This window comes from Streptomyces sp. NPDC052023 (assembly GCF_044548465.1).
Lineage (GTDB): Bacteria > Actinomycetota > Actinomycetes > Streptomycetales > Streptomycetaceae > Streptomyces.
In genome coordinates this window covers 647129-703005 of sequence record NZ_JBIUBW010000002.1, presented here as the reverse complement: position 1 = coordinate 703005, position 55877 = coordinate 647129, and the positions used below count along the sequence as shown (strand labels likewise).

General features: G+C 72.3%; 51 protein-coding genes, 1 tRNA gene and 1 pseudogene (2 of these 53 running past the window's edge). 20 read left to right on the top strand and 33 right to left on the bottom strand.

Annotation, left to right across the window (positions count from 1 at the left end):
• The 3 genes in view from ACIHCM_RS07315 to ACIHCM_RS07305 are tightly spaced (each overlapping or abutting the next) and all read right to left on the bottom strand, a layout consistent with a single transcriptional unit that may run on beyond the window.
• Positions 1–529, bottom strand: partial view of an L-aspartate oxidase gene (locus tag ACIHCM_RS07315; RefSeq protein ID WP_399890420.1) — the beginning only. Its footprint begins 1202 nt before the window's first position; 529 of the gene's 1731 nt are visible here — the first part of the coding sequence; it begins with the start codon at positions 527–529; its stop codon lies beyond the left edge, outside the window.
• Positions 526–1539, bottom strand: a complete 1014-nt coding sequence (panC, locus tag ACIHCM_RS07310; RefSeq protein WP_399890417.1) for a pantoate--beta-alanine ligase — start codon at positions 1537–1539, stop codon at positions 526–528. Before panC ends, ACIHCM_RS07315 begins: the two co-directional genes overlap by 4 nt.
• A complete protein-coding gene (locus ACIHCM_RS07305) occupies positions 1536–2468 on the bottom strand; it encodes a Rossmann-like and DUF2520 domain-containing protein (protein ID WP_399890414.1) in 933 nt (310 codons plus the stop codon). Before ACIHCM_RS07305 ends, panC begins: the two co-directional genes overlap by 4 nt.
• A 153-nt stretch (positions 2469–2621) precedes the next feature.
• Here ACIHCM_RS07305 and ACIHCM_RS07300 point away from each other — a divergent pair, with 153 nt between their 5' ends.
• Entirely contained in the window at positions 2622–3800 is a 1179-nt protein-coding gene (locus tag ACIHCM_RS07300; protein ID WP_399890411.1) for a threonine aldolase family protein, read from the top strand.
• A 104-nt stretch (positions 3801–3904) separates the two neighbouring features.
• On the opposite strand, the gene ACIHCM_RS07295 is transcribed toward ACIHCM_RS07300, so the two are convergent.
• Positions 3905–4120 carry a hypothetical protein gene (locus tag ACIHCM_RS07295; RefSeq protein WP_399890408.1) on the bottom strand — a complete coding sequence of 72 codons (216 nt, stop codon included), beginning with the start codon at positions 4118–4120 and terminating at the stop codon, positions 3905–3907.
• Between the two features lie 168 nt (positions 4121–4288).
• On the opposite strand from ACIHCM_RS07295, the gene ACIHCM_RS07290 reads away from it, so the two are divergent.
• Complete coding sequence (locus ACIHCM_RS07290; protein WP_399890405.1) at positions 4289–5395, top strand: DUF5937 family protein; 1107 nt, start codon at positions 4289–4291, stop codon at positions 5393–5395.
• Positions 5396–5443: 48 nt separating this feature from the next.
• Here ACIHCM_RS07290 and ACIHCM_RS07285 read toward each other — a convergent pair whose 3' ends face one another.
• The 3 genes from ACIHCM_RS07285 to ACIHCM_RS07275 form a co-directional block, all read right to left on the bottom strand.
• The gene (locus tag ACIHCM_RS07285) at positions 5444–6076 is read right to left on the bottom strand and encodes an AAA family ATPase (RefSeq protein ID WP_399890402.1); all 633 of its coding nucleotides are present in this window, start codon (positions 6074–6076) and stop codon (positions 5444–5446) included.
• Positions 6077–6117: 41 nt separating this feature from the next.
• Positions 6118–6789: a response regulator gene (locus ACIHCM_RS07280; protein WP_399890399.1), complete on the bottom strand. Its 672-nt coding sequence runs from the start codon at positions 6787–6789 to the stop codon at positions 6118–6120.
• 86 nt (positions 6790–6875) lie between these two features.
• A complete protein-coding gene (locus tag ACIHCM_RS07275; protein ID WP_399890396.1) occupies positions 6876–8078 on the bottom strand; it encodes a sensor histidine kinase in 1203 nt (400 codons plus the stop codon).
• Positions 8079–8223: 145 nt separating this feature from the next.
• Here ACIHCM_RS07275 and ACIHCM_RS07270 point away from each other — a divergent pair, with 145 nt between their 5' ends.
• Positions 8224–9222, top strand: a complete 999-nt coding sequence (locus tag ACIHCM_RS07270) for an SAM-dependent methyltransferase (RefSeq protein WP_399890593.1) — start codon at positions 8224–8226, stop codon at positions 9220–9222.
• Between the two features lie 38 nt (positions 9223–9260).
• Here the strand turns inward: ACIHCM_RS07270 and ACIHCM_RS07265 are convergent, their stop codons facing one another.
• Positions 9261–10412 (bottom strand): NADH-quinone oxidoreductase subunit D, encoded by a 1152-nt coding sequence (locus tag ACIHCM_RS07265; protein ID WP_399890393.1) that lies wholly within the window; start codon positions 10410–10412, stop codon positions 9261–9263.
• A gap of 31 nt (positions 10413–10443) precedes the next feature.
• Between ACIHCM_RS07265 and ACIHCM_RS07260 the strand changes: the two genes are divergently transcribed.
• On the top strand, positions 10444–11019 hold the full coding sequence (locus ACIHCM_RS07260) for a PH domain-containing protein (RefSeq protein WP_399890390.1): 576 nt from the start codon (positions 10444–10446) through the stop codon (positions 11017–11019).
• The gene (locus ACIHCM_RS07255) at positions 11016–12350 is read left to right on the top strand and encodes a PH domain-containing protein (protein ID WP_399890387.1); all 1335 of its coding nucleotides are present in this window, start codon (positions 11016–11018) and stop codon (positions 12348–12350) included. Before ACIHCM_RS07260 ends, ACIHCM_RS07255 begins: the two co-directional genes overlap by 4 nt.
• Positions 12351–12488: 138 nt before the next feature.
• Here the strand turns inward: ACIHCM_RS07255 and ACIHCM_RS07250 are convergent, their stop codons facing one another.
• Positions 12489–13709 carry a hypothetical protein gene (locus ACIHCM_RS07250; RefSeq protein ID WP_399890384.1) on the bottom strand — a complete coding sequence of 407 codons (1221 nt, stop codon included), beginning with the start codon at positions 13707–13709 and terminating at the stop codon, positions 12489–12491.
• Positions 13710–13948: 239 nt separating this feature from the next.
• Between ACIHCM_RS07250 and ACIHCM_RS07245 the strand changes: the two are divergent.
• From ACIHCM_RS07245 to ACIHCM_RS07220, 6 genes and pseudogenes are all read left to right on the top strand, one after another.
• Positions 13949–15817, top strand: a pseudogene (locus ACIHCM_RS07245) (phosphatidylglycerol lysyltransferase domain-containing protein).
• 187 nt (positions 15818–16004) lie between these two features.
• A complete protein-coding gene (gene folP / locus ACIHCM_RS07240; RefSeq protein ID WP_399890381.1) occupies positions 16005–16865 on the top strand; it encodes a dihydropteroate synthase in 861 nt (286 codons plus the stop codon).
• Positions 16862–17365: a nuclear transport factor 2 family protein gene (locus tag ACIHCM_RS07235; RefSeq protein WP_399890378.1), complete on the top strand. Its 504-nt coding sequence runs from the start codon at positions 16862–16864 to the stop codon at positions 17363–17365. Before folP ends, ACIHCM_RS07235 begins: the two co-directional genes overlap by 4 nt.
• A 278-nt stretch (positions 17366–17643) precedes the next feature.
• Positions 17644–18003 carry a dihydroneopterin aldolase gene (gene folB / locus ACIHCM_RS07230; RefSeq protein WP_399890375.1) on the top strand — a complete coding sequence of 120 codons (360 nt, stop codon included), beginning with the start codon at positions 17644–17646 and terminating at the stop codon, positions 18001–18003.
• Complete coding sequence (gene folK, locus ACIHCM_RS07225; RefSeq protein WP_399890372.1) at positions 18000–18611, top strand: 2-amino-4-hydroxy-6-hydroxymethyldihydropteridine diphosphokinase; 612 nt, start codon at positions 18000–18002, stop codon at positions 18609–18611. The genes folB and folK overlap by 4 nt, the downstream gene beginning before the upstream one ends.
• A 54-nt stretch (positions 18612–18665) precedes the next feature.
• Positions 18666–19154 (top strand): DUF3180 domain-containing protein, encoded by a 489-nt coding sequence (locus ACIHCM_RS07220; protein ID WP_399890369.1) that lies wholly within the window; start codon positions 18666–18668, stop codon positions 19152–19154.
• Positions 19155–19175: 21 nt separating this feature from the next.
• Here the strand turns inward: ACIHCM_RS07220 and folE are convergent, their stop codons facing one another.
• From folE to dacB, 6 genes are all read right to left on the bottom strand, one after another.
• Positions 19176–19781 (bottom strand): GTP cyclohydrolase I FolE, encoded by a 606-nt coding sequence (folE, locus tag ACIHCM_RS07215; RefSeq protein WP_399890365.1) that lies wholly within the window; start codon positions 19779–19781, stop codon positions 19176–19178.
• Between the two features lie 157 nt (positions 19782–19938).
• Complete coding sequence (gene ftsH, locus ACIHCM_RS07210) at positions 19939–21978, bottom strand: ATP-dependent zinc metalloprotease FtsH (RefSeq protein ID WP_399890362.1); 2040 nt, start codon at positions 21976–21978, stop codon at positions 19939–19941.
• 184 nt (positions 21979–22162) lie between these two features.
• Complete coding sequence (gene hpt / locus ACIHCM_RS07205; RefSeq protein WP_276110394.1) at positions 22163–22723, bottom strand: hypoxanthine phosphoribosyltransferase; 561 nt, start codon at positions 22721–22723, stop codon at positions 22163–22165.
• A gap of 96 nt (positions 22724–22819) precedes the next feature.
• Positions 22820–23848: a tRNA lysidine(34) synthetase TilS gene (tilS, locus tag ACIHCM_RS07200; RefSeq protein ID WP_399890359.1), complete on the bottom strand. Its 1029-nt coding sequence runs from the start codon at positions 23846–23848 to the stop codon at positions 22820–22822.
• 194 nt (positions 23849–24042) lie between these two features.
• Complete coding sequence (locus ACIHCM_RS07195; RefSeq protein WP_393112736.1) at positions 24043–25170, bottom strand: zinc-dependent metalloprotease; 1128 nt, start codon at positions 25168–25170, stop codon at positions 24043–24045.
• Between the two features lie 82 nt (positions 25171–25252).
• Positions 25253–26830 (bottom strand): D-alanyl-D-alanine carboxypeptidase/D-alanyl-D-alanine-endopeptidase, encoded by a 1578-nt coding sequence (gene dacB, locus ACIHCM_RS07190; RefSeq protein ID WP_399890355.1) that lies wholly within the window; start codon positions 26828–26830, stop codon positions 25253–25255.
• A gap of 79 nt (positions 26831–26909) precedes the next feature.
• Here dacB and ACIHCM_RS07185 point away from each other — a divergent pair, with 79 nt between their 5' ends.
• Both ACIHCM_RS07185 and ACIHCM_RS07180 read left to right on the top strand, forming a co-directional pair.
• Positions 26910–27401, top strand: coding sequence for an inorganic diphosphatase (locus ACIHCM_RS07185; protein WP_196460818.1), 492 nt, complete (start codon positions 26910–26912; stop codon positions 27399–27401).
• Between the two features lie 109 nt (positions 27402–27510).
• Positions 27511–29181: a threonine/serine exporter ThrE family protein gene (locus tag ACIHCM_RS07180; protein WP_399890351.1), complete on the top strand. Its 1671-nt coding sequence runs from the start codon at positions 27511–27513 to the stop codon at positions 29179–29181.
• Between the two features lie 111 nt (positions 29182–29292).
• Here ACIHCM_RS07180 and ACIHCM_RS07175 read toward each other — a convergent pair whose 3' ends face one another.
• The 7 genes from ACIHCM_RS07175 to ACIHCM_RS07145 form a co-directional block, all read right to left on the bottom strand.
• Positions 29293–30285, bottom strand: coding sequence for a DedA family protein (locus ACIHCM_RS07175; protein ID WP_399890348.1), 993 nt, complete (start codon positions 30283–30285; stop codon positions 29293–29295).
• A gap of 218 nt (positions 30286–30503) precedes the next feature.
• Positions 30504–31265 (bottom strand): MerR family transcriptional regulator, encoded by a 762-nt coding sequence (locus ACIHCM_RS07170; protein ID WP_399890345.1) that lies wholly within the window; start codon positions 31263–31265, stop codon positions 30504–30506.
• A 74-nt stretch (positions 31266–31339) separates the two neighbouring features.
• Positions 31340–32101 (bottom strand): ABC transporter permease, encoded by a 762-nt coding sequence (locus ACIHCM_RS07165; RefSeq protein WP_399890342.1) that lies wholly within the window; start codon positions 32099–32101, stop codon positions 31340–31342.
• Positions 32098–33060 (bottom strand): ATP-binding cassette domain-containing protein, encoded by a 963-nt coding sequence (locus ACIHCM_RS07160; protein ID WP_399890339.1) that lies wholly within the window; start codon positions 33058–33060, stop codon positions 32098–32100. The genes ACIHCM_RS07165 and ACIHCM_RS07160 overlap by 4 nt, the downstream gene beginning before the upstream one ends.
• Before the next feature lie 109 nt (positions 33061–33169).
• A complete protein-coding gene (locus ACIHCM_RS07155) occupies positions 33170–33811 on the bottom strand; it encodes a PadR family transcriptional regulator (RefSeq protein WP_399890336.1) in 642 nt (213 codons plus the stop codon).
• Between the two features lie 123 nt (positions 33812–33934).
• Complete coding sequence (locus tag ACIHCM_RS07150) at positions 33935–35395, bottom strand: aldehyde dehydrogenase family protein (protein WP_399890333.1); 1461 nt, start codon at positions 35393–35395, stop codon at positions 33935–33937.
• 93 nt (positions 35396–35488) lie between these two features.
• A complete protein-coding gene (locus ACIHCM_RS07145; protein ID WP_399890589.1) occupies positions 35489–36313 on the bottom strand; it encodes a helix-turn-helix domain-containing protein in 825 nt (274 codons plus the stop codon).
• Between the two features lie 365 nt (positions 36314–36678).
• On the opposite strand from ACIHCM_RS07145, the gene ACIHCM_RS07140 reads away from it, so the two are divergent.
• Positions 36679–37170, top strand: coding sequence for an ATP-binding protein (locus ACIHCM_RS07140; RefSeq protein ID WP_399890330.1), 492 nt, complete (start codon positions 36679–36681; stop codon positions 37168–37170).
• 83 nt (positions 37171–37253) lie between these two features.
• On the opposite strand, the gene ACIHCM_RS07135 is transcribed toward ACIHCM_RS07140, so the two are convergent.
• From ACIHCM_RS07135 to ACIHCM_RS07120, 4 genes are all read right to left on the bottom strand, one after another.
• Entirely contained in the window at positions 37254–37553 is a 300-nt protein-coding gene (locus tag ACIHCM_RS07135; RefSeq protein ID WP_399890327.1) for a DUF397 domain-containing protein, read from the bottom strand.
• A 146-nt stretch (positions 37554–37699) separates the two neighbouring features.
• A complete protein-coding gene (locus ACIHCM_RS07130) occupies positions 37700–38176 on the bottom strand; it encodes an SRPBCC domain-containing protein (protein WP_399890325.1) in 477 nt (158 codons plus the stop codon).
• On the bottom strand, positions 38173–38544 hold the full coding sequence (locus ACIHCM_RS07125) for an ArsR/SmtB family transcription factor (RefSeq protein WP_399890323.1): 372 nt from the start codon (positions 38542–38544) through the stop codon (positions 38173–38175). Before ACIHCM_RS07125 ends, ACIHCM_RS07130 begins: the two co-directional genes overlap by 4 nt.
• 7 nt (positions 38545–38551) lie before the next feature.
• Complete coding sequence (locus tag ACIHCM_RS07120) at positions 38552–38938, bottom strand: VOC family protein (RefSeq protein WP_399890320.1); 387 nt, start codon at positions 38936–38938, stop codon at positions 38552–38554.
• 563 nt (positions 38939–39501) lie between these two features.
• Between ACIHCM_RS07120 and ACIHCM_RS07115 the strand changes: the two genes are divergently transcribed.
• Entirely contained in the window at positions 39502–40032 is a 531-nt protein-coding gene (locus ACIHCM_RS07115; RefSeq protein ID WP_399890317.1) for a hypothetical protein, read from the top strand.
• Between the two features lie 90 nt (positions 40033–40122).
• Positions 40123–40653 carry a DUF4232 domain-containing protein gene (locus tag ACIHCM_RS07110; RefSeq protein WP_399890314.1) on the top strand — a complete coding sequence of 177 codons (531 nt, stop codon included), beginning with the start codon at positions 40123–40125 and terminating at the stop codon, positions 40651–40653.
• A gap of 22 nt (positions 40654–40675) precedes the next feature.
• Here the strand turns inward: ACIHCM_RS07110 and ACIHCM_RS07105 are convergent, their stop codons facing one another.
• Complete coding sequence (locus ACIHCM_RS07105; protein WP_399890311.1) at positions 40676–41890, bottom strand: DUF2786 domain-containing protein; 1215 nt, start codon at positions 41888–41890, stop codon at positions 40676–40678.
• Between the two features lie 73 nt (positions 41891–41963).
• On the opposite strand from ACIHCM_RS07105, the gene ACIHCM_RS07100 reads away from it, so the two are divergent.
• Both ACIHCM_RS07100 and ACIHCM_RS07095 read left to right on the top strand, forming a co-directional pair.
• Positions 41964–42719 (top strand): Clp protease N-terminal domain-containing protein, encoded by a 756-nt coding sequence (locus tag ACIHCM_RS07100; protein ID WP_399890308.1) that lies wholly within the window; start codon positions 41964–41966, stop codon positions 42717–42719.
• Between the two features lie 62 nt (positions 42720–42781).
• Positions 42782–44473, top strand: coding sequence for a bifunctional 3'-5' exonuclease/DNA polymerase (locus ACIHCM_RS07095; protein WP_399890305.1), 1692 nt, complete (start codon positions 42782–42784; stop codon positions 44471–44473).
• On the opposite strand, the gene ACIHCM_RS07090 is transcribed toward ACIHCM_RS07095, so the two are convergent.
• Complete coding sequence (locus ACIHCM_RS07090; RefSeq protein ID WP_399890302.1) at positions 44474–47920, bottom strand: BTAD domain-containing putative transcriptional regulator; 3447 nt, start codon at positions 47918–47920, stop codon at positions 44474–44476.
• 728 nt (positions 47921–48648) lie between these two features.
• On the opposite strand from ACIHCM_RS07090, the gene ACIHCM_RS07085 reads away from it, so the two are divergent.
• A complete protein-coding gene (locus ACIHCM_RS07085; protein ID WP_399890299.1) occupies positions 48649–49608 on the top strand; it encodes a D-2-hydroxyacid dehydrogenase family protein in 960 nt (319 codons plus the stop codon).
• A gap of 16 nt (positions 49609–49624) precedes the next feature.
• Here ACIHCM_RS07085 and ACIHCM_RS07080 read toward each other — a convergent pair whose 3' ends face one another.
• Positions 49625–50296, bottom strand: coding sequence for a histone deacetylase (locus ACIHCM_RS07080; RefSeq protein WP_399890296.1), 672 nt, complete (start codon positions 50294–50296; stop codon positions 49625–49627).
• Positions 50297–50570: 274 nt separating this feature from the next.
• On the opposite strand from ACIHCM_RS07080, the gene ACIHCM_RS07075 reads away from it, so the two are divergent.
• Positions 50571–51194: a hypothetical protein gene (locus ACIHCM_RS07075; RefSeq protein WP_399890293.1), complete on the top strand. Its 624-nt coding sequence runs from the start codon at positions 50571–50573 to the stop codon at positions 51192–51194.
• A 65-nt stretch (positions 51195–51259) separates the two neighbouring features.
• Here the strand turns inward: ACIHCM_RS07075 and ACIHCM_RS07070 are convergent.
• From ACIHCM_RS07070 to tmk, 4 genes are all read right to left on the bottom strand, one after another.
• Positions 51260–51333 (bottom strand) — tRNA-Thr (locus tag ACIHCM_RS07070).
• 107 nt (positions 51334–51440) lie between these two features.
• Entirely contained in the window at positions 51441–53045 is a 1605-nt protein-coding gene (locus ACIHCM_RS07065; RefSeq protein ID WP_399890290.1) for an alpha/beta hydrolase, read from the bottom strand.
• Positions 53046–53466: 421 nt separating this feature from the next.
• Positions 53467–54672 (bottom strand): DNA polymerase III subunit delta', encoded by a 1206-nt coding sequence (locus ACIHCM_RS07060; RefSeq protein ID WP_399890287.1) that lies wholly within the window; start codon positions 54670–54672, stop codon positions 53467–53469.
• A gap of 151 nt (positions 54673–54823) precedes the next feature.
• Positions 54824–55877: the final stretch of a dTMP kinase gene (tmk, locus tag ACIHCM_RS07055; protein WP_399890284.1), read on the bottom strand. 2195 nt of this gene lie beyond the right edge of the window; only the last 1054 of its 3249 coding nucleotides appear in the window; the start codon falls outside the window, past its right edge; its stop codon occupies positions 54824–54826.

Below are 55877 nucleotides of genomic sequence, written 5' to 3'. Positions count from 1 at the left end.
CGGCATCCGTGAGGAGGTCGAGGACCAGGGCGTTCTCGATGGTGCGCAGACCACGCGCGCGTACCGCCTCCACGAGGGCGCGGGAGATCTCCGCGCCGGTCGCGTCGCCGCCCGCGTGCGCGATACGGCGGCGGTGGTGGCCGCCCTCGCGGGTGAGCGCCAGTTCGCCCTCGGTGGACTCGTCGAAGTGCGCGCCCGTCTCGATCAGGCGGCGCACGGCGTCGGGACCCTCGGTGACGAGGATCCGCACCGCCTCCACGTCGCACAGACCGGCACCGGCCACCAGGGTGTCGTCCAGGTGCTGCTCGGGGCTGTCGCCCTCGCCCAGCGCCGCGGCGATGCCGCCCTGCGCCCAGCGGGTGGAGCCGTCGTCGAGGCGCGCCTTGGTGACGACGACGGTGCGCATACCGGCGGCCTCGCAGCGCAGCGCGGCCGTCAGGCCGGCGACGCCGGAGCCGACGACCACCACGTCGGCGGAGATGGACCAGCCCGGAGCGGGGGCGTGCAGTCGTATGCCTGTGCCGGTCACGAGGCGGCTCCGAAGGTGAGGGGGATGTTGTCGATCAGCCGGGTCGTGCCGACCTTGGCGGCGACCGCGAGGACGGCCTCCCCCGTGAAGTCGTCCTCGATCTCGGTGAAGTCGTCGGGGTCCACCAGCGCCAGGTAGTCCAGCACCAGGGGCGGGTCGAGGCGGACGGCCTCGTCCAGGACCAGGCGGGCGGCGGCGCGTACGGCGGACGGGCTGCCGGGGGCGGCCTTGGCGACGGCGTGCGCGTCGGCGGCGGCACGGGACTCGCCGATGGCGCTGAGGGCCTCGGCCCGCGCGCGCGTGGCGGGCACCTCACGCGCCCGCGCACGCAGTGCCTCCTGCGCGGCGTGCCGGTCGCGGCCCGCGAACAGGGCACGGGACAGCGCGAGCGCCGTGCGCCGCTCCTGGGGCGAGAGGTAGCGGTTGCGGCTGGACAGGGCCAGGCCGTCGTCCTCACGCACGGTGGGTACGCCGACGATCTCGACGCCGAAGTTCAGGTCCCGCGCCATACGGCGGATCACGGCCAGCTGCTGGGCGTCCTTCTGCCCGAAGAACGCCACGTCGGGGCGGGTGAGGTGGAGCAGCTTGCCGACGACCGTGAGCACACCGTCGAAGTGACCGGGCCGGGACGCGCCCTCCAGGCGGTCCCCCATGGGACCGGCGCTGATGCGCACCTGGGGTTCGCCCCCGGGGTAGACCTCGTCCGCGGCGGGGGCGAACACGACGTCCGCCCCGGCCTGCTCGGCGATCTTGAGGTCGGCCTCCAGGGTGCGCGGGTAGCGGTCGAGGTCCTCGCCCTTGCCGAACTGCAACGGGTTGACGAAGACCGTGACCACGACGAATCCGTCCGGCCCGACGTGCCCGCGCGCGGTGCGGATCAGGGTGGCGTGGCCGTCGTGCAGGGCGCCCATCGTCATGACCACGGCGGTGCGGCCCGGTACGGCGTGGTGTTCGCGCACGTACGTCAGGTCGTCCAGGGTGGGGACGAGTTCGAAGCTCCTGCGGCTCATCGGTCTTCCCCGTTCTCGGGCAGGGTCGTGTCTGCGGCGAGTACCCCGAGCAGGTCCTCCGCGAGTTCCGGCTTCAGCAGGCCGTGCGCGAGCGCGCGGTCGGCGGTCGCGCGCGCCATCGCCAGATAGCCGGCGACGGCCTGCGGGGCGTGCCGGCGCAGTTCCGTGACGTGCGCGGCGACCGTGCCGGCGTCCCCGCGCGCGACGGGGCCGGTCAGGGCCGCGTCGCCGGAGCGCAGGGCGTTGTCGAGGGCGGCGCCGAGCAGCGGTCCGAGCATCCGGTCCGGGGCCTCGACGCCGGCCGCGCGCAGCAGCTCCATGGACTGGGCGACCAGCGTCACCAGGTGGTTCGCGCCCAGGGCGAGGGCCGCGTGGTAGAGCGGGCGGTTCTCCTCGGCGATCCACTCGGGCTCGCCGCCCATCTCGATCACGAGCGCTTCGGCGGCCAGCCGCAGTTCGTCCGGGGCGGTGACGCCGAAGGAGCACCCTGCGAGGCGCTGGACGTCCACCGGCGTCCCGGTGAACGTCATCGCGGGGTGCAGGGCCAGCGGCAGCCCGCCGGCCCGCAGAGCGGGCTCCAGGACGTTCGCGCCGTACCGCCCGGAGGTGTGCGCCAGCAGCTGTCCCGGCCGTACCGCCCCGGTCGCGGCGAGGCCGTCCACGAGGCCGGGCAGGGTGTCGTCCGGCACGGTCAGCAGCACCAGGTCGGCGCGCCGGAGCACCTCGGCGGGCGGGACCACCGGCACGTCGGGCAGCAGCAGCGCGGCCCGCCTTCTGGAGGCGTCGGAGACCGCGGAGACGGCCACCGGGCGATGCCCGGCGAGCTGGAGGGACGCGGCGAGTGCGGGGCCCACCCGGCCGGCGCCGACGACGCCGACGGTGAGCCGCGCGGGACGGTCCTTGGTGTCTGGCTGTTGGCTTGTACTCACGCGACGGTGGCCTTCCCGTTCCAGTCCGCTCCGGGTACCGGACGATTTCTCGTCATGTTAACGCGATTGGTTCGAAGGGCGTTCGGTCGTCCACAGGCTGTGGGTGGTGAAATCCGGTACTCACCCGGGCCCCGGCCCCGGGATGATCGCGGTATGGCTGAGACGGCGGAGCAGGACGGGCGGGACCCGAAAAGTACGGTCGAGGAGCAGCGCAAACAGCGCTTCGGGCGGCGCAGGAAGGCGCATCAGGGCGCGCGGCGCGTCCTCACGCGCTCCGGTGCGCTCGGGACGCTCCGGGAGCGCTTGGCGCTGCTGGAGACCGCTGGGGAGTTGTACGACCTGGACGAGGCGGCGGACCTGTACGGCAACGGCGTCGTGGAGGCCCTGGAGACGAAGGTCGCCGGGCTGCTCGGCACGGAGGCCGCCGCGTTCTTCCCGACCGGCACGATGGCCCAGCAGGTGGCCCTGCGCTGCTGGGCAGGCCGCACCGGGAACCCGACCGTCGCGCTGCACCCGCTCGCCCACCCCGAAGTGCACGAGCGCGACGCGTTCGCGCAGGTCAGTGGCCTGCGCACGGTGCATGTGAACAAGGAGCCGCGGCTGCCGACCGCTGCCGAGATCCGGGAGTTCGAGGAGCCGTTCGGTGCGCTGATGCTGGAACTGCCGCTGCGGGACGCCGGTTTCGTGCTGCCTTCCTGGGAGGCGCTGGGCGAGGTGGTGGAGGCGGCGCGGGAGCGCGACGCGGTGGTGCACTTCGACGGCGCGCGCCTGTGGGAGACCACCGTCCATTTCGGCCGCCCGCTGCACGAGATCGCCGCACTCGCGGACAGCGTGTACGTGTCGTTCTACAAGTCCCTCGACGGCTTCGGCGGTGCGGCGCTCGCGGGCCCGGAGACGCTCGTGGAGGAGGCGAAGACCTGGCGGCACCGGTACGGCGGTCAGGTGTTCCAGCAGTTCCCGACCGTGCTGTCGGCTCTCGCCGGGCTGGAGCGGGAGCTTCCCCGGCTCCCCGACTACGTGCGGCACGCGCGTGTGGTGGCCGCCGCCCTGCGCGAGGGATTCGCGGCGACCGGCGTGCCCTGGGTGCGCGTCCATCCCGAGGAGCCGCACACCAACGAGTTCCAGGTCTGGCTGCCCTACGGCCCCGACGTCCTCGCCGAGGCGGCGGTCCGGCAGGCGGAGGAGACGGGGACCCTGCTCTTCGGCCGCCCGTGGGACGGCCCCGGCCCGGGCCTCGCCGTCACGGAGATCGACGTACGGGCCGCGGGCCTGGAATGGACGGCGGACGACGTGCGGGCGGCGGTCGCGGAGTTCGTCTCCCGGCTGCCGTAGGGGTCAGCAGGCGGCGGGTGCCCGGCGACCGGCGTGTGGCCGCTCGCACACCGGCCGCCTGTGAGCCGTGCCCGGCGGTCAGCGCGGAAGCGGTGACCGCGCGGTCAGCTCGTAGCCCGCCGTCCCGGAAGGAGCCACCGGCCCAGTGCGTGCCGGACGCGTCCCCGCGCCGGGCGGCCGGCGAGGACCGCGCGGAACTCCCGCCGGTCGCGCCACTCGCGCACGACCTGCCGGTCGTGGGCACCGGGAGCGGGCGGGGCGGGCGTGCCGAGTTGCTGGGCGCGGTAGGCGTCGAGGAGGTGCTGCTGGGTGATGCTCATGGCGGTTCGGCCCTTCGGAACGTGGTCACGGGACGGTCGGGAATCCGAGGGCTCCGCGGCTGCCCCGGTGCAGCCAGGCTGCGCCGCACCGGCCTTCGGCGTCGCGTGGATTGACGGCCGGCGTCAATCGGCGGCGGCGTCGCCCGTGCCGGGGTGCACCATGGCGTCATGAGCCTGAGCATCGACATCGCGGGGCTGCGGCCGGAGAGGGTCGCCGTCGTGCCCTCACCCCTCGCCGAGCTCGGCATGGCGCTTCACGCGCTGTCCGAGCCGGGGCACCATCCCGGCCTCCAGGGCTGGGTGACCGGCGTGACCGCCGGGCTCGACTCGCATCTGGCCGACCGGATGTGCGAGGCCGACTTCCTGTGGCGGACGACGTTCTCGGACCTCTTCCTGCCGTACGCGGGCGTCCCGGGCCGCGGCACCCTGCCCGGAGCGACGCTCGCCGAGGACCTCGACCTGCTGGACAAGCTCTCGGACGAGCAGTTCGCGGACGCGGCGCTGGAGTTCACCTGCGCGTCCGCCTACGACGTGCCGGGCGCCGGCGTCCTCGCCCATCCGGGACTGCGCCGCCGCGCCCTGGACCTGGCCGAGTCGCGCGGCCCACGGCAGGTGCGGTTCACCAAGCGGCTGCTCGACGACCCGCCACGCGTGCGTGCCTGGCTGCGCCAGTTCCTCAAGGAGTGCGACGAGGCGTTCTTCGGTGACGTCTGGGCCCGGGTGCGCCACCCGCTCGCCGCGGACGCGCGGCACAAGACGGAGCTGCTGCGGCGCAAGGGCCTCGGCGAGGCGCTGGCATCCGTGTCCTCGGCCGTGACGCTGGCCGAGGACGGCGCCCGGATCGTCGTCGACAAGCTGGTCGAGGGGCGCACGACGACCGCCGGCGGTGGTCTGCTGCTGGTGCCGACGAGCCTCGGCTGGCCCCACCTGATGGTGCTGCACCGGTACGGCTGGCAGCCGGTCCTGCACTACCCGGTGGGCTCCCCGGAGCTGGCTTCGCCGCCGTCCGTCGAGCAGCTCACGCTGCGGATGACGGCCCTGTCCCACCCCCTGCGGATGCGTATCTGCCGCCATCTCGCCCGCAGCGCGTTCACCACCGGCGAGCTGGCCACGGCCCACGGCGTGACGGCGCCGGAGATATCGCGCCACCTGGGCGTGCTGAAGAAGGCGGGCCTGATCACCACGCGCCGCCGGGGACGGTACGTCCTGCACCAGCTGGACGTGACGGTGGTGGCACGGCTGGGCAGCGACTTCCTGGAGGGGATCCTCAGATAGCCGTACGCGACCCGGAGGCACGCCACCCCCGGTGCCGTGCGCGCCCCCTCAGTCGAACCGGATGTGCCTGGCACCCACCCGCGCCCGCCTCAGCCGGGCGCGCAGCGGACCTTCGTCGTCGGGGCGCAGGGTCAGCCCCGCGAGGACGGCGATCCGGTCCGCCGTCTTCGGCACCGTCGTGTGGTCGGTCCACAGATGCTCGGCGAACTCCGGCTCACGCAGCCGCTCCAGGCAGTGGTCGAGCTGCCCGGCGGCCCAACTCCCGCCTCGCGGTCCGGGGTTCCTGCCCGCGACGTACTGAAGGAGGTGCCCGGCTCCGCGTTCCCGCAGCCGGTTCAGCACGGTCTCTCGTTCGGCGAGGAGCGTGAAGTGCCGTACGTCGTGACCCAGTTCGCGCAGCCGCCCGACGGTCTCCGCGAAGTGGCCGGAGTCGGTGACCGTCATCGGGGCGATGACCACACCCTCGTGCCGGGTGAGGGCGAGGTCGAGGACCTCGACGACGCCCTGCCGCCAGGAGACCAGTTCCTGGAAGTCGCCCCGCAGGGCGGGCGGGAGCATGCGGCGCAGGCCGAAGCCCGCGTGCTCCGGGTCGCAGATGACGCTGCCGGGCAGCCGGCGCTGTATCTCGTGTGCGGTCTGTGTCTTGCCGCCCCCGAAGGGGCCGTTGATCCACAGGAGCATGGGCAGACCCTACCGACGGCCCCGGCCCGGCCGCGCCCGGGTCAGCCGTGGCCGCCGGCCCGCACCAGCCCCGTCTCGTACGCCAGGACGACCACCTGTACCCGGTCCCGCAGCCCGAGCTTGGTCAGGATGCGGCCCACGTGCGTCTTCACGGTCGCCTCGGACAGCACCAGCCGGGCCGCGATCTCCCCGTTGGACAGCCCCTGCGCGACCAGCACCATCACCTCGCGCTCCCGGTCGGTGAGCCGCTCCAGTTCCTTGTGCCGGGGCTCCTTGCCGGCGCTGGGCAGCATCGGCGCGAACCGGTCGAGCAGGCGGCGGGTCGTCGACGGCGCCACCACGGCGTCGCCGCTGTGCACGGAACGGATGGCAGCGAGCAGCTCGCCGGGCGGCACGTCCTTGAGCATGAAGCCGGAGGCGCCGGCCTTAAGCCCGGAGAAGGCGTACTCGTCCAGGTCGAAGGTGGTGAGGATCAGCACCTTCGGCGGGTTCGGGTCCGAGCAGATCCGGCGGGTGGTCTCCACGCCGTCCAGCTTGGGCATCCGGACGTCCATCAGCACCACGTCGACCTCGGTCGAGCGCAGCTCCTGGAGGGCCTCGACGCCGTCGCCCGCCTCCGCCACGACCTCCATGTCCGGTTGCGCGGCGAGCACCATCCGGAACCCGGTGCGCAGCAGCACCTGGTCGTCGACGAGCATCACGCGAATCGTCATGGGTCCTCTTCCGTATCCGTCTCGAAGGTCGTTGTGCGAAGTCGTCGGGGGGCGTGACAGGTGTCAACGGGGCGCGTGCGGATGCGTCAGTGCGCTGGTTTGAGGGGCAGCAGCGCACTGATGCGGAATCCTCCGCCGGGGCGGGGGCCCGCGTCCAGGGTGCCGCCGACCATGCCGACCCGCTCGCGCATGCCGATCAGACCGTGGCCCTGGCCGTCGAGGCCGCCCTCCTCGTACAGCTCGTGCGGAGCGCCCTTGCCGTCGTCCTCGATGAGCAGGCCGAGCCCGTCGTCGAAGTACACCAGGCGCACGCTGGCGCCCGCGTTGGGCCCGCCGTGCTTGCGGGTGTTGGTGAGCGCCTCCTGCACGATGCGGTACGCGGTCAGCTCGACGCCGCTGGGCAGCGGCCGGGGCGTGCCCTCGATCTTGAAGTCGACGGGCAGCCCGGAGGACCTGCACTGCTCGACCAGGTCCTCGATCTGCTGGACGTCGGGCTGCGGGACGTACTCCCCGCCCTCCTGGTGCTCACCGGTGCGCAGGACGCCGAGCAGGCGGCGCATCTCGGCGAGGGCCTGGCGGCCGGTGGAGGAGATGGTCTCCAGGGCCTTCTTGGCCTGGTCGGGCGCGGCGTCGAGGACGTACGCGGCGCCGTCGGCCTGCACCACCATGACGGACACGTTGTGTGCGACGACGTCGTGCAGTTCGCGCGCGATCCGGGCGCGTTCGGCGGCGACGGCGACCTTGGACTGCGCCTCGCGCTCCTTCTCCAGCCGGGCGGCGCGCTCCTCCAGCTGGGCGAAGTAGGCGCGCCGGGTCCGGATCGAGTCGCCGAGCACCCAGGCCAGGGCGAACGGCACCGTCAGGAAGATCGCCAGCGCGATGTTGCCCGCGACGCTCGTCTGGGGCTCCGGCCAGCGCAGCTGTGCCGCCGGCGCCGCGCACAGACCGCCGACCAGGGCGAACCGGGAGGCCCAGCGCTCCCCGATCGCGGCCACGGTGTAGACGATCACCAGCATCGCGAAGTCGGCGGGCAACTGCCCCACGTCCAGCACCAGCTGCGCCACACCTACGGCGGCGGCCAGCACGAGCATCTTCTCCGGCATGCGCCGGCGCAGCGTCAGCACCAGGCAGAGCGCCAGCGTGATCGGCAGGAAGAAGGCGGGGAGCTCGCTGCGGCTGCTCTCCTCCGTGGCCGCCCCGCCGACGACCGAGATCCCGAACAGGACGAGGGCCCAGAAGCCGTCGACCCATGTCGGGTGTCGGCGGAGGAAGTCGTAGAGGCGCTGCACGTAACCCAGCGTAGGGAAGCGTGGTGCGTGCGGGAGTCAACCGGAGGACCGATCCAGGTGCGATACGTGTACTCCGCAAGGTGGAGGTTCCGCTCTCCTGTGCGCCTAGCCTTGCCCTGTGACCAGGGGTGCGACGGGCGACTCGATGGACGGCGGACGGTCCGCGGGGCAGGGCTGGCGAGGGTGGCGCGCGGCCATGGAGGCGGCGCTGTACGGCCCCGGCGGCTTCTACCGCGGGCCGGAGGGACCGGCCGGGCACTTCCGCACGTCGGTGCACGCCTCGCCGCTGTTCGCCGAGGCGGTGGCGGGGCTGCTGCGCCGGGTCGACGAGGCGCTGGGCCGGCCGGCGTCCCTGGACTTCGTCGACATGGCCGCGGGGCGGGGCGAACTGGTCACCGGGGTGCTCGCCGCGCTGCCCGCCTCGGTGGCCGCCCGCACGCGCGCGTACGCCGTCGAGATCGCGGAGCGCCCGGCCGGTCTCGATCACCGCATCGAGTGGCCGGCCGAGTGCCCCGAGGGTGTCACCGGGCTGCTGTTCGCCAACGAGTGGCTCGACAACGTGCCCCTGGAGGTCGCCGAGGTGGACTCCGCGGGCGTCTGGCGGCTGGTGCTCGTCCGCGAGGACGGGACCGAACGGCTCGGGGAGCCGGTGTCCGGGGCGGCGGCCGGGTGGCTGGCGCGGTGGTGGCCGGGACCGGCCGAGGAGGGGCTACGGGCGGAGATCGGACTGCCGAGGGACGAGGCGTGGGCGTCGGCCGTGGGACGCGTCGGGCGAGGGCTGGCGGTCGCCGTGGACTACGCGCACACGGCGGACGCGCGCCCGCCCTTCGGGACGCTCACCGGCTTCCGGGAGGGGCGCGAGACGCCGCCCGTGCCGGACGGCTCCTGCGACATCACGGCGCATGTGGCCCTGGACGCGTGCACGCTCCCCGGGGGGCGCACGCTGCGCCAGCGTGACGCCCTGCGCGCCCTGGGTGTCGCGGGCGCGCGCCCCCCGCTCGCCCTCGCCACCACCGACCCCGCGGCCTATGTGCGGGCCCTCGCGAGCGCCGGTGAGGCCGCCGAACTGACGGCGCCTGGCGGGCTGGGCGACTTCGGCTGGCTGGTGCAGCCGGTCGGCGTCGCGGACCCGCTCACCGGCTGAGCCCTGCCCGCGCGCGGGCGACAAGCAGCCCGCGCGGGCTACTTGTCGATGTCCCCCACCACGAAGAACATCGACCCGAGGATCGCCACCATGTCCGCCACCAGCGTCCCCGGCAGCAGCTCGGTCAGCACCTGGATGTTGTTGTACGAGGCCGAGCGCAGCTTGAGCCGGTACGGCGTCTTGTCGCCCTTGCTGACGAGGTAGTAGCCGTTGATGCCGAGCGGGTTCTCGGTCCACGCGTACGTGTGTCCCTCGGGCGCCTTCAGCACCTTGGGCAGCCTCTGGTTGATCGGCCCCGGCGGCAGCTCGGCGATCCGGTCGAGGCAGGCGTCGGCCAGGTCGAGCGCGTTGTGCGTCTGTTCCAGCAGGCACTCGAACCGGGCCAGACAGTCGCCCTCGGAGCGGGTCACGACCTTGAGGGTGTCCTGAAGCTCCCCGTAGGCCAGGTACGGCTCGTCGCGGCGCAGGTCGAAGTCGACGCCCGAGGCGCGCGCGATAGGGCCGCTCACGCCGTACGCGTGCACGGCCTGCGGGGCGAGGTTCCCCACGTCCCGGGTGCGGCCCCGGAAGATCTCGTTGCCGAGCACCAGGTCGTCGAACCGGTCCATGCGCGAGCGCACTCCCGCGACCGCGGTACGCGCGCGTGCGGTCCAGCCGGCCGGCACGTCCTCCTTGAGGCCGCCGACGCGGTTGAACATGTAGTGCATCCGCCCGCCGGAGACCTCCTCCATGACGTTCTGCAGGACCTCGCGCTCCCGGAACGCGTAGAAGACCGGCGTGATCCCACCCAGCTCCAGCGGGTACGAGCCCAGGAACATCAGGTGGTTCAGCACCCGGTTGAGCTCCGCGAGCAGCGTGCGCGTCCACACCGCGCGCGCGGGCACCTCCATGCCGAGCATGCGCTCCACGGCGAGGACGACGCCCAGCTCGTTGGAGAAGGCCGACAGCCAGTCGTGACGGTTGGCGAGCATGATGATCTGGCGGTAGTCACGCGCCTCGAACAGCTTCTCCGCACCCCGGTGCATATAGCCCACCACCGGCTCCGCGCTCGTGATGCGCTCACCGTCGAGGAGCAGCCGCAGGCGCAGCACGCCGTGCGTGGACGGATGCTGGGGGCCGATGTTGAGCACCATGTCGGTGCTCTCCGCGGCGCCGCCGATTCCGACCGTGGTCTCCGTAGGGGGAGTCATGGACACAGTCTGTCGTACGTAGGCTGGCCGTATGGAGACGGGGAGCCCTCAGGGCGACGGAACGGCAGGTCCGGCGGGTGGCGGGACGACGGGCCCGGCGGACGGCGGGGCGGCGGGTACCGGGCAGGTGGTGACGGCGGAGGCCGAACCGGCCTGGACCGCGCTGCCGCCCGGCCTGCTGCGCATGCGCCGATTGTTGCTGGTGGTGTGGCTGGGTCTGCTGACGCTGGCCACGGCTCTGCTGCCGGGGCTGCTGGCCGGTCCCGCGTGGGCCGCGTTCGCGCTGCTGCCGCTGGCGCTGACGGTGTGGGGCTGGGATCTGATCGCCCGCAACTGGCGCTCCTGGCGGTACGCCGAGCGCGCCGACGACCTGCTGATCAGCCGGGGCGTGCTGTGGCACACCGTGACGGTGGTGCCGTACGGGCGGATGCAACTGGTCGAGGTGACCTCCGGGCCCGTCGAGCGGCACTTCGGGCTGGCCAGCGTCCAGCTCCACACGGCCGCCGCGGCGACCGACGCGACCATCCCCGGCCTCGACCCGGCCGAGGCGGAACGGCTGCGCGACCGGCTCACCGAGCTGGGCGAGGCACGATCGGCGGGGCTGTGACGACGCCGGGCACCGAAGACGCGGTACGCCGCGAGGTGACGGTGACCGAGCGCCGGCTGCACCCGGTCACGCCGTTCCGGCGGGCGTGGGCACCGGTCGCCGTGCTGATCGGCTGGGCGCTGCACGACCCGGACGGCGCCCACCGCCAGCTGAGCCGGCTGACGACGACCACGATCCTGATCGCCCTCGCCGTGGTCGTGCCGGCCGCCGCGCTCTACGGGTTCCTCAGCTGGTGGTTCACGCACTTCGCGGTGACCGGTACGGAACTGCGCATCCGCACCGGGCTGCTGTTCCGGCGCACCGCGCACATCCGCCTGGAGCGCATCCAGGCCGTCGACGTCACGAGGCCGCTCCTCGCGCGCGTGGCGGGCGTCGCGAAACTCAGACTCGACGTCATAGGCACCGACAAGAAGGACGAGCTCGCCTACCTGGGTGAGGCGGACGCACGCGCGTTGCGGGCCGAACTCCTCGCGCGTGCCGCCGGTTTCGCGCCCGACACGGCCCACGAGGTGGGCGAGGCACCGGAGCAGCGGCTGCTGAACGTGCCGGGGGGCGTGCTCGCCGTCTCGCTGCTGCTGACCGGCGCGACCTGGGCCACGCTGGCCGGCGCAGTCGTCGTACCGACCGTGCTGTGGCTCTTCACCCACAACCTGTGGACGGTGGTCGCGACCGCGGTGCCGCTGTTCGGCGCCGCGGGCGCGAGCAGCGTGGGGAGGTTCGTCGCCGAGTACGACTGGACGGTCGCCGAGTCGCCGGACGGAATCCGGATCGACCGCGGGCTCCTGGACCGCGCGCACGAGACGGTGCCGCCCGGCCGGGTGCAGACCGTGCGGATCGTGGAGCCGCTGCTGTGGCGGCGGCGCGGCTGGGTGCGGGTGGAGCTGGACGTGGCCGGTTCGTCCAACTCCCTGCTGCTGCCGGTCGCTCCGCGCGAGATCGCGGAGTCCCTCGTCACGCGCGTGCTGCCCGGCGTGACCGTGCCACCCGCCGCGTCCCTGTCCCGCCCGCCGCGGCAGGCGGGCCGATGCGTGCCGCTGTGGTGGCGGGGCTACGGCTTCACCGTCACGGACACGGTGTTCGTCGCCCGGCACGGACTGCTCCGGCGCAGCCTCGCACTCGTCCCGCACGCCAAGGTGCAGAGCGTCCGGCAGGAGCAAGGGCCCTGGATGCGGCTCTGGCGGCTCGCCGACGTCCATGTGGACACCGGCGCCGGCAAGACCGTCACAGCCCGGCTGAGGGACGCCGGGGAGGCCGCGGACCTGCTGCGCGCCCAGGCCGAACGGTCCCGTACGGGACGCAGGGACGCCCGGCCGGACCGCTGGATGGCGTGAGAACACCGGGCGCGGCGCGAGGTGGACGCCGGGCCCGCACGACACGGAGAACGCCGTGCCCGGCGCTGATGCGCCCGGCACGGCGTTCCGGGGAAGCCGTCCGAGAAGTGCCGTTCGAACGTGGTTTCCGGTGAGCGGTCAGGAAGCAGCGCTGCGCAGCCCCTGCACGTCGATCTGCTCGGTCTCGTCGTGTGCCGTCAGGTCGATCACCTGGCCGACACCGCGCGACTCCGCGGTGACGGGCTTGAACTCCGCCTCCGAGTCCGCCTTGTGCAGATCGAGCGCCTCCTGGCCGACCACGTCGGCGAGGTCCTCGTTCTGCACGGCCTCCAGGGCGGCGCTCGCCTCACCCTTCGCCTTCGTGCCGAAGAAGTCGAAGCCGCCCTCGACCCTGGGACGGCGCACCGTCGCCTGCGCCGGCACGACGGCCACCGCGGTGGGCACGGTGTAGTGCCCGGAGGGCTGGCGCATGGTGGCCCGGCCGGTGGTGGCGACCGCGTGCTCGTGCACGTCGGCCGCCTCGGTCTTCCCCCGCGCCTCGTCCTCCTCAGCGGCCTCCGCCCCGGCACCGCGCTCGGCGTCGGCCGGCACGGGCTGTTTCGCGGGCGCCTCCGTCCCGTCCGCCGGGTCCTGTCCGGGCCCGGCCTCCCGGTCGGCGTCGAAGCGGACCAGCGCGGCCTGCGCCCGCAGGAACAGCCGGGAGCCCTCCGGGGAGAACAGCTTCGGGGCCTCGGGCTCCTCCTCGGCGGCCACCTCCGGGGCGCTGTCCCCGGCGGTGCCGTCCGCGGTCCCCTCGGTTCCGGTGACGGCCCGGTCGATCCCGTCGGCCGTCCCGTCGGCCTCGGGGGCGACTTCGGCGGCCTCCTGCGCGACCGGCACGGGCGGCAGCGCACGCGCGGGTGCGGTGGCCTCGATCTCCAGCTGGCGGCGGCCCTCCAGGGCGCTCGCGCGCTCGGTCTCGGCGGTGGCGTAACGGCGCAGCAGTGCCGCGTGCTCGTTGCGCAACCCGGCGAGTTCGGCACGCTTGGCCCTCAGGCGCTGTTCGAGCTTGCCGCGCAGTTCGCGCGACTCCTCGAGATCGGTCTCCAGTTCGGCGACGCGTTCCTCGTGCCGCCACTCGTCGCTCGCCCGCGCGCGCGTGAGGTCGGCCACCTGCTTGCCGGCCTGGATGTCCCAACGGCGCATGACGACCGCACCGACGGCAGCCGTCACCGCGGCGGCGGCCGCCAGCCCACGGAGCAGCGCCGGCTGGGTGAACACCCAGGGGCCGAGGGCGCAGACGACCGAGACGCCTGCGATCGCCGACGGAGGCAGCAGCCTGTGCAGGGGCGGTGAATGGCGATGACGTCCACGTGGCATGGCCAGAAACTTACCGCGCGTAGGCGAATCGTGGTGCCCCCGGCGGTAAAAACACGGCCACCGGACGGCCTTGAAACGGCGCCGCACCCGGCCTGCGGGGCAACGCCGCCCCCATGGGCGGGGATCGGCCCGCCCCCGTACCCCGGAACGCAGCAACCCCGTGGCCTTGGAAACGGCTTTGCGAAACGGAGTGAACCTCCCCCTCCGTCCCACCGTCCTAGAGGGCGCAATGTCGCCGGATGCCCGAATCGGCACCGGATGCCAACTCTCGCGCAGAACTACAGGATGCGATGTCTGTCAGAGAAGTCAGGGAAGAGGGGGAAATGCCGCGGCGCCGGCGCCTGCGCGCGCCGCGCCCCGAGTCCGTTCCCCTTCTCGTCGGCAGGGCCTGTGCCCTCGTGGGCGTCGTGGACATCGCCGCGGGCGTCTTCCCACGCTTCCGGTACAGCCGCATGCACGCGCCGGCCGAGGTGCTGCCCGGCGCGCTCGGCCCCTTCGCCGCCGCGCTCTCGCTCAGCGCCGGCGTGCTGTTGCTGCTGCTCGCCCACGGCCTCAAGCATGGCAAGCGGCGGGCCTGGCGGGCCGCCGTGGTGCTGCTGCCGGCCGGGGCGGTCGCGCAGTTCACGTACCGGCACTCCCTGGCCGGCGTGATCGTCTCGCTCGCGCTGCTCGCGCCGTTGCTGCGCCACCGCGACCAGTTCGCGTCCCTGCCCGATCCACGCAGCCGGTGGCGGGCGCTGGCCAACTTCGTGCTCATGGGGGCCGGTTCGCTCGCCCTGGGCCTGGTCGTGGTCAGCGCCCACCCGCACAGCCTGGTCGGCGACCCGTCCCTCGCGGACCGCATCACCCATGTCCTGTACGGCATGTTCGGCTTCGAGGGCCCGGTCGCCTACGAGGGCACCACCTCCTGGACGGTCGGCGTCTCCCTGGGCGCCCTGGGCCTGCTCACCGCCGTCACCACGATCTACCTGGCGCTGCGCCCCGAGCACCCGGCGGCGCGGCTGACCGAGGACGACGAGGTCCGGCTGCGCGCCCTGCTGGAGCGGCACGGCGGCCGGGACTCGCTCGGCCACTTCGCGCTGCGCCGCGACAAGGCCGTGGTCTTCTCCCCCAGCGGCAAGGCCGCGGTCACGTACCGCGTGGTCTCCGGGGTGATGCTCGCCAGCGGGGATCCCATCGGTGACGTGGAGGCATGGCCCGGCGCCATCGAGCGGTTCATGGACGAGGCCCGCGCGCGTTCGTGGACGCCCGCCGTCATGGGCTGTTCCGAGACGGGCGGCGAGGTGTGGACCCGCGAGACCGGCCTCGACGCACTCGAACCGGGCGACGAGGCGGTGGTGGCGGTCGCGGATTTCTCCCTCGCCGGCCGTGCGAGGCGCAACGTGCGGCAGACGGTCGGGCGCATCGAACGTGCCGGTTACGAAACCCGGGTACGACACGTCCGTGACCTGGGCGAGGCCGAGCTGGAGCGGATCCGCCGCGCCGCCGGCGACTGGCGCGGTACCGACGGCGAGCGGGGCTTCTCCCTGGCACTGGGCCGCCTCGGCGTCCCACCGACGGCGACTGCCTCGTGGCCACCGCACACAAGGCGGACGGCGAACCGGGCCCGTACGGCGACCTGAAGGCGATCCTGCACTGCGTCCCGTGGGGCGCGGACGGGGGTCTCCCTGGACCTGATGCGCCGGGACCTCTCGGCCGACCCGGGCATGAACGAGCTGCTGATCGTGGCCGCGCTGCGCGCCGTGCCCAGGCTGGGCATCGCACGCGTGTCGCTGAACTCCGCGATGTTCCGTTCCGCGCTCGCGCGTGGCGAGAAGATCGGTGCCGGCCCCGTGCTGCGCGCCTGGCGCGGGCTGCTGGTCTTCCTCTCCCGCTGGTTCCAGATCGAGTCCCTGTACCGCTTCGACGCGAAGTTCCGGCCCCGCTGGGAGCCCCGCTTCGTCGTCCACCGCGCCTCCGGCGACCTGCCGCGCATCGGTCCGGCCGCCCTCCAGGCCGAGGGCTTCCTCGACCTCGGCCGCGCCGTGCCGCGCCCCCTGGGGCGCCCGGCGACCGCCGCGCGCCCCTGCGCGCACGCCGTCGCGGAACGCCACGCCCGCCCGGCCTGACCCGGACCGGCCCGAGCGGCGGGCCCGCCCCTCCACCGGGGCCCCCGGCTCGGGCCCCCGCCCTCGGGTCACCGCTCGGCCCCCTCCATCCCCCGAGGTCACTGCCCGGGCCGCGCCTGGCCGCCGCCGCCCGGTCAAGGCCGCCCAGGTGAGGAGCCCGGCCCCACCCTGGGCCTACGCTGAACGTATGAGCAACCACAGCGGGCGCGGGCGGATCGCGGGCCTTCCGGAATGGGACCGCTGCGCGGTCATGGGAGTCGTGAACGTCACCCCCGACTCCTTCTCCGACGGCGGCCGCTGGTTCGACACCACCGCCGCCGTCAAGCACGGCCTCGACCTCGTCACCGAGGGCGCCGACCTCGTGGACGTCGGCGGCGAGTCCACCCGCCCCGGCGCCGCCCGGGTCGACGAGGCCGAGGAGCTGCGCCGCGTGGTCCCCGTCGTCCGCGGCCTCGCCTCCGAGGGCGTCGTCGTCTCCGTCGACACCATGCGCGCGTCCGTCGCCGAGCAGGCCCTCGCCGGCGGCGCCGCCCTCGTCAACGACGTCAGCGGCGGCCTCGCCGACCCCGCGATGATCCCGGTGGTGGCCCGCACCGGCGCCCCCTTCGTCGTCATGCACTGGCGCGGCTTCCTGGAGGGCGGCAACGTCAAAGGCGTGTACGACGACGTCGTCACCGAGGTCGCCGACGAGCTGCACGCGCGCGTGGAGGCCGTCCTGGAGGGCGGCGTCGCCCCTGACCGGATCGTGATCGACCCCGGCCTCGGCTTCTCCAAGGACGCCGGGCACGATCTCACCCTGCTCGCTCACCTCGACCGCCTGCGGGCCCTGGGCCGCCCCCTGCTCGTCGCGGCCTCCCGCAAGCGTTTCCTCGGCCGCGTGCTGGCGGGACCGGAGGGGGCCCCGCCCCCGGCGCGGGAGCGGGACGCTGCCACGGCCGCCGTCTCCGCGCTGGCGGCGCACGCCGGCGCATGGGCCGTGCGCGTCCACGAGGTCCGTGCCACCGCGGACGCCGTACGCGTCGCACGCGCCGTGGAAGGAGCCCGGTGACCGCCCCCCACACCGATGTCGAAGAGGTCGAACTCGCCAACACCGCTTTCTACGAGACGCTGGAGCGGGGCGACTTCGAAGAGCTGTCCACGCTCTGGCTCACCCCCTCCGACCTGGGCGTCGACGAGACCTACCACGACCCGGCGGACAGCGGCGTGGTCTCCTGCGTGCACCCCGGCTGGCCGGTACTCACCGGCCGCGGCGAGGTCCTGCGGTCGTACGCCCTGATCATGGCGAACACCGACTACATCCAGTTCTTCCTCACCGACGTGCACGTCTCCGTCACCGGCGACACCGCCCTGGTGAGCTGCACGGAGAACATCCTCAGCGGTGGCCCCGCCCCCGAGGACGGCGACGGCCCGGGCCCCCTCGTCGGCCAGCTGGTGGTCGCCACGAACGTGTTCCGGCGCACGCCCGACGGCTGGAAGCTCTGGTCGCACCACGCCTCCCCCGTGCTGACCGAAAACGCCGAGGACGAGAACGACGAGTCAACCGCCTGAGTGGGTAGGCGCCCGGTAGAGGGGCTGAGAGGCCGAACAGGGCCCGAAGGAACCAAGGAGTGGTTGGAATCACGAACCCGGGGGTATGGGCGGCTACCAACCCGTGAGCCGCCGGATTCCCCAGGGGAAACACACGATGAAACCTCCCGGCCCCCGCCGTGGCCCCTGGCCCCGTGTCCGGGGGCTGTCGGTGTCCGCAGGTAGATTCGTCCGAGGCCGGTCTACCGCCCGCACACGGTACGGACCGGTCGCACCCGACGATTGCAGGAGTGATTCGCGTGGATCGTGTCGCGCTGCGCGGCTTGAAGGCCCGCGGGCACCACGGTGTGTTCCCCCGGGAGCGCGAGGAGGGCCAGACCTTCATCGTGGACCTCGTCCTCGGCCTGGACACCCGGCCGGCCGCGGCCGACGACGACCTGGCGAAGACCGTGCACTACGGCATCGTGGCGGAGGAGGTCGTGGCCGTCGTCGAGGGCGAGCCCGTCAACCTCATCGAGACCCTCGCCGAGCGCATCGCCCAGGCCTGTCTGAAGCACGAGGGAGTTCAGGAGGTCGAGGTCAACGTCCACAAACCGGACGCACCGATCACCGTCCCCTTCGACGACGTGACCGTCACCATCATCCGGAGCCGAGTATGACTGCCTCGTTCACCGAGGGTCACAGCGACCCGACCGTACAGCCGGTACCCGCCTCCGTCGTCGAGAGGGTCGACGCCGCCGACACCACCCTGCACAACCCCAAACGCGCCGTGATCTCGATCGGCTCGAACCTCGGCAACCGCCTGGAGACCCTCCAGGGCGCCATCGACGCCCTGGAGGACACCCCGGGCGTCCGGATCAAGGCCGTCTCCCCCGTCTACGAGACCGAGCCGTGGGGCGTCCAGCCCGGCAGCCAGCCCGCGTACTTCAACGCCGTCGTGGTCCTGAAGACCACCCTGCCCCCGTCCTCGCTCCTGGAGCGGGCGCACGCGGTCGAGGAGGCCTTCCACCGGATCCGCGACGAACACTGGGGCCCGCGCACGCTCGACGTCGACATCGTGTCGTACGCCGATGTCGTCTCCGACGACCCCGCGCTCACCCTCCCCCACCCGCGCGCCCACGAACGCGCCTTCGTCCTCGCCCCCTGGCACGACGTGGACCCCGACGCCCAGCTGCCCGGCCGCGGCGCCGTCGCCGAACTGCTCGGCACGGTCACCCACGACGGGGTGGCCGCCCGCGGGGACCTGGAACTCCGGCTGCCCGAGTAGTCGTTAAGGTCGAGACGACCACAGTCCGGGGATCCGGGGAACCGAAGGGACACCGTGAGAGAGCTGCGCATCAGGGTGCTGGCGGGAGTCTTCGTCGTGGCCGGCATCCTGTCCTGGGCGGGCGCCCGCCTGTGGAACTCGATCGGTACGCTCCCGAGCGTCCCCCTCGCCGCCCCCGTCGTCCTGGCCCTGATCGCCGCGGTGCTGCTCGCCACGGCACTCTCGCTGCGCGCCCGGCTGCGGGCCCAGCGCGAGCGCCGTCCCGGCGCCAAGGGAGTGGACCCGCTGATGGCGGCCCGCGCCGTCGTCTTCGGCCAGGCCAGCGCTCTGGTGGCCGCCCTGGTCGCCGGCATGTACGGCGGCGCGGGCGCCTTTCTCCTGGAGTCTCTGGACATCCCGGCCCGCCGCGACCAGGCCATCTACGCCGGCTGTTCGGTCGTGGCGGGTGTCGCCGTCGTAGCGGCCGCCATCTTCCTGGAGAAGGTCTGCAAACTCCCGGAGGACGACGAACACAACGGCACGGGCACGGCACCGGCCGCGTGAGACCGCGCGGCGCCGGCCGCGTCAGTGAGCCATGATCAGGCTCATCGCCTCGTTCCGCGTCGCCGCATCCCGCAGCTGACCCCGGACCGCGGACGTGATGGTCTTGGCGCCCGGCTTGCGGATACCCCGCATCGACATGCACATGTGCTCGCACTCCACGACCACGATCACGCCCCGCGGCTCCAGTATCTCCATCAGGGAGTCAGCGATCTGCGTGGTGAGTCGTTCCTGCACCTGCGGACGGCGGGCGTAGACGTCCACCAGCCGCGCCAGCTTGGACAGCCCGGTGATCTTGCCGGAGGTGGCCGGGATGTACCCGACGTGAGCCACGCCCCGGAACGGGACCAGGTGATGCTCACAGGTCGAGTACACCTCGATGTCCTTCACGAGCACCATCTCGTCGTGCCCGATGTCGAACGTCGTCGTCAGCACGTCCTCGGGCTGCTGCCACAACCCCGCGAATATCTCCTTGTACGCGCGCGCCACCCGCGCCGGAGTCTCCCTCAGGCCCTCGCGGTCCGGGTCCTCGCCGACCGCGATCAGGAGTTCGCGTACGGCGTTCTCGGCGCGCTTCTCGTCGAACTCGCCGATCGTGCCCTCGCCGTCCAGCGTCACCGGGTCGGTCATGTGGTGCCTCGTTCCTGTGCCTGACGCGTACGAAGAACGCGTCCCCTCTGTGCGCATACGTCTGTGCGCATACGTCGATGCCGCGCCACCCAGGCTAGAACCTGGGTGGCGCGGCATCCATTCCGGGCCTGCGGGGCCGCGGGAAGCGGCCCTGGGCTCAGGCTTCGGGACGGTCCTCCGGGGCGGCCGGCTCGGCAGCCGGGGCGGGCTCCGCAGCCGTGCTCTTCGCGGTGATCGCCGCCGTCGCGCCGTTGGCGCCGTTCGTCAGTGCGAGCTCCTTCGGGGAGAGCACGGGCGGACGGGTCGACGGCGTGCGGCGGGAGGAGCCGGTCCACGCGGGACGCGGCGGCCGCTTGACGATCGGGGCGAAGATCTCGGCGATCTCCTCCTTGCCCAGGGTCTCCTTCTCCAGGAGAGCCAGGACCAGGTTGTCGAGGATGTCGCGGTTCTCGACCAGGATCTCCCACGCCTCGTTGTGCGCGGTCTCGATGAGCTTCTTGACCTCTTCGTCGACGAGCGCGGCGACCTCCTCGGAGTAGTCGCGCTGGTGAGCCATCTCACGGCCGAGGAACGGCTCGCTGTTGTCGCCGCCGAACTTGATCGCGCCCAGACGCTCCGTCATGCCGTACTGCGTGACCATCGCGCGGGCCAGGTTGGTGGCCTTCTCGATGTCGTTGGCGGCACCGGTGGTCGGGTCGTGGAAGACCAGCTCCTCGGCCGCGCGGCCGCCCAGCATGTAGGCAAGCTGGTCCAGCATCTCGTTGCGCGTGGTCGAGTACTTGTCCTCGTCCGGCAGCACCATCGTGTAGCCGAGGGCGCGACCACGGGACAGGATCGTGATCTTGTGGACCGGGTCGGAGTTCGGCGAGGCCGCCGCGACCAGGGCGTGTCCGCCCTCGTGGTACGCGGTGATCTTCTTTTCCTTGTCCGACATGATCCGGGTCCGCTTCTGCGGGCCCGCCACGACGCGGTCGATGGCCTCGTCGAGCATCTTGTTGTCGACCAGCTTCTGATCGCTGCGGGCGGTCAGCAGGGCGGCCTCGTTCAGCACGTTCGCCAGGTCGGCGCCGGTCATGCCGGGCGTGCGCCGGGCGACCGCGGACAGGTCGACGTCGGGCGCGACCGGCTTGCCCTTCTGGTGGACCTTGAGGATCTCCAGACGGCCCTGCATGTCCGGGCGGTCGACGGCGATCTGCCGGTCGAAGCGGCCGGGGCGCAGCAGCGCCGGGTCGAGGATGTCCGGCCGGTTCGTCGCGGCGATCAGGATCACGCCGCCCTTGACGTCGAAGCCGTCCATCTCGACGAGCAGCTGGTTCAGGGTCTGCTCGCGCTCGTCGTGACCGCCGCCGAGGCCGGCGCCGCGGTGGCGGCCGACCGCGTCGATCTCGTCGACGAAGACGATCGCCGGGGCGTTCGCCTTGGCCTGCTCGAACAGGTCGCGGACTCGGGAGGCACCGACACCGACGAACATCTCGACGAAGTCGGAGCCGGAGATCGAGTAGAAGGGCACGCCCGCCTCGCCGGCGACGGCACGCGCGAGCAGCGTCTTGCCGGTGCCGGGCGGGCCGTACAGCAGCACGCCCTTGGGGATCTTGGCGCCGACGGCCTGGAACTTGGCCGGCTCCTGGAGGAACTCCTTGATCTCCTGGAGTTCCTCGACCGCCTCGTCGGCACCCGCGACGTCCGTGAACGTCGTCTTGGGGGTGTCCTTGGTGATGAGCTTGGCCTTCGACTTGCCGAAGTTCATCACCCGGGAGCCGCCGCCCTGCATCTGATTCATCAGGAACAGGAAGACGACGACGATGAGGACGAAGGGCAGCAGGGACAGCAGGATGCTGACGAACGCGTTCTGCTTGGTCGGCGAGACCGTGTATCCGTCCGGGATCTGCTTGTTCTGGTACTTGTCCTGCAGGGTGCTGGCGAGGTTGGCGCCCTGGTCGCCGATGTAGCTGGCCTGGATCTTGGAGCTGTCCTCGATCTTCTGGCCGTCCTTGAGCGTGACCTTGATGGTCTGCTCGTCGCCGGTGGTCAGCTTGGCAGCTTCGACCTTGTTGTCATTGATCGCCTGGACGACCTGACCGGTGTCCACCGTCTTGTAGCCCCCGGACGAGCCGACGACCTGCATCAACACGACCACGGCAAGGACGGCCAGCACGATCCACATGACCGGCCCACGGAAGTATCGCTTCACGTCCATCCATACGGAGCGGTGCCGCCCCGTCCCTCCTGCCATAGTGAGTTTGATAAGACAGTTCTTCTGACGGTACCCCAGCAATGGTGCCCGAAGCCGCACGGGACGGCTGGCGAACCCGTCTGCATGCTCCAACGGCGCGAAACCCGCCGGGGTTCCCGATCGTCCTACAAGGCTTGGGCCAACTGGCTCAGCCGCCGTAGACGTGGGGCGCGAGCGTACCGACGAAGGGGAGGTTGCGGTACTTCTCGGCGTAGTCGAGGCCGTAGCCCACGACGAACTCGTTGGGGATGTCGAAGCCGACCCACTCCACGTCGATGGCGACCTTCGCGGCCTCCGGCTTGCGCAGCAGCGTGCACACCTTCAGGGAGGCGGGCTCGCGGGAGCCGAGGTTGGAGATCAGCCAGGAGAGGGTCAGGCCGGAGTCGATGATGTCCTCGACGATGAGGACGTGCCGGCCCTTGATGTCGGTGTCGAGGTCCTTGAGGATCCGCACCACACCCGAGGACTGGGTGCCCGCGCCGTAGGACGACACCGCCATCCAGTCCATGGTGAGCGGGGTGGACAGCGCCCGGGCGAGGTCGGCCATGACCATCACCGCGCCCTTGAGCACTCCGACGATCAGCAGGTCCTTGCCCGCGTACTCCGCGTCGATCTTCGCGGCCAGCTCGGCCAGCTTCGCGTCGATCTCTTCCTTGGTGATGAGCACCTGCTGGAGGTCGGCACCCATGTCTTTCGCGTCCACCCGCATCACTTTCGGTCGTCCCACCGGCCGTCCCCGGGCGTCCCGGCCGCGTGTGCGGCTTTCGCGGGACCGTGTGCACGGTCCGGTGGGAGCGTCCCGGATTCAGCCTTGCCGAATCACCAGTCTGCCACCCTGGCGCTGGGCGACGACTTTGCCCGGCAGGTTGATGGCTCGCTGACCGCGCCACCCGGTGATCAGACGGTCGACTTCCTCGATGTGACGGGCGAACAAAGAACCGGCCGGCGCACCGGCCTCGATGGCGGCCCGGCGCAGGATCCGGCGGCGTACCGCGGGCGGCAGGGCGTACAGCTTGGCGCACTCGAGGCCACCGGCGGCGTCGCGGACGGAGACCTCGGCCTGGCTGGCCCATGTGTCCAGGGCGTCGGCGTCGTCGCGGGAGAGCTGGGCCGTCCGCGCGAGCGCCTCGACGACGCCTTTGCCGAGCGCCTTCTCCAGCGCGGGCAGTCCCTCGTGCCGCAGCCGCGATCTGGTGTACGCCGGATCCGCGTTGTGCGGGTCGTCCCAGACCGGCAGGGACTGGACCATGCAGGCCTTGCGGGCGGTCTGCCGGTCGAGTTGGAGGAAGGGCCGCCGGTAACGGCCGTCGGCCCCCGAGACCGCGGCCATCCCGGACAGGGAGCGGATGCCGGAGCCACGGGCGAGGCCGAGCAGGACGGTTTCGGCCTGGTCGTCGCGGGTGTGGCCGAGCAGCACCGCGGCGGCACGGTGGCGGGCGGCGGCGGCGTCGAGGGCGGCGTACCGGGCGTCCCGGGCGGCGGCTTCGGGGCCGCCGTCGCGGCCGACGTGGACGGCGGTGGCCTCCACCGGGTCCAGCCCCAGTTGGCGCAGCCGCAGCACGACCTCCTCGGCGCGCAGGTCGGAGCCGGGTTGCAGGCCGTGGTCGACGGTGACGCCGCCCGCGCGCATGCCGAGTTTGGGGGCCTCGAAGGCGAGCGCGGAGGCCAGCGCCATGGAGTCGGCGCCGCCGGAGCACGCCACGAGCACGAGCGGCGAGGGGGGACGCTCGTGGGGATCGGCGGCGTGGGCGGTGGAGTTGTACTCGGTGAGGATGTCGTGGAGGACGCGGCGGACCGCCAGGCGTATCGCCGCGACCGCAGGATGGGGACCCATTGTCCGGTTCCCTTCATGAAGTTTTCGGGGGGTGAACCCGAGCTCGGTCACTCAGAGTGTGTAGATGGTGACAGAACCGGGCCGTTCCCCGAGCATTGCACGCCTACCCATGGCTCACGGTCCCTCGGACGGGTGATTGAAGGGGCGTTCGCCTGCCGTCGGCCGGATCCGGTTCACCACGTCTCACCCCAGGTTCATGTCGCACTCCTGCGGTGCACCCGCGTGATCCAGTCCGCCGGTTTGGCGATCTCCGACTTGGTGGGGAGGGTGTTGGGGGAGGTCCAGATCCGGTTGAAGCCGTCCATGCCGGCCTCGTCGACCACGGCTCGTACGAAGCGCTCGCCGTCCCGGTACTGCCTGAGCTTGGCGTCCAGGCCGAGCAGCTTGCGCAGGGCGAGGTCCAGGCGGGAGGCGCCCTTGGCGCGCCGCTGCTGGAACTTCTCGCGGATCTCCCCGACGGTCCGCACGACGTCCGGGCCGACCCCGTCCATCACGAAATCGGCGTGGCCCTCCAAGAGGGACATGACGGCGGTGAGCCGGCCGAGGATCTCCCGCTGGGCGGGGGTCTGCACCAGCTCGACCAGCGACCGGCCGCCGTCGTCCTCCTCGCCCTCCGGGCGGCCCCCGGCGAGCGTCTGGGCCGCTTCGCGGATGCGTTCGAGGACGGTCATGGGGTCCACGTCGGTCTCCGCCAGGAACGACTGGATTTCACCCTGCAGGTGGTCACGCAGCCACGGCACCGCGGAGAACTGGGTGCGGTGGGTCTCCTCGTGCAGGCACACCCACAGGCGGAAGTCGTGCGGGTCCACGTCGAGTTCGCGCTCCACGTGCACGATGTTCGGCGCGACGAGCAGCAGCCGGCCGCCGCCGTTCTCGCCTGCCGGGAGGTCGCGGGTGGCCGGCGCGAAGGTCTCGTACTGGCCGAGGACGCGGGAGGACAGGAAGGACAGCAGCATCCCCAGCTCCACGCCGGTGACCTTGCCGCCGACGGCACCGAGAACGGCGCCGCCCGGGCTGTTGCCGCGCCGCTCCTGCATCTTGCCGAGGAGCGGCTTGAGCAGTTCCCGGAACCCGGCGACGTTGGCCCGGACCCAGCCGGGCCGGTCGACCACCAGGACCGGGGTGTCGTGGGTCTCCTCGGTGCCCATCCGGGTGAAGCCCCGGACGTGCCCCTCCGAGGCCTTGGCGTGCCGGCGAAGCTCCGCGACGACGGCCCGGGCCTCGTCGCGGCTGACTTCTGGGCCCGGCCGCACGAGCCGGGTCGCGGTCGCCACCGCGAGGTTCCAGTCGACCATCCCGGAAGAAGCACCGATGCTCGTCATGCGTCAACGGTACGTGAGCGGCACCACTTCGGGCAGGGCGTGACGGCCCGTGAGGCCGGTGCCCCGGCCCGGGGGCGCCGGCTCAGCGGGTCGTCGTCAGCGCCGTCGCGGCCCGGTCCAGGGCGGTCCGGGCGGCCGTAACGTCGTATCCCCCGGACGTGAGGAACGCGAAGCCGAGGACATGACCGTCCCGGGTGACGGCCGTCCCGGCCAGGGTGTTCACGCCACGGAGGGTGCCGGTCTTGGCGCGGACGATGCCGGCCGCGCCGCCGGCGTACCGGTCGGTCAGCGTGCCCGTGAAACCGGCCACCGGCAGTCCGGTGAGGGTGGGGCGCATTTCAGGGCGGGCCGGGTCGGCGGCCTTCAGCAGCAGGCGGGACAGCAGGTTCGCGGTGAGCCGGCCCTCGCGGTCGAGGCCGCTGCCGTCCTTGAAGCGGGCGCCCTGCAACGGCAGGCCCAGCTTCTTCAGCTGGGCCTGGATCGCGCGTCCGGCGCCGCCGAAGTCGGCGCGCTGACCGGTGGCGACGGCGGTGTGCCGGGCGAGGGCCTCGGCGATGTCGTTGTCGCTCTCCGTCATCATCCGCTCGACCAGGGCGGACAGCGGTGGTGACTGGACCTCGGCGAGGGGCTGGGCCCGCTTGGTCGCCTTGGACGGGCCGGGCGCCGTCGTCGTGATGCCGTGCTTCTTCAGGAACTCGGCGAACCGCCCGGTGGCGTGCGCCGCGGGGTCCGGCACCCGCTGCACCGGCCCGCTGGTCGAGTTGTCGACCCGGGCCTCGTCGGCCATCAGGGGGCTGACCGGGGCGAGGTTGGCGTTGACCCCGATGGGGTGAAGTTCGGGCCCGGCGTACAGGGTCTTGTCGTACGACAGCGTCACCTGTCGCACCTTGCGCTCCTTCAGGGCGGCCGCGGTCCTGGCGGCCAGGGTGCGCAGACTCGCCTGGCCGGCGCTGTCCTTGCGGGCCGTCAGGGTGGGGTCGCCGCCGCCGACCAGGACGAGTTCCTTGGTGTCGGGCTCGTAGACGGTGCGGGTGGTCAGGCGGTGCTCGGAGCCGAGCGCGGAGAGGGCGGCGACCGCGGTGGCGATCTTCGTCGTGGAGGCGGGCGTGAGCGCCTCGTCGGCGCCGCTGCCGTGGAGCCGCTTGCCGGTGGTCAGGTCGACGACCACGGCGGTGCGGCGGTCACCGAGCGCGGGATCGGCCAGCAGGGGGTCCAGGACGCCCGCGAGCGCCCGGCCGTTCGGCGCCGACCTGACGACGTTCGTGGCGCCGCCGAGGCCCGTCAGGACCGAGGCCGCGCTGGGCGCGGGCTTCGGCGCGCCCGCCATCCCGGAGCCGCGGCCGTGATCTGCGCCACCCGCACCGTCCTGGGCGGCGGCCCGGTCCCGCTCCGCCGTACGCTGGCCTGAGGAGTCCCAGGGCCCTGCGACGGTCACCACACCGGCGGCCAGCACCAGGCCCGCGGTGGCGGCGACCGCGGTGTACGGCCACGGATTCGCCCCCACCGACCTCCCGACCTGCGGTTTCGTGGCCGACGCCCCCCGGGTGACCCGGGGCGCGACAGCCGCGCGGGCCCGGGCGAGACGGGGACGTACGGCGTTCGCGACCCGCGCCACACGCGCTCTCGCGGCCTGCCAAGGCCTCAGCTCGGGCACGACCACCAGCCCCTTTCGCGATCACACTCCTGCGTGAGGGACACTTAACCACCAGAACTGTGTGTTGATCATGGAGGAGCCACCGGTGGAGTTCGACGTCACGATCGAGATCCCGAAGGGTTCGCGCAACAAGTACGAGGTGGACCACGAGACCGGTCGGATCCGCCTGGACCGCCGCCTGTTCACGTCGACCAGCTACCCGGCCGACTACGGCTTCGTCGAGAACACCCTCGGCGAGGACGGCGACCCGCTGGACGCCCTGGTCATCCTGGACGAGCCGACGTTCCCCGGCTGCCTCATCCAGTGCCGTGCGATCGGCATGTTCCGGATGACCGACGAGGCCGGCGGTGACGACAAGCTGCTGTGCGTGCCCGCCCACGACCCGCGTGTGGAGCACCTGCGCGACATCCACCACGTGTCCGAGTTCGACCGCCTGGAGATCCAGCACTTCTTCGAGGTGTACAAGGACCTGGAGCCCGGCAAGTCCGTCGAGGGCGCCAACTGGGTCGGCCGGACCGAGGCCGAGGCCGAGATCGAGCGTTCCTACAAGCGCTTCGAGGAGCAGGGCGGTCACTGAGTCCGCGCATCCCGGGTAGACGGGCCGCACGCGTGCGTGTGCGGCCCGTCCGCTTGTCTGTGCGCATACTGAGGCCTGTTGGGTGTGTCGTACAGGGAGCGCTGCCAAGGTGACGGAGGCGGAGGACCGCAAGCCACAGTCGGACGAGGCCAGGGGCACGTTCGACCCGGAGGTCACATCCGAGTTCGCGATCCCCGAGGGTCTGGGACTCCACAGGGCGCCTGCCGAGCCGGAGACGACGTCCGAGTTCGCCCTGCCGGACGGGCTCGACGTCCCGTCGCCGCCCGCCGCCGAGCCCGAGGGGTCGGCGTTCAGCCCGCCGAGGACGTACAGCTCGGGCAGCGCGCCGGCCGCGTTCACGCCGGCGAGCGGGATCCCCGTGGTGCGGCTCACCAAGGACGTGCCGTGGCAGGACCGGATGCGCACCATGCTGAGGCTTCCGGTGGCCGAGCGGCCCGCCCCGGAGCCCGTGCAGAAGCACGAGGAGGAGGGCGGCCCGGCCGTCCCGCGCGTCCTCGACCTGACCCTGCGTATCGGTGAGCTGCTGCTGGCCGGTGGTGAGGGCGCCGAGGACGTGGAGGCGGCGATGTTCGCGGTCTGCCGCTCCTACGGCCTGGACCGCTGCGAGCCGACCGTCACCTTCACCCTGCTGTCGATCTCGTACCAGCCGTCCCTCGTCGACGACCCCGTGTCGGCGGCCCGGACGGTACGCCGGCGGGGTACCGACTACACCCGCCTGGCAGCGGTCTACCAGCTCGTCGACGACCTGAGCGACCCGGAGACGCATCTCTCCCTGGAGGAGGCGTACCGGCGTCTGGCGGAGATCCGGCGCAACCGGCACCCGTACCCCACCTGGGTGCTGACGTCCGCGAGCGGGCTGCTCGCCGGTGCGGCCTCGGTGCTCGTCGGCGGTGACCTGATCGTGTTCGTCGCGGCCGCGCTGGGCGCGATGCTCGGCGACCGGCTGGCCTGGCTGTGCGCGGGGCGCGGGCTGCCGGAGTTCTACCAGTTCACGGTGGCCGCGATGCCCCCGGCCGCGATGGGGGTCGCGCTCAACCTGCTGCACGTCGACGTGAAGGCGTCCGCCGTGATCACCGGTGGGCTGTTCGCGCTGCTGCCCGGGCGGGCGCTGGTGGCCGGCGTGCAGGACGGCCTGACCGGCTTCTACATCACCGCGGCGGCGCGTCTGCTGGAGGTCATGTACTTCTTCGTCGGCATCGTCGCCGGCGTGCTCGTGGTGCTGTACTTCGGCGTTCAGCTCGGTGCCCAGCTCGACCCCGAGGCGGCGCTCCACATCGCCGAGCGGCCGGTGGTGCAGATCGCGGCGTCGATGCTGCTGTCGCTGACCTTCGCCGTGCTGTTGCAGCAGGAGCGCTCCACGGTGATCGCGGTGACGCTGAACGGCGGCGTCGCGTGGGTCGTGTACGGCGCGATGCACTACGCCGGGGGAATCTCGCCGGTCGCCTCCACTGCGGCGGCTGCGGGGCTGGTGGGGCTCTTCGGGCAGTTGCTGTCGCGGTACCGGTACGCGTCCGCGCTGCCCTACACGACGGCCGCCATCGGGCCGCTGCTGCCGGGTTCCGCCACGTACTTCGGGCTGCTGTCGATCGCGGGGGACGACGTGGATTCCGGGCTCGGGTCGCTGACCAAGGCCGCGGCGCTGGCGATGGCCATCGCGATCGGGGTCAACCTGGGATCGGAGATCTCGCGGCTGTTCCTGCGGCTGCCGGGTGCTGCCACCGGTGGGCGGCGGGCGGCCAAGCGGACGCGGGGATTCTGACGGCGGCCCCGGCGGCCACGGCGCCCGGGGCGCCCACCAGGCGGTGCGTCCGCTCGGTGCGTGCGGCTGGCGGGCGCCGGCCGCGCAGTTCCCCGCGCCCCCTGAGGGCCGTCAGCCCTGCCGGTGGGGGTCGTACGGGTACTGCTGCCCGCCTTGGCCGCCGTACTGCTGCTGTGGGTACTGCTCTTGCTGCGGGTACGGCTGCGGGTACTGCTCTTGCTGCGGGTACTGCTGCTGCGGGTACTGCGGGGCGTACGGCTGCTGAGGCTGCTGCTGGTATCCCTGCTGGCCGTATCCCTGCCGGCCGTACCCCTGCTGGCCGTACCCCTGGCCGCCGTACTGCTCGCCGTACTGCTCGCCGTAGCCCTGGTCGTCGCGGTGGTCCGGCTCGATGCGGCGGAGCTGGGTCGTGGCGTCGTCCATCACGGGCTGCTGGGTCGGCTGGTGGTGCTGAGCGGTCCGGGGCTGCTCGGGCGGGTTCTTCTTGTTGTTCGCGCGGGCTCGCCAGAACTCGATGATGATCGGCAGCACCGAGACGAGGACGATCAGGATCAGGATCGCCTCGATGTTCTGCTTGACGAAGCCGATGTTGCCCAGCCAGGCGCCCAGCATGGTCACGCCCGCGCCCCACAGGATGCCGCCGAGGACGTTCCAGATCAGGAACGAGCGGTAGCGCATGCCGCTGACGCCCGCGATGATCGGCGTGAACGTGCGCACGATGGGCACGAAGCGGGCCAGGACCAGGGACTTCGGGCCGTACTTCTCGAAGAAGTCGTGGGCCTTCGTCACGTTCTCCTGCTTGAAGAAGCGGGAGTCGGGGCGGGTGAAGAGCGCCGGGCCGACCTTCTTGCCGAACATGTAACCGGCCTGGTCGCCGAGGATCGCGGCGATGCAGATCAGCACGATGGCCGCCCACAACGGGAAGTCCAGCTGCTTGGACGTGATCAGCAGACCGGCCGTGAACAGCAGCGAGTCGCCCGGCAGGAAGAAGCCGATGAGCAGGCCCGATTCGGCGAAGACGATGAGGAGCAGGCCCCAGATGCCGAAGCTGTCCAGCAGATAGTTCGGATCCAGCCAGCTCGGTCCGAGGGCAAGCGTCGTCACGGTTCCGGGCTCCTGAGGGGTCGGGAAGTACGGCGTCCAATACGGCCGGACAAAGCTATCAACGGAAAGTGTCCGGCCCAGGTTCCACCGGGGTCCCCAGGATGCACTGTGGGCGGACTGCGGCAAAGCCGTGGGGTCATGGGCGTCCGCTCGGCGCCGGTCCCGCTCCCCGGCGGCGGTGGTCCTGGCCCGGGAGCAGGGCTCCCGGGCCAGGACTCCTAGGACTCCCGACGGGCCGCGTTGGCCTTGATCGCGTCCCGCAGATAGACCGCGAGGCCGGGACGGATCTTGTCGTACGTCGCCGTGAACCGGGGGTCGGAGACGTACATCTCGCCCAGGCAGCCGTGCATCTCGTGGGAGCAGTCGTAGTACGACCGCGTGATGAACAGGCGGTGCTCCTCAGCGGTGTCCATGGCCGCCTCGGAGTCGGCCGGGGTGCCGGCCGCCATCAGCTCGGCCATGCGCAGGTGGATGGCGCCGAACTCCTCGTTGACGCGCTTCCAGTCCTCCTTGGTGTAGGAGGCGGTGCGCTCGCGCGACTGCCGGTAGGCGTCCGTGTTGCCCCAGCGCTCGCGCACCTCGTCCTCGTACTGGTCCGGGTCGTGATCCCCGAACACCTCGAACTTCTCCTCGGGAGTGAGGTTGATGCCCATGTTGCGTGCCTCCATGGCGTGCTCCACGGCCGCCGCCATCTTCTGCAGCTTCTCGATCCGGGCGGTCAGCAGTTCGTGCTGGCGGCGCAGGTGCGCGCGCGGGTCCGCGGCCGGGTCGTCGAGCAGGGCGGCGACCTCGTCGAGCGGGAAGCCGAGCTCCCGGTAGAACAGGATCTGCTGCAGCCGGTCGAGGTCGGCGTCGCTGTAACGCCGGTGGCCCGCGTGGCTGCGCTCGCTCGGGGCGAGCAGGCCGATCTCGTCGTAGTGGTGCAGGGTGCGCACCGTGACCCCGGCGTACCCGGCGACCTGTCCCACGGAGTAGCTCACTTCCGCTCCTTTCTCGGTACGCCCTCCACGCTGAGCCCTCACGCCACGTTAGGTGCAAGCCGGAATCGGCGGTCTCATCGGCTGAGGCGGGCGAAGCGCCGTACCGCCAGCGGGAAGAAGAGCGCGAGCAGCGCCAGGGGCCAGACGATGGCCGCCCAGAGGTGACCGGACTCACCGCCGGGATTGCCGAACAGGTCGCGCACGGCGGTCGCCGTCTGGGACATCGGGTTCCACTGGACGACCGTGCCGAGCCAGCCGGGCATGGCCTCCGGTGTGGCGATCGCGTTGGACAGGAAGCCGATCGGCCACACGAGGATCTGCACGGCCTGCACCAGCTCCGGCTTCCCGGCGACCATCGCCAGGTGAATGCCGATCCACAGCATCGCGAACCGGAACAGCAGCAGCAGCCCGACGCCACCGAGGAAGGCCACCGGCCCGCCGTGCGCACGCCAGCCCAGGGCGAGGCCCACGCCGATGAGGACGGCGAGGGCGAGTGCCGACTGGAGCATGTCGGCGACCGAACGGCCCACCAGGACCGCGCCGTTGGTCATGGGCATCGACCGGAAGCGGTCGATCACCCCCTTGTTGAGGTCCTCGGTGACGGCGATCATCGTGCCCTCCAGGCCGAAGGCCATGGTGAGCGCGAGCATCCCGGGCAGCAGATAGTCGATGTACGCGCCGGTGACGGCACGCCCGCCGCCGATCAGGTAGCCGAACATCACCAGCAGCATCACGGGGAAGGCGACATTGACGGCGACCTGGACCGGTTGCCGGGCCCAGTGGGCGAGTTCACGGCGGGTCATGGTCCAGGAGTCGGTGAGGGCGTGGGTGGTCATACGGCCTCCTTCGTACGGTCGGCGGTCAGGTGCAGGAACGCCTCGTCCAGGGTGGGGCGGCGCAGGGCCACGTCCTCGGCCTCGATCCCGGCCTCCGCCAGCGCCCGTACGACCCCGGCGAGCGCCGCCATCCGGTCGGTGACCGGTGCGCTGAGCAGCCGCCGGTCGGCATCGACGGTGATCTCGTCCTTGGGTACGGGCAGGAGTGCGACGGCGGTGCCCAGCTGTCCCGCGTCGCGCAGGACGACGTCGATCCTGTCGCCGCCGGTCAGTGCCTTGAGCTCGTCCGTCGTGCCCTCGGCGACGACCCGGCCGAGGTCGACGACGGAGATACGGTCGGCCAGCTGATCGGCCTCCTCCAGGTACTGCGTGGTGAGCAGCACCGTCGTACCGCCGCCGGTCAGGGAGCGGACCGACGCCCACACCTCGGCGCGGCCGCGCGGGTCGAGGCCGGTGGTCGGCTCGTCCAGGAACAGCACCTCCGGTTCGGTGATCAGGGACGCGGCGAGGTCCAGGCGGCGCCGCATGCCGCCGCTGTACTGCTTGACCGCCTTGCGGCCGGTGTCCGCGAGGCCGAAGCGCTCCAGGAGCTCACCGGCCCGCACGCGCGCGTGCCGGGCGCCCAGGTGGTAGAGGCGGCCGAACATCTCCAGGTTCTGGAACCCGCTCAGCTCCTCGTCCACGGCGGCGTGCTGGCCGAGCAGGCCGATGCGCACCCGCACCTCGTACGCCTCCCGCACCACGTCGCGGCCGGCCACCTCGACCCGGCCCGCGTCCGGGCGCAGCAGCGTGGACAGGATGCGGACCAGGGTGGTCTTGCCGGCGCCGTTCGGCCCGAGCACTCCGTGCACCGCGCCGCGCCCGACCGTGAGGTCGAGCCCGTCCAGTGCGTGTTTGACGTCTTTTCCGCTGCCGTACTTCTTGCGTGCTCCTACGACGGTGATCGCCGTGTCGGCCACTGAGCCACTCCCTCGCCGGTCGAGACCACTAGTCAATCTTGACTACCGGGAGGACCATAATTCCCACCCCACGGGTTGGTCAAACTTGATTAGTGTGGAGCGGATGCGGTCACCGGAGATCGTCCGGATGCCGCTCCCGTGTCGCGTACGGGTTCTCCTCGCCCTCGGCGAGCACAGCCACGAACGGCTCACCCTCGCCGGCGAAGGTGTAGGCGCCGCCCTCGAGACGGCCGATCACGCCCCTGGCCCACTCGGCCTCGGCGTCGGCCGTGTGGATCCAGAGGTTCATGATCTCGCCGATGTGGCCCAGTTGCCCGGGCCCCTCCTCGGGGACGTAGTGGTCGGTGACGGCGTCGCGCCACTCCTCGATGCGCCGGATGCGCTCCTTCAGCAGCGCGACCGCCTCCGCCCTCGGCAGGTCGACCATGAAGCCGATGGCCGCCGACTTGACGTCGACCTTCTGGTCGTAGGAGGTCAGCGCGTCGCGCAGGAGCGTGAAGTACTCCTCCTCGCCCGCCGGCGTGATCTCGTACTCGGTGCGCGGCGGGCCCCCCGCGGTGGAGGGGGCGATCTCGTGCGCGTGCAGCAGGCCCTGCTTGGCCATCTGCTTCAGGGCGTGGTAGATCGAGCCCGGTTTCGCGTTGGACCACTCGTGGGCGCCCCAGTACTCCAGGTCGTTGCGCACCTGGTACCCGTGGGCCCGCCCGTGCTGGCGGACGGCACCCAGCACCAGGAGACGGATCGCTGACATGCCGTCCAGGTTAGGCCGCGCGCCGGGCCGCCCGGGGGCCGGTCCCGGACGGCCGGCCCACGACGCGGTCACGCGAGGTGCGGCCGACGCGACTTCCCCCAGGCCTCCACCTCGGCGGGACCCTCAGAACGGGAACGTACTCCGCCCGTGCTGCACCGAGATCCACTTGAGCGTCGTGAACGCGTCCAGCGTGGTCTCGCCGTTCAGGCGGCCGAGCCCGGAGTCCTTCTCGCCGCCGAACGGCACCAGCGGCTCGTCGTGCACCGTGCCGTCGTTGACGTGGAACATCCCGCTGTCGATGCGCTGGGCGAAGCGGACGCCGCGCTCGACGTCGGCGGTGTGCACGGCACCGCTCAGGCCGAACGGGGTGTCGTTGACGAGGCGCACGGCCTCCTCCTCGCCCTCGAAGGGGACGAGGAGCGCGACCGGGCCGAAGATCTCCTGGCGGAGCAGCCCCGAGTCCGCCGGGACGTCCGTGAGGACGGACGGCTCGACCAGGTTGCCGCGCGTGGAGCCGCGCAGCAGTGCCGTGGCGCCCTCGGCGACCGCCTGGTCGACGACGGACGTGATCGCCTCGGACTGCGAGGAGTTGATCAGCGGGCCGATGACCGTCTCCGGGTCGCCCGGGTCGCCGGCCTTCAGGCCGCGCACCTTGGCGACGAACTTCTCGGTGAACGCGGCGGCGACCGAGCGGTCCACCAGGATGCGGTTGGCGGCCATGCAGACCTGGCCCTGATGGACGTAGCGACTGAAGACGGCCGCGTCGACGGCGTAGTCGAGGTCGGCGTCGTCGAGGACCACCAGTGCGCTGTTGCCGCCGAGTTCGAGGATCGCGCGCTTGAAGTGCTGGGCGCAGACGGTGGCGACGTGCCGGCCGACCCTGTCGGAGCCGGTGAAGGAGATGACCTTGGGGACCGGGTGCTCCAGGAAGGCGTCGTTGATCTCCGCTATGTCGGTGACCACGACGTTCAGCACCCCGGCGGGCAGTCCCGCGTCCTCGAAGAGCCGGGCGATGACCGTGCCGCCCACGACGGGGGTGTCCTGGTGGGGCTTGAGGACCACGGCGTTGCCCAGGGCGAGGGCCGGGGCGACCGACTTCAGGGACAGCAGGAACGGGAAGTTGAACGGGCTGATCACCCCGACGACGCCGACCGGGACGCGGTAGAGACGGTTCTCCTTGCCGGGGTCCGGAGAGGGGATCAGGCGGTGCTCGGCGCGGGTGGTGAGACTCACGGCCTCGCGCAGGAACTCCTTGGCGAGGTGCAGTTCGAAGCCGGCCTTCACGCGCGTGCCGCCCAGCTCGGCGATGATCGCCTCGGTGAGCTCCAGCTCGCGCTCCTCCACCAGCCGCAGCACCTTCTCCAGGACGGCGCGGCGGGCGTGGGGCCCGGCCCCGGCCCAGTCCCGCTGGGCGCGGGCGGCGGCGCGATAGGCCTGATCTATCTCGCCGGCCGTGGCTATGGTGATCGCGGCCAGCTTCTCACCGTCGTACGGGTTGAAGTCGATGATGTCCCAGGAACCGCTGCCCGGACGCCACTCGCCGTCGATGTACTGCTGCGCCAGGTCGGTGAAGTAGGACGACATGTGACTCCTCAATCCCTGCCGGTGAAGCAGTGCCTGATCACACGTCATCGTACTTGTGTTGCAACAGAGTTGGAGTAACTCTCCGGGAACCCTTCAGGACAGCTGGAGCAGCCCCCGCAGCAGGTCCCGGCTCTCGTCCGGGCCCGGGCTGTCCCGCTGGAGCTCCGTCAGCGCCTTCTCGTACTGGGCGACGTCCTCCGCCTTGTCCAGGTAGAGCGCGCTGGTGAGCTGCTCCAGGTACACCACGTCCGACAGGTCGGACTCCGGGAAGCCGAGGATGGTGAAGGCACCGGACTCGCCGGAGTGCCCGCCGAAGCTGAACGGCATGATCTGCAGCCGTACGTTGGACCGCTCGGAGAACTCGATCAGGTGCTGCAGCTGGCCGCGCATCACCTCGCGGTCGCCGTAGGGGCGTCGCAGCGCCGCCTCGTCGAGGACGATGTGGAAGTCGGGGGCGTTCTCCGCGACGAGGTGCTTCTGGCGCTCCAGGCGCAGCGCGACGCGCTTCTCCACGTCGGCCTCGCTCGCGCCCTTCATGCCGCGCCGGACCACGGCACGGGCGTAGGCCTCCGTCTGGAGCAGGCCGTGCACGAACTGCACCTCGTACGCGCGGATCAGCGACGCCGCGCCCTCCAGGCCCACGTATGTCGGGAACCAGTTCGGCAGGACGTCCGAGTAACTGTGCCACCAGCCCGCGACATTGGCCTCGCGGGCCAGGGACACCAGCGACGTACGCTCCGTCTCGTCCACGATCCCGTACAGCGTCAGCAGGTCCTCGACGTCCCTCGTCTTGAAGCTCACCCGGCCCAGCTCCATCCGGCTGATCTTCGACTCGGAGGCACGGATGTGATACCCCGCCGCCTCGCGCGTGATGCCCCGAGCCTCTCGCAGTCTCCTGAGTTGCGAGCCGAGCAGCATGCGCCGCACCACCGATCCGGGCTCTCCCGCGCTCACGTTCCAGCCTCCCCAACCGTCTTTCCGGGCCCGCAGTCTGCCACTAAAACACTCCGAGCTGTACTCGTCCGGTTACACAGATGGAAAGAAGCCAAAGATTCCGGATCCCTTGAGGAAGTCCAGGGCAAGGAGAAGGCAAGCAGGCGAGGTGAAGATGGCGGAAAAAATGACCAACAAGTGGTACGGGAGGGTCCAATTCGGTCGCGTGCACGTGCATCTGCCCTTGCATCTGCTGTACGCATCCGAAACCATGGTCCCGCGCCACCGCTGCATCGCAACGACCGCGAACTCCCGGGGGAGTGCCTCGCATGGGGACGAATGGATCGACCATGCTCGAGCCTTTACGGCAGGGCCTTCCGCCGCTGGATCCCACGGCCGTGTCCAGCGCCGCCTCCTGCGCCCTGCCCGCCCGCTACGAAGCGGTGCGCGAGGCACGGCAGTTCACCCGCAGAACACTCGACCAGTGGGATGTGGGCCACCGCTTCGACGACGTCTGCCTGGTGGTCTCCGAACTCGTCACCAACGCCCTGCGCCACGGCCTGTCGTCCGTCGCCCCGCGCCCGGCGGCCAGGAACGGTGACCACGAGCCACCACAGGTGCGCCTGCACCTGATGCGCTGGACCGAGCGACTGGTGTGCGCCGTGCGCGACCCCAGCAACGACAGCCCGGTCGCGCGCGAGACCGACGACTTCTCGGCGGAGTCCGGTCGCGGGCTGTTCCTCGTCGACTCGTTCTGCGACAGCTGGGGCTGGCACCCGCTGGCCGGCACGCTGAGCGGCAAGGTCGTCTGGGCGATGTTCCGGCTCCAGACCGACGGCTGAGAAACCCAGGCACCTCTTGGTGCCCGGGTTCTACGCGCGTCACTGCGCGTCGCCCGTCACTCACGGCATGCTGTGGCCGGCACTCAGCCCGCGACCAGGTGGTCGAACTCGCCGTCCTTCACGCCCAGGAGCATCGCCTCGATCTCCGCGCGCGTGTAGACGAGGGCCGGACCGTCGGGGAAGTTCGAGTTGCGCACCGCCACTCTTCCGCCCGGCAGCTGCGCGAACTCCACGCAGGACCCCTGCGAATTGCTGTGCCGGCTCTTCTGCCAGGCAGCCCCACGCAGCTTCGTGGCGGCCATGCCGTTGTACACGCCGGACGCACCGGCGCCGTGGTGCACGTCACCGTCGTACACGTCACCGTCGTACACGTCGTGATCCACAGGTCGCTCCCCGGTGGTGCACTGGCTGGTATGGCCATGGATGCAGTGGTCAACTGAGGCGGATCATAACCTTGTTCATGTGCAGATGCGCGGGCAGATGCACGTGCACGGGGGGTGTTCCTGCGGTTACAGCTTTGACGGCCGCGCTACCGAAGCCGTTCCAGCACCTGCCCCAGGGCGCGCATGACATGCGACCGCCAGCCCCCGTCCATGATCTTCCGTGCCATCGACTGCGCCGGATCGTCCGGATCGAATCCTTCGTGCACTAGGAACAGACGCGTTCCGCGCCCTTCCTGTTCCAGCGTCCACGTGATGGTCCAGTCCGCCGTGCCGGCGGGGCCGGGGTCCGCCCACCGGACGCGCAGCATCCGCTCGACGTCGTAGCCGAGCACGGACACCTCGACGACACCGGAGAAGCCGGTGTTGGGGCGGGGCACGGAGGTCATCCGGTACCGGTGGCCGACCTCCAGGCGGAACTCCTCGGAACCCGGCATCTGCCACTGCGCCAGCAGCCCGGGGTCGGTCAGCGCCCGCCAGACCTTCGCGGGCGGGTGGGGGAAGAACTGATCGACGCGAATGACGGTGAGGTCGTCACCGTCTGCGGCCGTCGGCGGGATGCTCATGTCGGCTCATCGTCGGGCATGCGGTCGAGCAGATCACCGAGACCCGTCAGTCGCTCGCGCCAGAACCGCTCGTACGGATGGAGCCAGTCCTGTACGTCGGCGAGCGGAGCCGCCTCCAGTCGGTAGATGCGCTGCCGGCCGGAACGCTGCTCGGAGACCAGCCCGGCGTCCCGGAGCACCTTGAGGTGCTCGGAGAGACTGGGCCGGCGCATGGCGAAGTGGTCCGCCAGGGCCTGGACGGGCTGCGGCCCGCCGTCGCGCAGCAGGCGCAGCACCTCGCGACGCGTGGCGTTGGCGAGCGCGGCGAACACGCGGTCGGCCGTAGCGGCGGTGTCGACAGCACTCGTCCCGGCCCCGGTGGTGGTCATGGCGTCGTCAGAAGCCTTCCTTCTCCGTCAGCAGCATCAGACCGTTGCCGTCGGGGTCGCGGAAGGCGGCCATGCGCCCCCAGGGGTGGTCGTCCGGGCCCTCCACCTGGACGCCCGCCTCCGCGAGCCGGGCGCAGTCGGCGTCGACATCGGTCGTGACCAACATGATCCCCCGGGCGGAACCGGGCTCGAAACCGCCCATCCCGGGGCCGGAGAGCGTGAAGACGGTCTGCGCACCGCGCGGCGCGACCTGGAGCCAGCGGCCGGGCGGCATCAGCAGATCGGCGGCGACCTCGAACCCGAGCACCTCCGTGTAGAAGCGCAGGGCCCGGTCCTGGTCGGTGACGGGGAGCGTCAGGAAGGAAGCGTGGGTGATGTTCGTGGGATTGCTCATGGACCCGAAGATAGGTAGGAGATCCCCTACGAGTCAAGCGTAGGGAATCTCCTACCTAAACGGGTCGGCCGGCCCTGGCAGGCGGGGTTACGTGCTGGTAGCTTGCTGCGATCGTCAGGATGTAGGGCTGTAAGGCCGTGCGCCTTTGTGGCGATAGGGCCATATGGCGATAGGACTTTGTGGCAGTCGGGCTTTGTGGAAAGAGGGCTTGAAGGAAGTACGGCCGTGAGGTCGTAGGGCGATGTGGCTGTGTGTCCGTAGGGCGATATGGCCGTGCGGTTATCGGGCTGTGTGGTCGTCGGGCTGTGTGGCTGTACGGCCATGTGGTCGTACCGCTGTGTTGTTGTCCGCCTGTGCTGTTGTCCGGCTGTGTGGCTGTACGGCCATGTGGTCGTACCGCTGTGTTGTTGTCCGCCTGTGCTGTTGTCCGGCTGTGTGGCTGTGCTGTCATCCGGCAGTACGGCAAGTACGGCTGTACGGAAGTACCGCTGTGCGACTGTCCGCCGGACGGCCGCGCGGCTCGTGCGGCCGTTCGGCTACCGGCTCACCTCTGGGGGCATGCAGTGACTTCCGCGACGACTTCGGCGGGCCACGCGCACGGTGCGATGCGCGGGCGGGTGCGGATCGTGGCCGTGGCCGCGGTCGTGGTGGGGGCGGTCACGCTGACCGCCTGCAGCGGGGGCGGCGGCTCGGACTCGGATCCGGGCGGCTCGACGCCGAGCCCCGGCACGTCGTCGGCGGTCAGCGGCGGAAGTGGGGCTTCACCGACCGCGGCTGCCGGGAAGCTGGAGGGCAGCTGGCTCGCCACCAGCGAGGGTCAGGCGGTGGCACTGGTGGTCACCGGCGAGTCCGCCGGGCTGTTCGCCACCGGCGGCGTCGTCTGCAGCGGTCGCGTGGGCGAGGCATCCGGAAACCGGACGATCCAGCTCACCTGTTCGAACGGCGAGGACGAGCGCAGCACCGGCACGGTCGACTCCGTCAGCGCCGAGAGCCTGAAGGTGACGTGGGACGGCGGCCTCGGCCAGGAGACGTACACCAAGGCGGAGGGCGGGAAGCTGCCGCCGGGGCTGCCCACCCCGGGGCTCGGCTCGTGAGGTGACGCCGGTGGGACGGGCCGGGTGACCGTACGGCGCCCGCGTACGTGATGATCCAGGGGAATCGTCACGAACCCAGGGGACCCATCCATGCGCGCCACATCGCTCACCGTCGGCTCCGCCGCCCTCGCCGCCACCCTGCTGCTGACCGCCTGCGGGGGCGGTGACAGCGGCGGCGAAGCCGAGGACGGCGGCCAGGACACGTCCGCCTGCGTGCTCGACGAGGTCGGCGTGGAGGTCGGCCCCGCCAATGCCGCGCCCGTCGCCGGGGACACGGGCAACATTCCTGTCACGGTCACCAACCAGGGCGCCGAGTGCACCCTGGACGGATTCCCCACCGTCGGACTCCAGGCCGACGCCGGCTCCGTCACCGTGCCGGAGGAAGAGGCGGCCCAGGCGCAGAAGCTGACGCTCGCCGAGGGCACGGCGGCGACGTTCACGATCACGTACGTACGGGGCGAGACGGGCGGCGCCGGCAGCCTCGACGTCACGAGGCTGAAGATCGGCCTGCCGGGCGCTCCGCAGACGCGGGGCTTCGCGTGGTCGTACGGTCCCGTCGTGCTCGTCGAAGGGGACGCGCCGGAGGCCTCGGTGGGGGCGTTCCAGCAGGCGGGCGACTGAGGACGCTCCGCCCGCACGCGGGTCAGCCGAGCCGGCGGCGGGTTCTGACCTCCGCCCGGTCGGCCGCGCGTGATCCCTCCGTCCAGCCCGCCGCGTCGGTCACTCCGCGCAGCCGCGTCGTGGTCGTCTCCGGGAACATGCTCTCGGTCCGCTCGGTGACCGCCGCCTCGCGGGAGGCCAGGACCGGGAGCAGGCCACCGTCCGGCCGGTCTTCGGCGCCGGCCTGCCCCGCGGCCTCTCCGGCAGCCTCTTCGGCCGCCTGTCCGGCGGCCTCCTCGGCGGCCGAGGCGAGCCGGATCCCGATGCGGTGGGCGTAGGCGGCGAGGAAGGACTGCCGGAACGTCTTCGTGCGCCTGCGGCCGCCCGCGCGCTGAGCGGCCTCGGCCTTGGTCATCGCGGTCGTGGCCTGCACCAGGAGCGAGGTGTAGAGGAGTTCGGCCACCTCCAGGTCCGGTTCGAAACCCACGACGGTGGAGAAGCCGAGGGGTTCGTTCCACACCGCGCGGCAGCGGTTGGCGGTGGCGACCGCGTCCAGCAGCACCGCCTTGGCCTGCTCGTAGGGCTGGTCGACGCCGATCCGCCAGGCCGTCGGCCCGGCCCCGCCCTGTGCCTGACCAGCGAGGAGCGCCTCGTCGATGCTGTGCCGCGCCATCAGTTCCTGCGCCTTGGCGCTGAGGGCCTCCGCCTCGTCCGGGAACTCGGTGGCCTCGGCCTTGGCCAGGAGGGCGCGGATACGGGTCAGCATGCGGGACTCGGACGACTGCGGCGTGGTCGTGATCGTGCGCCCGGCTCGCGTCTCCCCCTGAGTCTGCGGCTCGTCCAGGTCCTCGAGGGTGGGGAGGCGGAGCAGGACGCGGTACAGCTCCAGGAGGGCCGTGGCGTGCGTGAAGCGGTCGGGGCGGGCCGGGGCGGCGGGAGCGTCGTCGGCGAGCTGGGCCAGCTGCGCCGCCCAGCGGGGGCCGCGCGGGCGGTCGTGCGGGGCCTGTTCGAGGATCAGCGCGGCTACGAGGCGTTCGTGTACGTCGTCCAGTTCGCGGCGGACGATCCGTACGACGTCGGCGGGCTGCCAGCCACGGCGCCAGGCCCCGGCGACGAACTCGACGCCCCGCCGGGTGACTTCCCCGTCCGCCGCCGGGTCGGCCGCGAGCAGGGACGCGCCCGTGTCGAGGGCGGCGTGGTCGTCGGCGGAGGCGTAGAGGGCGGCCCGGAAGGCGCGGTCGACGGTGCTGGTGTCCACGGTGGGATCGTGTCATGCGGATTGCCGTCAACTCAGGGTTGACGCTCCCTGACTGTCAACCTACGGTTGACGCATGACGAAGAGCCCCGACTTCACGTCATCCATCCGTCTCGACGACCTCATCGCCGCCATCAAGAAGGTGCACGACGAACCCCTCGAGCAGCTCCAGGACGCGATGCTCGCCGGGGAGCACCTGGGCGACGTCGCCGACCACCTGATCGGCCACTTCGTGGACCAGGCCCGGCGTTCCGGCGCGTCCTGGACGGACATCGGCAAGAGCATGGGCGTCACCCGGCAGGCCGCGCAGAAGCGGTTCGTGCCGAAGGAGTCCACGGACCTGGACCCGAGCCAGGGCTTCAGCCGCTACACCCCCCGCGCGCGGAAGGTGGTCGTGGCCTCGCACGAAGCGGCCAAGGCGGCACACCACTCCGAGGGCCTGCCCGCGCACCTCGTCCTGGGCCTGCTCACCGAGCCGGAAGGGCTGGCCGCGCTGGCCGTCACGGCACAGGGCGTCAGCCTGGACGCGGTCCGCGAGGCGGCGAACGCCGCGCTCCCGCCGGCCGCGGAGGAGGGCCCGGAACTCGTCCCGTACGCCTCGGACAGCAAGAAGGTCCTGGAACTCACCTTCCGCGAGGCCCTCCGCCTCGGCCACAACTATGTCGGCACCGAGCACCTCCTGCTGGCCCTCCTGGAGTTCGAGAACGGCGAAGGTCTGCTCTCCGGTCTCGGCATCACCAAGGAAGGGGTGGAGCGCTACGTCACGGAGGCACTGGAGAAGCTGGTGCGGGAGCGGGAGGGGGGCGCGGGGGAGGCTGCTGGGGGGAGCTGAGGGGAGCCGGGCCCGCAGGGAGAACCCGCCCGTTGTCAGACCCTGCTGCGACACTCGCAGGCATGGCCGATCGGTGGGCGCTCGCTCCGGCCGAGGACGGTGGCGTGGACGTCGCCCCCCTCGGTCCGGGAGGGCTGCCCGCGGGGCCGGTGCGGCGGGAGGGGGACCTGGCGGAGGCGGTGCGCAGCCGGCCGTACGTCACGCGGTGGGTGTGGCGGTCCACCGCCGAGGTCTACCCGCGACTGCTCGCCGCGGGGGTGCGGGTGGAGCGGTGCTACGACATCGAGGACGCCGAGACCCTCCTGCTGGGCCACGAGGGGCGGTACGGCGAACCTCGCTCGGCCGCCGCCGCCCTGGCCCGGCTGCGCGGCGGCGCCGTACCGCCCGACCCCCCGGCCCGCGCTGCCGAACCGGGCGCGCAGTCGCCGCTCTTCGAGCCCCAGGGCACGCACCTCCCCCTCGAGGACCTGCTCGCCGTGTACGCCGAGCAGCAGCGGCGGCACGACCGTGCCGCGCACCCCGACCGGATGCGGCTGCTGACGGCCGCCGAGTCGGCGGGGATGCTGGTGGCGGCCGAGATGAACGGCACGGGGGTGCCGTGGAGCGCCGTGGTGCACCGCGAGGTGCTGCACGAACTGCTCGGCGAGCGGTACGCCGGCGGTGGCGAGCCGCGCCGCCTGGCCGAGCTGGCCGACGAGGTGTCCGCCGCGTTCGGGCGCCGGGTGCGGCCCGATCTTCCCGCCGACGTGATCAAGGCCTTCGCACAGGCCGGGATCAAGGTGAGCTCCACGCGGCGCTGGGAGATCGAGTCCCTCGACCATCCGGCGGTCAAGCCGCTGGTGGAGTACAAGAAGCTGTACCGCATCTGGGTCGCCCACGGCTGGTCCTGGCTCCAGGACTGGGTGCGTGACGGGCGGTTCCGGCCGGAGTTCCTGGCGGGCGGCACGGTCACCGGCCGCTGGGTGACCAACGGCGGGGGCGCCCTGCAGATCCCCAAGGTCATCCGGCGTGCCGTGGTCGCCGACCCCGGCTGGCGGCTGGTCGTCGCCGACGCCGACCAGATGGAACCCCGCGTGCTGGCGGCCATCTCCCGCGACCCGGGCCTCATGGAGGTGGCGGGCCGCGAGACCGACCTCTACCAGTCCGTCTCCGACCGCGCCTTCTCCGGCGACCGCGCCCAGGCCAAGCTCGCCGTGCTCGGCGCGATCTACGGCCAGACCTCCGGGGACGGCCTGAAGAACCTCGCCGCCCTCAGACGCCGCTTCCCCAAGGCCGTGGCGTACGTCGACGACGCGGCCCGCGAAGGCGAGGAGGGGCGGCTGGTCCGGACCTTCCTCGGCCGGACCTGCCCACCGGCCGCAGGGTCGGGCGAGGACGCGGCGGAGGAGGCGGGCATCCCGGTCACCACGGCGGCGGAGGAGTCCGGCGCCCAGCAGTGGGTGCCCGGTTACGCCTCCACCGACGCCCGCGCCCGTGGCCGCTTCGCCCGCAACTTCGTGGTCCAGGGCAGCGCGGCCGACTGGACGCTGCTGCTGCTCGCCGCCCTGCGCCGCGCCTGCGCGGACATGGCGGCCGAGCTGGTCTTCTTCCAGCACGACGAGGTGATCGTGCACTGCCCGCAGGCGGAGACCGAGGCGGTCGTGGCGGCGATCCGGGAGGCGGGGGCGCTGGCGGCCAGGCTGACGTTCGGGGAGACGCCGGTGCGGTTCCCGTTCTCGACGGCGGTGGTGGAGTGCTATGCCGACGCGAAGTGATCAGGCAGCGCCCGAGAGCAGGGACCGGAGTTCCGTGACGACCGCCCGTTCGTCCGTGCCGTCCAGATCGGCGAGGGCGGTGCGCCACGCCTCGCGTGCCTCGTCCTCACGACCCTGGTCGCGCAGCAGCAGACCGTGCTGGTGCCGGCCGAGCCCCCCGGTGTACCGGTCGGAGCGGGCTTCGGCGCGGCGCAGCAGCTCCGCGCACTCGCGCTCGGCCCGGGCGGTGCTGCCCAGCCGGTGCAACGCGCGGATCAGTCCGAGCCGGGTCCGGGACTCGCCGTGCCAGTCGCCGTGGCCGCCGAGGATGCGCAGGCTCTCCTCGAAGTGCCCGGCGGCGGCGGCCGGTTCGCCGAGGGTGAGGTGGGCGTAGCCGATGTTGCAGTGCGCGGAGTGCTGCACGATGACGGCGCCGATCCCGACGCCGAGGGCGAGCGAGCGGCGGTGGTGCTCGATGGCGGCGCGAGGATCGGTGTGCTCGTGCAGGTTGCCGAGATGGCTGTACGTCACGGCCTCGCCGTACGGATCGTTCAGCCGGCGCGAGTACCCGAGGCTCTGGCGCAGCGCGTCCTCCGACTCGGCGTACTGTCCAAGGCCTTCGAGCAGCAGCCCGCGGTTGTTGAGACAGCGGCGGATCCAGGAGACGGCCCCGAGCCGTCGCCAGATCGCCAGCGCCTCGTCGTTGAGCGCGAGCGCCTCGTTCTGCCGGCCGGTGAGGAAGTGCATCCCGGCAAGATCGACCAGCGCGGTCGCCTCTGCCGCCGCGTCCCCGAGCCGCCGCGCCAGCTTCAGCGCGGCGCGCCCGAGCAGCTCCATCTCGGGGATACGGCCGCTGCGGTGGAGACAGGGGGCGAGCAGCCGCAGGAGAGTGGACAGGTAGGCGGTACGGCGCTCACAGGCGCCGTCGGCATGGGCCTTGACCAGCGCGACGATGTTGCACAGCTCGCCGCCGGCCCAGGCGAACGCCGCCTCGGCTCCCTCGAAGGGGGCAACGGTCGCCACGTAGACCGCATGCCCGGGGGGCTGCGCTGCGGTCGGGCGACGGCGGTCGTCCTGGTCGAGCCCTGGTTCGACGATGGCGGTGAGGGTGCGCTCGGCGGTCGCTGCGTACCAGCGGAGAGCGTGGTCCACCCAGTCCTGGACGTCGTCGGGGCCTTCGCGCTCTTCGCGGTCGACGAGGCGGTGGGCGCTGCCCTTGCCGGCGTCCCCGCCCCTGCCGGCTCCCCCATGGCGCGGTCCTGCCGATGCCAGCTCGCGGGCGAAATCGCGGACCAGATCGTGGGGCGCGTAGCGGGCGTACGCCGTCTCCTCCAGAAGGGCCACGTCCACCAGCCGGTCCAGCGCGGCCTCGGCGCGGCGCTCGCCGGTGCCGGTGAGGCGGGCGATCAGGGGGGCGCCGTACGACGGCAGATCGAGCGCGCCGAGGCGGCGCAGCGCGAGGGCGGCGTCCCGGTCGGCCTCGCGGTCGGACGCGGCGAGCGCGTCGTGGGCGACGGCCAGGGAGCGCCGTACGCTCAGGTCGTCGTACTCCAGATGATGCAACCTGCCTTCGGTCGCGGACAGTTGATCCGCGAGTACGTCCGGTGTGAGTGCCCGGCGTGCGGCGAGCCGGGCGGCGACGACCCGCAGGGCGAGCGGTAGCCGGCCGGTGAGCTCGACGAGCGGGTGAGCGGCGTCGAGCCCGTCCCGTCCGGACACCGCGCGCAGCAGCGCCGCGCTCTCCGGGCCGCTCAGCGGCGTCAGCGGGAAGCGCCGGGCACCGTCGAGGGCGGTCAGCGGCGAACGGCTGGTGACGATGACCGCGCATCCGGCGCCGGCCGGCAGCAGCGGGCGTACCTGCGCGGCGCTCGCGGCGTCGTCCAGCACCAGGAGCGTGCGCGTCGGCGCGAGCAGCGAGCGCAGCAACGCGGTGGCGGCATCGGGGTGTTCGGGGATGCGGCGGGGCTCGACGCCGAGGTCGCGCAGGAGCGCGGTGAGTGCCTGGCCGGAGCCGAGGGGGGTCATGCCGGGGGTGGCGCCGCGCAGATTGACGTACAGCTGACCATCGGAGAAACGTTCCGCCAGTGTGTGCGCGGCATGCAGCGCGAGCGCGCTCTTGCCTACGCCGGCCATGCCGGTGACGACGGCGAGAGCAGCGGGCCGGGTGAGGGTCCGGAGCAGGGTGCCGCGGACAGCGGAGCGGCCGGAGAAGTGTGCGGGTGGTGGGGGGAGTTGGGACGGCCGGAGTCCGCCCGGGGCCGGGCGGCCGGACTCCGGCCGGCTCGCCTCCGGGCGGCATGGCGCCGGGCCGCACGCTTCCGGACCGCATGGCGCCGGGCCGGCTGCCTCTGGTCCGCACGACACCGGGCGGGCCGCCTCCAGGCCGCATGACACCGGGCCGCACGCTTCCGGGCCGCATGACTCCCGGCCGCCCGTCTCCAGGCCGCACGGCGCGGGTCCGGCCGCCTCCGGGCCGCACGACACCGGGCGGGCCGCCTCCGGGCCGCATGACTCCCGGCCGCCCGTCTCCAGGCCGCACGGCGCGGGTCCGGCCGCCTCCGGGCCGCATGGCGCCGGGTCCGCTGCCTCTGGTCCGCACGACACCGGGCGGGCCGCCTCCGGGCCGCATGACACCGGGCCGCACGCTTCCGGGCCGCACGACACGGGTCCGGCCGCCTCCGGGCCGCGCGACACCGGGCGGGCCGCCTCCGCCCGCGCCGCACCTGCGCCGGACACCGCAGCGCCGCCAGAGTCGTTCCGCCCCGCCCCTCCCCTCTCTGCCGAAGGGCCCCGCAACACCTCCACATGGGCCCCGCGCACCCCCTCCCCCGGCTCGACCCCCAACTCCTCCACGAGCCGCAAGCGGAGATCGCGATGGACGGCGAGGGCCTCGGCTCGGCGGCCGGTGCGGTGCAGGGCGAGCATGAGCTGGCGGTGGTAGGCCTCGCGGAGCGGATACTCGGCGGCGAGTTCCGCCAGCTCCGGGACGAGCCCGGCCAGCCGGTCCCACCCGGACGCCCCCTCTGCCGCCAGGGCGAGTTCGGCGTCGTACCGCCACTCCAGGACCAGCAGCCGCGCCTCGACCAGCCGTTGCACGAACGCGTACCCGCCCACCTCGGCCGGCAGCCCGCTCAGCGGCGCACCCCGCCACAGCGCGAGCGCCCGCACGCACTCGCGCACCGTCCGTTCCCATTCCCGCCCCGCGTGCGCGGCGCGCGCCGCGGCGACGTGCGCCTCGAAGACATGGACGTCCAGCTCACCCTGCGCGACCTGCAGCAGATAGCCGGGCGGCACGGCACGCAGCCGCCCGGGATGATCGAGCATCCGGCGCAGCCGGGCGACGTGGTTGTGCAGGGAGGCGTGCGCGGAGGCAGGCGGGGCGCCACCCCACAAGGTGTCCTTCAGCGTGGAGACGGGCACGACCCGCCCGGCGTCGAGCAGCAACGCGGCGAGGAGAACACGCGCCATCGGACTACTGACGTCCCGCACGGCAGGACGGGGCCGCGCGTCCTCCGCTCCGCTGGCGGCAGTCGCCCTTGCGCCGGTATTACCCGCCGACGTATCCGGACGTTCATCTCCACCGGGCCCATCTCCGCCACCGGGCCCATCTCCGCCACCGGGCTCATCACCGCCTCCGGGCTCGTACAGCACAGGCGACCCCAACAGCCCGAACCGCAGTCCGAACCGAGGCCCGCCCCGCATCACACCGCCCACAGCCTTCCCACGCATGCGCCCACGCCTGAACCCGGGCCCGAGCCGGGCCACGCTCCACCACAACGGGACGGACCACTCCTGGCGGATTCCCGCCCCTGCCCCGGCGCCCTCCCGCCGCCCGAACCCGGGCGGCCACCACCGGAACCCGCCACCGTACCGGCCGGTGAACGCACCACCGCCACCACCGCTACGGCCGTTTCCCGCTTCCGGCCGACGGCTTCACGCCAACCCCGGCCCACATCACGGGAAACCGTTGGCCACATGTTAGCGATCCGTTGGTGTGGCCTGATGTGATCACATCATCGGATCTGGCCCGACGGTGCGCGCGTACGTCGCGCAGCTCGGGGGAGTGTCGCCGCCGTGGCCGGGTCCGGGACGCCAGTGGGCCCCGGTCGGCAGAGGTGAACGACGGGGGCCCGCGTCCGAACCGCGCGGCGCGCCCGCCACCCTGGGGAGAGACACCGGCCCCGGGAGGACGAGACATGCGATACCGCTGCGCCGTACTGGACGACTACCAAGGCGTCGCCACCACCGTCGCCGACTGGACCCCGCTGGGCGACCGCGTGGAGGTCGTGACCTTCCCCGACCACTTCCCGGCCGAGGACGAACTGGCAGCGGTCCTCGCCGACTTCGACTTCGTGGTCACCCTGCGCGAACGCGTCCCGTTCCCCGCCTCGCTCCTCGGCCGGCTGCCCCGCCTCAAGCTCCTCGTCGCGTCCGGCATGCGCAACTCGGTGATCGACTACGCCGCCGCGCACGCGAACGACGTCACCGTGTGCGGCACCGAGAGCTCCTCCACCCCGCCGGTCGAACTGACCTGGGCCCTGATCCTGGGCCTGGCCCGCGGCATCGTCCAGGAGCACACCGCCCTGCGCACCGGGGGCCCCTGGCAGTCCACGGTCGGCGCGGACCTGCACGGACGCCGCCTGGGTCTGCTCGGCCTCGGCAAGATCGGCAGCCGGGTGGCCGGGGTGGGCCTGGCCTTCGGCATGGAGGTCACGGCCTGGAGCCAGAACCTCACCAGGGCGCGTACGGACGAGGTCGGGGTCCACCTCTCCCCCTCGAAGGAGGACCTCCTGGCGACCAGCGACGTCGTCTCCGTCCACCTGGCCCTCAGCGACCGCACCCGAAACCTTGTGGGCCCGGCCGAACTGGCCCTCCTCAAGCCCACGGCCCACCTGGTCAACACCTCCCGCGCGGCGATCATCGACCAGGAGGCGCTCCTGGCGGCCCTCCACGAGGGCCGTATCGCGGGCGCGGCGGTGGACGTCTTCGACACCGAGCCCCTGCCGGCCGGTCACCCGATGCGCCAGGCCCCCCGCCTCCTGGCCACCCCGCACCTCGGCTACGTCTCCCAGGCCAACTACCGGCGCTACTACGGCCAGGCGGTCGAGAACATCCAGGCCTACCTCGCCGGCGCACCCGTCCGCACCCTCGGCTGACCCGCGCCCTCACCGCTCATCGGTCTCCGGAGGCCAGCAGGTCGGCGACAGCCTGCTCCGACCAGTGGCCGAAGGCGCCGGGACAGGCGGCGACGTACGACGCGACCGCCGCCAGGTCCCACGCGCCCGCCGACAACAGGCCCGAGGACAGGAACCTCACATAGGCGCTCGACGGCGGGACCCACCGCACCTCGTTCATCCGCCACGGAGCGGTGAAGGTCAGCACCGGCAGCCCGTCGACCTGACCTGCGCACACCAGCGTCTCGTAGCGCCCCTCCCCCAGCACGGCACGCCCGTTCGTGAGTACGTCGACCAGATCGAGGTCCATTCCCGGATCCCGGTACATCTCCTGCGCGGCGATGTCGAAGAACTGGTCCGCGGTCACCAGGTGGGCCCTGGCCAGCACCCGGCCGCCGGCCTGCGGGTCGTAGAAGGCCCGGCCACCGCCCCACACCGGGGACCTGGTGGCGAAGTACATGGCCCCGGTCAGCTCCACCGGAATCGACCGGGAGGGCATCGCCGGATTGCGGCACCCCGGGTATGCCCGCGCCCCACCAGGCGGTTGACCGCCCTTGAGATAGAAGGCGAGCCGCTCGAGATGCGTGTTCGAGCCGTAGGAGGTGTACCAGACCCGCTTCGGGTGCCAGTCGGTCGGCAGGGCCGGATCGATGCCGGGGAGAGCCTTCACGCTGACCCGCTCCTGTCAGACAGCGGCGGCGGTCGCCACACACGGCGCGTCCTTGCTGACCGACGCGGGAGACGACCTCTCGGCCGTGACCCGCCGCTTCCTGAACGATTGTCCTGTCTCGCTGAGGTCTGGTCACGTCTCATCGAAGTATGAGTCTCATCAAAGTATGAGTCTCATCGAAGTATGAGCGAGTTCCTTCCCCCATGTGAGTACGCGTACTCACGTGCAGGGGGAGGCTTGATCGGAGACTGTGCGCATGACAAGAACTCCTGCCTTGACCAGCACATTCGCCCGCTCCTCGCGGCGCCTACGGCTCACCCTCGCGATCACCGCCATTGCTGCGCTGACACTCGGCGCCTGCGGCACCGAGAAGACGAACACCGGCGGAGAGCAAACCAAGCCCGCAAACGCCATCGGAGACGGGCCCGAGACGGCTTTCACAGAGATGCTGGACAAGATCGCGCGGTCGTGTCCCCCGAGCGCCCCGCCAGAGGCGCCGCCTACCGGCCCGGCGGAGACACGGCACTCCGGTGGGATCGAGACACCGCCGAGCGACGCGATCGAGCCCATCGCCCCCACGGCGGGGCCGGAGGTGGAGTTGAACGCTCGTGACTGGTGCGCGAGCCACCTCCATGAAGAGCGCATCGCCCAGGCGCTGTGGGGCCTGGTGAAACCCACCCCCACCAAGGTCGAGGCGATCCTGAACGACCTCGGCTACATCGACGAGCGCATCCACGACCTCAAGCAGTCCGGTGCAGCCACGCGGTTCTTCCTCGACCTCCGTGACAAGGGTGGGCGGCTCTGCCTGGAGGGCTCGGCAGCCGGCGAGAAGACCGTCGTCGACAAGTGTGTAGCCCCCAAGACGGGCCCGTTCACGGCTGGAGATCGCTACGCGTGAGGCCCGGTCAATGATCTTGACCGGGCCTCATCACGTACCGCCGTTGACCGACGGATTTGCCACTGAGCCGCCTTCGGGATTCGAACCCGAGACCTACGCATTACGAGTGCGTTGCTCTGGCCATCTGAGCTAAGGCGGCGCGCTGTCCGCACTATGGTGCGATCAGCAACGTCGGTAAGTCTACACAGTTTCCGGGGGTGCTCCGCACCGGCCCCGGAGCAGGGAGCTCCGGGGCCGGGGGCGGCTCTAGGAGCAGCGCTTTCCGTCCGCGGGCGCGGTGCCCCGCAGGAGGTACGCGTTGATCGTACGGTCGATGCACGTGCTGCCGCGGCCGTACGCGGTGTGGCCGTCACCGTCGTAGGTGAGGAGGCGGCCGGAGGAGAGCTGGCGGGACAGGCCCCGGGCCCAGTGGTACGGCGTCGCCGGGTCGCGGGTCGTGCCGACCACGACGATCGGCGCCGCGCCCTTCGCTTCGATCCGGCGCGGCTCGCCCGTGGGCGCGACCGGCCAGTACGCGCAGTTCAGGGCGGCCCAGCCGAGGGACTCACCGAAGACGGGAGACGCCTTCTCGAAGGCGGGCAGCGACTTGCGGACGTCGTCCGGGGTGTCGAAGGAGGGCGGGAGGTCCAGGCAGTTCACGGCGGCGTTGGCATACATCAGGTTCGAGTACCGGCCGTCGGCGTCCCGCTCGTAGTAGCCGTCGGACAGGACGAGCAGGCCCGCCCCGTCGTTCTCCTTCATCGCCGCCGTCAGCGCCTCGCGCAGCTGCGGCCAGGCCGCCTCGTCGTACATCGCCGCGATCACGCCCGTCGTGGCCAGCGACTCGGTCAGGCGGCGGCCCGCCGCGTCACCCGCGGGCAGCGGCTTGGCGTCGACCCTGTCGAAAAAGGCCTTGAGGTTCCGGCCGACCTGGGCCGGCTTCGCCCCGCGGCCTCCCAGCGAGCAGTCCTTGTGCCGTACGCAGTCCGTCGCGAAGGCCTGGAACGCCGTGTCGAACCCGGCCGTCTGGTCCAGGTTCAGCCGGCGGGCCGGCAACGTCGGGTCCATCGCGCCGTCCAGCACCAGCCGCCCCACCCGCTTCGGGAAGAGCCCGGCGTACGTCGCACCGAGGAGCGTCCCGTACGACGCCCCGACGTACGTCAGCTTCTGGTCCCCCAGCGCCGCCCGCACGATGTCCATGTCCCGGGCCGCCTCGACAGTGGAGACGTGCCGCAGCAGCTCGGGCGCATCCGCGCCGCACCCCTCGGCGAAGCCCTGGTACGCCTTCACCAGCCCGTCGACCTCGCGCCGGTCGTCGGGCGTGACGTCCGTCTGCGTGTACGCGTCCATGCCCGGACCGTCGAGACATTCGACGGGCTCGCTGCGGGCGACTCCGCGCGGATCGACCGCGACCATGTCGTAGCGGGCACGCACCTCCTGCGGGTAGCCGATCCCGGCGTACGTCTGGAGGTAGCCGACCGCCGAACCGCCGGGCCCGCCCGGGTTCACCAGCAGCGATCCCAGCCGCTTGCCCGGCCCCGTGGCCTTCTTCCGGGCCACCGCGAGGCGCACGTCCCCGGCGTCGGTCCTCGCGTAGTCGAGCGGCGCCCGCACCGTGGCGCACTCGAAGCCGGGGACACCGCAGGAACGCCAGCCCGGCTTCTGGCCGTAGTACCGCGCCAGGGCGGACGACGTCGTCTCGGGCAGCGCCGCGAGCGCCGCCTGGGCCGCCGGAGAGCTGGCGGAACTCGTCAAGCTGCTGGAGGAACAGGCGGATACGACAAGCGCCGCGAGGGCGAGGAAGGTGGCTCCGGTGCGGGACCTGACGCTGAAGACGGTCCTGGACCTGCGGTGGGTGCGCCTTGTGTGCATCCCGCGAGCGTAACGCTGTGCGATCGTCTGGGTGCACTGTGTACGGCTTGTGCCTCGGACGAGTACGCGCTGTCCCACGGATGTCCCACGGACGAGGGATGTCGTCAACGGAGGTGAGCGGGGGGTGAGCTGGTCCAGCGTGGTGAGGCAGGCAGGGGTCGCGGGGGGCAGCCGGTCGCGGGGGTTCCGCAGCCGTTCGCGCCGGCGTGCGGTAGTAGTTCGCGGTGGGTGAGGCAGTCAGTCCCGCGCGGTGGTGGGGCCTCGTTCGCGGTGGGTGAGGCAGTCAGTCCCGCGCGGTGGTGAGGCGTCGTTCGCGGCGAGGGAAGGAGTAGCCCGCGGTGAGTGAGCAGGCGGGCATGGTCGTCCCCCGTGACCGGTCACGCGGCGCTGATGCTGTGGTGTGACCGCGTGCCGCGTCGGCTCAACCCGCTCTGAGCGCCATGGTCATCGCCTCCACGGCGAGCAACGGCGCCACATTCCGGTCGAGCGCGTCCCGGCACGCGCCGATTGCCTCGATGCGGCGCAGGGTGGATTCGGGTGCGCTGCCCCGGGCGAGGCGCTCCAGCGCGTCCTCGGCGTCCGTGTTGGCGAGCGCGACGCGGGAGCCGAGCTGCAGGGCGAGGACGTCGCGGTAGAAGGCGGTGAGGTCCGTGAGCGCGAGGTCGAGACTGTCGCGCTGCGTCCGGGTGCGCCGGCGTTTCTGCTTGTCCTCCAGGTCTTTGATCACGCCCGCCGTGCCCCGCGGCAACCGGCCCCCCTGAGCCGCGCCCAGCGCCGCCTTCAGCTCCTCGGTCTCCTTGACGTCGACCTCCTCGGCGAGCTGCTTGGCGTCCTCCGCGGCCGCGTCGACCAGCTCCTGGGCCGCCTTGAGGCACCCACCGACGTCGTCGACGCGTAGCGGCAGCTTCAGAACGGCCGCCCTGCGCTCTCGTGCCGCCGGGTCGGTGGCGAGGCGGCGTGCCCGGTCGACGTGCCCCTGGGTGGCGCGGGCAGCGGCGGCCGCCACGTCGGGCTCGACGCCCTCACGGCGTACGAGCATGTCCGCGACGGCCTCCACCGAGGGCGTGCTCAGGTTCAGGTGGCGGCAGCGGGAGCGGATGGTGGGCAGGACGTCCTCGATCGAGGGGGCGCACAGCAGCCAGACCGTGCGGGGGGCGGGTTCCTCGACCGCCTTGAGGACGGCGTTGGCCGACTTATCGTTCAGCCGCTCGGCGTCCTCGACGAGGATGATCTGCCAGCGCCCGTTGGCCGGTGAGGTGAAGGACTTGCGGACCGTGTCCCGCATGTCGTCCACGAGAATCTGCGCGCCCACCGCGACGACCGTGGAGACGTCGGCGTGCGTGCCGACCAGCGCCGTATGGCACCCGTCGCAGAATCCGCACCCCGGGGCGCCGCCCAGCGCGCGGTCCGGGCTGACGCACTGCAACGCCGCCGCGAACGCCCGCGCCGTCTGCGTCCGCCCCGCTCCGGGTGGTCCCGTGAACAACCAGGCGTGCGTCATCCTTGACGCCTCCGGCGGCGGGGCGCCGGCCGCGGCGGCGGTGACCAGCGCGTCGGCGTCCCGGGCAGCGGCGGTGAGCTGCTCGCTCACCCTCTCCTGCCCGACGAGGTCGTCCCACACGCTCATGGGTCACGCCACCCTTCCGTCACACTCCGCGGTACGCCCTCCATTGTGCGGGCGGCCACTGACAACGCCGGCCGGCCCTGGCCCACCGGGGGCGCCGCCTCCCTCGCGGGCAGGTGAGCGTCGGCTCTCCGGCCCGCGTGGCCGCCTTGCCTCAGCGCCCGCGGCCCCCGCCGTGCCGGTCCCGCTCGTCGTCGTACCCGTCCTCGTGCGGCCCGAGCAGCTCGTCCGCCAGCGACGGCAGATCGTCCAGCGGCGTCTCCTCGGCCCAGTCCGGGCGCGGCCGCCGCTGCGGCCTGCCGTCGGCGTCGACCTGCGGCAGCTCCCGCGTACGGTCCTCGGTCCCGTCCGGACCCGCTCCCGGCCGCTCGTCCCGGAAGAATCCCGGCGGCACCCGGTCGGCGGGATCCTCACCCCGCACCGGCGGCAGCACGGCCGTCTCGTCCACCGCACCCGACGGTCCGACGGACGGCAGCACGGCCGTCTCGTCCACCGCACCCGAGGGCTCTCCCGCCCCACGCCGCTGCTCCACCGGCGGCAGCACGGCCGTCTCGTCCGCCGCCCCCGGCGTCACCCCCGGCTGCGGCAGCTCCGCGGTCACCTCGGCGTCGGGCCCACCGGCGCCGGCCCGGGCGTCCGGGTCCTGCGGCTCGGGCCGCACCGGGCGCAGGACCGCCGTGTCCTCGACGGGCCCGCCGGAAGCGTTGGTCGGCGTCACCACCGGCGTCGGCACGGTCGCCGCGTCCGCCGGGGCCGCGGGCGTCACGGGAGCCGCCGGCCGGGGCCCCGCCGCTGCCGCCGACGCGGCCTGCTCGGCCGCCCGGCGCGCCTCCTCGGCCCGCAGCAGCGCCTCCTCGGCCTTGCGCTGCTTCTCCAGGCGGCGCTCCTCGGCCTCGGCGCGCAGCCGGGCCTCCTCCTCGGCCTGCTGCCGGCGCCGGTCCTCCTCGGCCTTGCGGCGCGCTTCCTCCTCGGCCCGCGCCTGTTCCTCGGCGAGCAGCCGCAGCCGCTCCTCCTCGGCGCGGCGGCGTGCCTCCTCGGCCCGTTGCCGGGCCTCCTCCGCCTGCCGTTCGGCCTCGCGCCGCTGCGCCTCCTCCAGCTCGCGCCGCTTGCGCTCCTCCTCCTCGGCGCGCAGCCGGGCGAGCTGCTCCTGGCGCTCCCGCTCCAGGCGCTCCTCCTCGGCCTTGCGCGCGGCCTCTTCCTCGGCCTTG

Excerpts from the sequence above, each read along its gene's own strand:
- panC (WP_399890417.1), bottom strand. The coding sequence starts at position 1,539 with ATGAGCCGCAGGAGCTTCGAACTCGTCCCCACCCTGGACGACCTGACG.
- ACIHCM_RS07300 (WP_399890411.1), top strand. The coding sequence starts at position 2,622 with ATGGCTGAGACGGCGGAGCAGGACGGGCGGGACCCGAAAAGTACGGTC.
- ACIHCM_RS07295 (WP_399890408.1), bottom strand. The coding sequence starts at position 4,120 with ATGAGCATCACCCAGCAGCACCTCCTCGACGCCTACCGCGCCCAGCAA.
- ACIHCM_RS07290 (WP_399890405.1), top strand. The coding sequence starts at position 4,289 with ATGAGCCTGAGCATCGACATCGCGGGGCTGCGGCCGGAGAGGGTCGCC.
- ACIHCM_RS07285 (WP_399890402.1), bottom strand. The coding sequence starts at position 6,076 with ATGCTCCTGTGGATCAACGGCCCCTTCGGGGGCGGCAAGACACAGACC.
- ACIHCM_RS07280 (WP_399890399.1), bottom strand. The coding sequence starts at position 6,789 with ATGACGATTCGCGTGATGCTCGTCGACGACCAGGTGCTGCTGCGCACC.
- ACIHCM_RS07270 (WP_399890593.1), top strand. The coding sequence starts at position 8,224 with ATGGACGGCGGACGGTCCGCGGGGCAGGGCTGGCGAGGGTGGCGCGCG.
- ACIHCM_RS07265 (WP_399890393.1), bottom strand. The coding sequence starts at position 10,412 with ATGACTCCCCCTACGGAGACCACGGTCGGAATCGGCGGCGCCGCGGAG.
- ACIHCM_RS07260 (WP_399890390.1), top strand. The coding sequence starts at position 10,444 with ATGGAGACGGGGAGCCCTCAGGGCGACGGAACGGCAGGTCCGGCGGGT.
- ACIHCM_RS07250 (WP_399890384.1), bottom strand. The coding sequence starts at position 13,709 with ATGCCACGTGGACGTCATCGCCATTCACCGCCCCTGCACAGGCTGCTG.
- folP (WP_399890381.1), top strand. The coding sequence starts at position 16,005 with ATGAGCAACCACAGCGGGCGCGGGCGGATCGCGGGCCTTCCGGAATGG.
- folK (WP_399890372.1), top strand. The coding sequence starts at position 18,000 with ATGACTGCCTCGTTCACCGAGGGTCACAGCGACCCGACCGTACAGCCG.
- folE (WP_399890365.1), bottom strand. The coding sequence starts at position 19,781 with ATGACCGACCCGGTGACGCTGGACGGCGAGGGCACGATCGGCGAGTTC.
- ftsH (WP_399890362.1), bottom strand. The coding sequence starts at position 21,978 with ATGGACGTGAAGCGATACTTCCGTGGGCCGGTCATGTGGATCGTGCTG.
- hpt (WP_276110394.1), bottom strand. The coding sequence starts at position 22,723 with ATGCGGGTGGACGCGAAAGACATGGGTGCCGACCTCCAGCAGGTGCTC.
- tilS (WP_399890359.1), bottom strand. The coding sequence starts at position 23,848 with ATGGGTCCCCATCCTGCGGTCGCGGCGATACGCCTGGCGGTCCGCCGC.
- ACIHCM_RS07195 (WP_393112736.1), bottom strand. The coding sequence starts at position 25,170 with ATGACGAGCATCGGTGCTTCTTCCGGGATGGTCGACTGGAACCTCGCG.
- ACIHCM_RS07165 (WP_399890342.1), bottom strand. The coding sequence starts at position 32,101 with ATGACCACCCACGCCCTCACCGACTCCTGGACCATGACCCGCCGTGAA.
- ACIHCM_RS07155 (WP_399890336.1), bottom strand. The coding sequence starts at position 33,811 with ATGTCAGCGATCCGTCTCCTGGTGCTGGGTGCCGTCCGCCAGCACGGG.
- ACIHCM_RS07150 (WP_399890333.1), bottom strand. The coding sequence starts at position 35,395 with ATGTCGTCCTACTTCACCGACCTGGCGCAGCAGTACATCGACGGCGAG.
- ACIHCM_RS07145 (WP_399890589.1), bottom strand. The coding sequence starts at position 36,313 with ATGCTGCTCGGCTCGCAACTCAGGAGACTGCGAGAGGCTCGGGGCATC.
- ACIHCM_RS07140 (WP_399890330.1), top strand. The coding sequence starts at position 36,679 with ATGCTCGAGCCTTTACGGCAGGGCCTTCCGCCGCTGGATCCCACGGCC.
- ACIHCM_RS07130 (WP_399890325.1), bottom strand. The coding sequence starts at position 38,176 with ATGAGCATCCCGCCGACGGCCGCAGACGGTGACGACCTCACCGTCATT.
- ACIHCM_RS07125 (WP_399890323.1), bottom strand. The coding sequence starts at position 38,544 with ATGACCACCACCGGGGCCGGGACGAGTGCTGTCGACACCGCCGCTACG.
- ACIHCM_RS07120 (WP_399890320.1), bottom strand. The coding sequence starts at position 38,938 with ATGAGCAATCCCACGAACATCACCCACGCTTCCTTCCTGACGCTCCCC.
- ACIHCM_RS07110 (WP_399890314.1), top strand. The coding sequence starts at position 40,123 with ATGCGCGCCACATCGCTCACCGTCGGCTCCGCCGCCCTCGCCGCCACC.
- ACIHCM_RS07100 (WP_399890308.1), top strand. The coding sequence starts at position 41,964 with ATGACGAAGAGCCCCGACTTCACGTCATCCATCCGTCTCGACGACCTC.
- ACIHCM_RS07095 (WP_399890305.1), top strand. The coding sequence starts at position 42,782 with ATGGCCGATCGGTGGGCGCTCGCTCCGGCCGAGGACGGTGGCGTGGAC.
- ACIHCM_RS07090 (WP_399890302.1), bottom strand. The coding sequence starts at position 47,920 with ATGGCGCGTGTTCTCCTCGCCGCGTTGCTGCTCGACGCCGGGCGGGTC.
- ACIHCM_RS07085 (WP_399890299.1), top strand. The coding sequence starts at position 48,649 with ATGCGATACCGCTGCGCCGTACTGGACGACTACCAAGGCGTCGCCACC.
- ACIHCM_RS07065 (WP_399890290.1), bottom strand. The coding sequence starts at position 53,045 with ATGCACACAAGGCGCACCCACCGCAGGTCCAGGACCGTCTTCAGCGTC.
- ACIHCM_RS07060 (WP_399890287.1), bottom strand. The coding sequence starts at position 54,672 with ATGAGCGTGTGGGACGACCTCGTCGGGCAGGAGAGGGTGAGCGAGCAG.